The organism is Amycolatopsis sp. lyj-112 (assembly GCF_046549055.1).
Classification (GTDB): domain Bacteria; phylum Actinomycetota; class Actinomycetes; order Mycobacteriales; family Pseudonocardiaceae; genus Amycolatopsis.
Genome location: NZ_JAJPWS010000003.1, coordinates 111,681 through 166,095, shown reverse-complemented (window position 1 = coordinate 166,095; position 54,415 = coordinate 111,681). Strand labels below are relative to the sequence as shown.

At 67.7% G+C, this 54,415-nt stretch carries 62 protein-coding genes (2 of these 62 only partly in view); 25 read left to right on the top strand and 37 right to left on the bottom strand.

All coding sequences use genetic code 11. From position 1 onward, the window contains the following. The 7 genes from purE to ACLJRL_RS12700 form a co-directional block, all read left to right on the top strand. Window positions 1–244: the 3' portion of a 5-(carboxyamino)imidazole ribonucleotide mutase gene (purE, locus tag ACLJRL_RS12730; protein ID WP_410656335.1), read on the top strand. 254 nt of this gene lie to the left of the window's left edge; 244 of the gene's 498 nt are visible here — the last part of the coding sequence; its start codon lies beyond the left edge, outside the window; it ends in the stop codon at window positions 242–244. A gap of 134 nt (window positions 245–378) precedes the next feature. Continuing rightward, on the top strand, window positions 379–840 hold the full coding sequence (locus ACLJRL_RS12725; RefSeq protein WP_410656907.1) for a YbaB/EbfC family nucleoid-associated protein: 462 nt from the start codon (window positions 379–381) through the stop codon (window positions 838–840). Continuing rightward, a complete protein-coding gene (locus ACLJRL_RS12720) occupies window positions 837–1,145 on the top strand; it encodes a YbaB/EbfC family nucleoid-associated protein (protein ID WP_410656334.1) in 309 nt (102 codons plus the stop codon). The genes ACLJRL_RS12725 and ACLJRL_RS12720 overlap by 4 nt, the downstream gene beginning before the upstream one ends. After that, on the top strand, window positions 1,142–1,498 hold the full coding sequence (locus ACLJRL_RS12715) for a hypothetical protein (RefSeq protein ID WP_410656333.1): 357 nt from the start codon (window positions 1,142–1,144) through the stop codon (window positions 1,496–1,498). The genes ACLJRL_RS12720 and ACLJRL_RS12715 overlap by 4 nt, the downstream gene beginning before the upstream one ends. A gap of 2 nt (window positions 1,499–1,500) precedes the next feature. Then, window positions 1,501–2,202 (top strand): WXG100 family type VII secretion target, encoded by a 702-nt coding sequence (locus tag ACLJRL_RS12710; protein ID WP_410656332.1) that lies wholly within the window; start codon window positions 1,501–1,503, stop codon window positions 2,200–2,202. After that, window positions 2,186–2,806 carry a DUF3558 domain-containing protein gene (locus tag ACLJRL_RS12705; RefSeq protein ID WP_410656331.1) on the top strand — a complete coding sequence of 207 codons (621 nt, stop codon included), beginning with the start codon at window positions 2,186–2,188 and terminating at the stop codon, window positions 2,804–2,806. The genes ACLJRL_RS12710 and ACLJRL_RS12705 overlap by 17 nt, the downstream gene beginning before the upstream one ends. Before the next feature lie 17 nt (window positions 2,807–2,823). Further along, window positions 2,824–3,453, top strand: coding sequence for a DUF3558 family protein (locus ACLJRL_RS12700; RefSeq protein ID WP_410656330.1), 630 nt, complete (start codon window positions 2,824–2,826; stop codon window positions 3,451–3,453). A 4-nt stretch (window positions 3,454–3,457) separates the two neighbouring features. Here the strand turns inward: ACLJRL_RS12700 and ACLJRL_RS12695 are convergent, their stop codons facing one another. Continuing rightward, window positions 3,458–5,107 (bottom strand): class I adenylate-forming enzyme family protein, encoded by a 1,650-nt coding sequence (locus ACLJRL_RS12695; protein ID WP_410656329.1) that lies wholly within the window; start codon window positions 5,105–5,107, stop codon window positions 3,458–3,460. Between the two features lie 105 nt (window positions 5,108–5,212). Between ACLJRL_RS12695 and ACLJRL_RS12690 the strand changes: the two genes are divergently transcribed. Continuing rightward, window positions 5,213–6,385, top strand: coding sequence for an acyl-CoA dehydrogenase family protein (locus tag ACLJRL_RS12690; RefSeq protein WP_410656328.1), 1,173 nt, complete (start codon window positions 5,213–5,215; stop codon window positions 6,383–6,385). A 112-nt stretch (window positions 6,386–6,497) separates the two neighbouring features. On the opposite strand, the gene ACLJRL_RS12685 is transcribed toward ACLJRL_RS12690, so the two are convergent. From ACLJRL_RS12685 to ACLJRL_RS12625, 13 genes are all read right to left on the bottom strand, one after another. Next, on the bottom strand, window positions 6,498–7,286 hold the full coding sequence (locus ACLJRL_RS12685) for a DUF6338 family protein (RefSeq protein WP_410656327.1): 789 nt from the start codon (window positions 7,284–7,286) through the stop codon (window positions 6,498–6,500). A 196-nt stretch (window positions 7,287–7,482) separates the two neighbouring features. Continuing rightward, the gene (locus ACLJRL_RS12680; protein WP_410656326.1) at window positions 7,483–8,763 is read right to left on the bottom strand and encodes a tyrosine-type recombinase/integrase; all 1,281 of its coding nucleotides are present in this window, start codon (window positions 8,761–8,763) and stop codon (window positions 7,483–7,485) included. Beyond that, window positions 8,763–8,951 carry a helix-turn-helix transcriptional regulator gene (locus ACLJRL_RS12675; RefSeq protein ID WP_410656325.1) on the bottom strand — a complete coding sequence of 63 codons (189 nt, stop codon included), beginning with the start codon at window positions 8,949–8,951 and terminating at the stop codon, window positions 8,763–8,765. The genes ACLJRL_RS12680 and ACLJRL_RS12675 overlap by 1 nt, the downstream gene beginning before the upstream one ends. Before the next feature lie 10 nt (window positions 8,952–8,961). Then, window positions 8,962–10,527, bottom strand: coding sequence for a replication initiator (locus ACLJRL_RS12670; protein WP_410656906.1), 1,566 nt, complete (start codon window positions 10,525–10,527; stop codon window positions 8,962–8,964). A gap of 50 nt (window positions 10,528–10,577) precedes the next feature. After that, window positions 10,578–10,964 (bottom strand): hypothetical protein, encoded by a 387-nt coding sequence (locus ACLJRL_RS12665; protein ID WP_410656324.1) that lies wholly within the window; start codon window positions 10,962–10,964, stop codon window positions 10,578–10,580. Next, the gene (locus tag ACLJRL_RS12660; protein ID WP_410656323.1) at window positions 10,961–12,541 is read right to left on the bottom strand and encodes an FtsK/SpoIIIE domain-containing protein; all 1,581 of its coding nucleotides are present in this window, start codon (window positions 12,539–12,541) and stop codon (window positions 10,961–10,963) included. The genes ACLJRL_RS12665 and ACLJRL_RS12660 overlap by 4 nt, the downstream gene beginning before the upstream one ends. A gap of 314 nt (window positions 12,542–12,855) precedes the next feature. Further along, a complete protein-coding gene (locus ACLJRL_RS12655; protein WP_410656322.1) occupies window positions 12,856–13,110 on the bottom strand; it encodes an AMED_5909 family protein in 255 nt (84 codons plus the stop codon). Beyond that, complete coding sequence (locus tag ACLJRL_RS12650; RefSeq protein WP_410656321.1) at window positions 13,088–13,345, bottom strand: hypothetical protein; 258 nt, start codon at window positions 13,343–13,345, stop codon at window positions 13,088–13,090. Before ACLJRL_RS12650 ends, ACLJRL_RS12655 begins: the two co-directional genes overlap by 23 nt. Window positions 13,346–13,639: 294 nt before the next feature. Next, a complete protein-coding gene (locus ACLJRL_RS12645; RefSeq protein ID WP_410656320.1) occupies window positions 13,640–14,095 on the bottom strand; it encodes a hypothetical protein in 456 nt (151 codons plus the stop codon). 39 nt (window positions 14,096–14,134) lie between these two features. Beyond that, a complete protein-coding gene (locus ACLJRL_RS12640; protein WP_410656319.1) occupies window positions 14,135–14,431 on the bottom strand; it encodes a hypothetical protein in 297 nt (98 codons plus the stop codon). A 105-nt stretch (window positions 14,432–14,536) separates the two neighbouring features. Continuing rightward, complete coding sequence (locus tag ACLJRL_RS12635; RefSeq protein WP_410656318.1) at window positions 14,537–15,097, bottom strand: flavoprotein; 561 nt, start codon at window positions 15,095–15,097, stop codon at window positions 14,537–14,539. A gap of 5 nt (window positions 15,098–15,102) precedes the next feature. After that, window positions 15,103–16,341, bottom strand: a complete 1,239-nt coding sequence (locus ACLJRL_RS12630) for a helix-turn-helix domain-containing protein (RefSeq protein WP_410656317.1) — start codon at window positions 16,339–16,341, stop codon at window positions 15,103–15,105. A gap of 342 nt (window positions 16,342–16,683) precedes the next feature. Continuing rightward, window positions 16,684–16,953 (bottom strand): DUF1883 domain-containing protein, encoded by a 270-nt coding sequence (locus tag ACLJRL_RS12625; RefSeq protein ID WP_410656905.1) that lies wholly within the window; start codon window positions 16,951–16,953, stop codon window positions 16,684–16,686. A gap of 974 nt (window positions 16,954–17,927) precedes the next feature. Here ACLJRL_RS12625 and ACLJRL_RS12620 point away from each other — a divergent pair. Both ACLJRL_RS12620 and ACLJRL_RS12615 read left to right on the top strand, forming a co-directional pair. After that, complete coding sequence (locus ACLJRL_RS12620; RefSeq protein ID WP_410656316.1) at window positions 17,928–18,233, top strand: DUF6355 family natural product biosynthesis protein; 306 nt, start codon at window positions 17,928–17,930, stop codon at window positions 18,231–18,233. Between the two features lie 148 nt (window positions 18,234–18,381). Continuing rightward, on the top strand, window positions 18,382–18,810 hold the full coding sequence (locus tag ACLJRL_RS12615; protein WP_410656315.1) for a hypothetical protein: 429 nt from the start codon (window positions 18,382–18,384) through the stop codon (window positions 18,808–18,810). On the opposite strand, the gene ACLJRL_RS12610 is transcribed toward ACLJRL_RS12615, so the two are convergent. After that, the gene (locus ACLJRL_RS12610) at window positions 18,758–19,213 is read right to left on the bottom strand and encodes a hypothetical protein (RefSeq protein WP_410656904.1); all 456 of its coding nucleotides are present in this window, start codon (window positions 19,211–19,213) and stop codon (window positions 18,758–18,760) included. The genes ACLJRL_RS12615 and ACLJRL_RS12610 overlap by 53 nt on opposite strands. 223 nt (window positions 19,214–19,436) lie before the next feature. Between ACLJRL_RS12610 and ACLJRL_RS12605 the strand changes: the two genes are divergently transcribed. Further along, window positions 19,437–19,862 (top strand): DoxX family protein, encoded by a 426-nt coding sequence (locus ACLJRL_RS12605; protein ID WP_410656314.1) that lies wholly within the window; start codon window positions 19,437–19,439, stop codon window positions 19,860–19,862. A 78-nt stretch (window positions 19,863–19,940) separates the two neighbouring features. Here the strand turns inward: ACLJRL_RS12605 and ACLJRL_RS12600 are convergent, their stop codons facing one another. From ACLJRL_RS12600 to ACLJRL_RS12590, 3 genes are all read right to left on the bottom strand, one after another. Next, on the bottom strand, window positions 19,941–20,648 hold the full coding sequence (locus tag ACLJRL_RS12600; RefSeq protein ID WP_410656313.1) for a TIGR03089 family protein: 708 nt from the start codon (window positions 20,646–20,648) through the stop codon (window positions 19,941–19,943). Between the two features lie 10 nt (window positions 20,649–20,658). After that, complete coding sequence (locus ACLJRL_RS12595) at window positions 20,659–21,990, bottom strand: LCP family protein (protein WP_410656312.1); 1,332 nt, start codon at window positions 21,988–21,990, stop codon at window positions 20,659–20,661. Window positions 21,991–22,081: 91 nt separating this feature from the next. After that, the gene (locus ACLJRL_RS12590) at window positions 22,082–23,632 is read right to left on the bottom strand and encodes an LCP family protein (protein ID WP_410656311.1); all 1,551 of its coding nucleotides are present in this window, start codon (window positions 23,630–23,632) and stop codon (window positions 22,082–22,084) included. Window positions 23,633–23,784: 152 nt separating this feature from the next. On the opposite strand from ACLJRL_RS12590, the gene rfbB reads away from it, so the two are divergent. Both rfbB and rfbD read left to right on the top strand, forming a co-directional pair. Then, complete coding sequence (rfbB, locus tag ACLJRL_RS12585; RefSeq protein ID WP_410656310.1) at window positions 23,785–24,768, top strand: dTDP-glucose 4,6-dehydratase; 984 nt, start codon at window positions 23,785–23,787, stop codon at window positions 24,766–24,768. Further along, the gene (rfbD, locus tag ACLJRL_RS12580; protein ID WP_410656309.1) at window positions 24,765–25,643 is read left to right on the top strand and encodes a dTDP-4-dehydrorhamnose reductase; all 879 of its coding nucleotides are present in this window, start codon (window positions 24,765–24,767) and stop codon (window positions 25,641–25,643) included. Before rfbB ends, rfbD begins: the two co-directional genes overlap by 4 nt. 79 nt (window positions 25,644–25,722) lie before the next feature. Here the strand turns inward: rfbD and ACLJRL_RS12575 are convergent, their stop codons facing one another. The 3 genes from ACLJRL_RS12575 to ACLJRL_RS12565 are packed head-to-tail and all read right to left on the bottom strand — an operon-like array spanning window position 25,723 to window position 30,288. After that, window positions 25,723–26,811 carry a glycosyltransferase family 4 protein gene (locus tag ACLJRL_RS12575; protein ID WP_410656308.1) on the bottom strand — a complete coding sequence of 363 codons (1,089 nt, stop codon included), beginning with the start codon at window positions 26,809–26,811 and terminating at the stop codon, window positions 25,723–25,725. Next, complete coding sequence (locus ACLJRL_RS12570) at window positions 26,804–29,317, bottom strand: glycosyltransferase (protein ID WP_410656307.1); 2,514 nt, start codon at window positions 29,315–29,317, stop codon at window positions 26,804–26,806. The genes ACLJRL_RS12575 and ACLJRL_RS12570 overlap by 8 nt, the downstream gene beginning before the upstream one ends. A gap of 32 nt (window positions 29,318–29,349) precedes the next feature. Continuing rightward, a complete protein-coding gene (locus ACLJRL_RS12565; protein WP_410656306.1) occupies window positions 29,350–30,288 on the bottom strand; it encodes a glycosyltransferase family 2 protein in 939 nt (312 codons plus the stop codon). Window positions 30,289–30,307: 19 nt separating this feature from the next. Here ACLJRL_RS12565 and ACLJRL_RS12560 point away from each other — a divergent pair, with 19 nt between their 5' ends. Continuing rightward, window positions 30,308–31,402: a glycosyltransferase family 4 protein gene (locus ACLJRL_RS12560; protein WP_410656305.1), complete on the top strand. Its 1,095-nt coding sequence runs from the start codon at window positions 30,308–30,310 to the stop codon at window positions 31,400–31,402. A 40-nt stretch (window positions 31,403–31,442) separates the two neighbouring features. Continuing rightward, a complete protein-coding gene (locus ACLJRL_RS12555; protein WP_410656903.1) occupies window positions 31,443–32,579 on the top strand; it encodes a glycosyltransferase family 4 protein in 1,137 nt (378 codons plus the stop codon). Window positions 32,580–32,728: 149 nt separating this feature from the next. Here ACLJRL_RS12555 and ACLJRL_RS12550 read toward each other — a convergent pair whose 3' ends face one another. Next, window positions 32,729–33,028, bottom strand: a complete 300-nt coding sequence (locus ACLJRL_RS12550; RefSeq protein ID WP_410656304.1) for a hypothetical protein — start codon at window positions 33,026–33,028, stop codon at window positions 32,729–32,731. A 323-nt stretch (window positions 33,029–33,351) separates the two neighbouring features. Here ACLJRL_RS12550 and ACLJRL_RS12545 point away from each other — a divergent pair, with 323 nt between their 5' ends. Together ACLJRL_RS12545 and ACLJRL_RS12540 are read left to right on the top strand one after the other, a co-directional pair. Beyond that, window positions 33,352–34,215: a glycosyltransferase family 2 protein gene (locus tag ACLJRL_RS12545; RefSeq protein ID WP_410656303.1), complete on the top strand. Its 864-nt coding sequence runs from the start codon at window positions 33,352–33,354 to the stop codon at window positions 34,213–34,215. 58 nt (window positions 34,216–34,273) lie between these two features. Beyond that, window positions 34,274–35,314, top strand: a complete 1,041-nt coding sequence (locus tag ACLJRL_RS12540) for a serine hydrolase domain-containing protein (RefSeq protein WP_410656302.1) — start codon at window positions 34,274–34,276, stop codon at window positions 35,312–35,314. Window positions 35,315–35,395: 81 nt separating this feature from the next. On the opposite strand, the gene ACLJRL_RS12535 is transcribed toward ACLJRL_RS12540, so the two are convergent. Then, complete coding sequence (locus ACLJRL_RS12535; protein ID WP_410656301.1) at window positions 35,396–35,908, bottom strand: hypothetical protein; 513 nt, start codon at window positions 35,906–35,908, stop codon at window positions 35,396–35,398. A 141-nt stretch (window positions 35,909–36,049) separates the two neighbouring features. Here ACLJRL_RS12535 and ACLJRL_RS12530 point away from each other — a divergent pair, with 141 nt between their 5' ends. Together ACLJRL_RS12530 and ACLJRL_RS12525 are read left to right on the top strand one after the other, a co-directional pair. After that, on the top strand, window positions 36,050–37,129 hold the full coding sequence (locus tag ACLJRL_RS12530; RefSeq protein WP_410656300.1) for a sugar phosphate nucleotidyltransferase: 1,080 nt from the start codon (window positions 36,050–36,052) through the stop codon (window positions 37,127–37,129). A gap of 2 nt (window positions 37,130–37,131) precedes the next feature. Then, a complete protein-coding gene (locus tag ACLJRL_RS12525) occupies window positions 37,132–38,028 on the top strand; it encodes a DNA-3-methyladenine glycosylase family protein (RefSeq protein ID WP_410656299.1) in 897 nt (298 codons plus the stop codon). 1 nt (window position 38,029) lies between these two features. Here the strand turns inward: ACLJRL_RS12525 and ACLJRL_RS12520 are convergent, their stop codons facing one another. The 7 genes from ACLJRL_RS12520 to ACLJRL_RS12490 form a co-directional block, all read right to left on the bottom strand. After that, window positions 38,030–38,248, bottom strand: a complete 219-nt coding sequence (locus tag ACLJRL_RS12520; RefSeq protein ID WP_410656298.1) for a hypothetical protein — start codon at window positions 38,246–38,248, stop codon at window positions 38,030–38,032. A gap of 42 nt (window positions 38,249–38,290) precedes the next feature. Beyond that, the gene (locus tag ACLJRL_RS12515) at window positions 38,291–38,641 is read right to left on the bottom strand and encodes a GntR family transcriptional regulator (RefSeq protein WP_410656297.1); all 351 of its coding nucleotides are present in this window, start codon (window positions 38,639–38,641) and stop codon (window positions 38,291–38,293) included. Window positions 38,642–38,727: 86 nt separating this feature from the next. Continuing rightward, a complete protein-coding gene (locus ACLJRL_RS12510) occupies window positions 38,728–39,336 on the bottom strand; it encodes a hypothetical protein (RefSeq protein WP_410656296.1) in 609 nt (202 codons plus the stop codon). Between the two features lie 27 nt (window positions 39,337–39,363). After that, window positions 39,364–39,909 (bottom strand): NUDIX hydrolase, encoded by a 546-nt coding sequence (locus ACLJRL_RS12505; RefSeq protein ID WP_410656295.1) that lies wholly within the window; start codon window positions 39,907–39,909, stop codon window positions 39,364–39,366. Next, window positions 39,906–41,315, bottom strand: a complete 1,410-nt coding sequence (locus ACLJRL_RS12500; protein WP_410656294.1) for a coenzyme F420-0:L-glutamate ligase — start codon at window positions 41,313–41,315, stop codon at window positions 39,906–39,908. The genes ACLJRL_RS12505 and ACLJRL_RS12500 overlap by 4 nt, the downstream gene beginning before the upstream one ends. Then, window positions 41,251–42,249: a 2-phospho-L-lactate transferase gene (gene cofD, locus ACLJRL_RS12495; RefSeq protein WP_410656293.1), complete on the bottom strand. Its 999-nt coding sequence runs from the start codon at window positions 42,247–42,249 to the stop codon at window positions 41,251–41,253. Before cofD ends, ACLJRL_RS12500 begins: the two co-directional genes overlap by 65 nt. Then, window positions 42,246–42,980, bottom strand: a complete 735-nt coding sequence (locus ACLJRL_RS12490; RefSeq protein ID WP_410656902.1) for a GNAT family N-acetyltransferase — start codon at window positions 42,978–42,980, stop codon at window positions 42,246–42,248. Before ACLJRL_RS12490 ends, cofD begins: the two co-directional genes overlap by 4 nt. Before the next feature lie 52 nt (window positions 42,981–43,032). Between ACLJRL_RS12490 and ACLJRL_RS12485 the strand changes: the two genes are divergently transcribed. From ACLJRL_RS12485 to dapC, 3 genes are all read left to right on the top strand, one after another. Continuing rightward, a complete protein-coding gene (locus tag ACLJRL_RS12485) occupies window positions 43,033–43,227 on the top strand; it encodes a hypothetical protein (RefSeq protein WP_410656292.1) in 195 nt (64 codons plus the stop codon). 108 nt (window positions 43,228–43,335) lie between these two features. Further along, window positions 43,336–43,656 (top strand): ferredoxin, encoded by a 321-nt coding sequence (gene fdxA / locus ACLJRL_RS12480; protein ID WP_410656291.1) that lies wholly within the window; start codon window positions 43,336–43,338, stop codon window positions 43,654–43,656. Further along, window positions 43,653–44,744 carry a succinyldiaminopimelate transaminase gene (gene dapC / locus ACLJRL_RS12475; protein WP_410656290.1) on the top strand — a complete coding sequence of 364 codons (1,092 nt, stop codon included), beginning with the start codon at window positions 43,653–43,655 and terminating at the stop codon, window positions 44,742–44,744. Before fdxA ends, dapC begins: the two co-directional genes overlap by 4 nt. A 6-nt stretch (window positions 44,745–44,750) precedes the next feature. Here the strand turns inward: dapC and ACLJRL_RS12470 are convergent, their stop codons facing one another. Beyond that, window positions 44,751–45,359, bottom strand: a complete 609-nt coding sequence (locus ACLJRL_RS12470; protein ID WP_410656289.1) for a TetR/AcrR family transcriptional regulator — start codon at window positions 45,357–45,359, stop codon at window positions 44,751–44,753. A 92-nt stretch (window positions 45,360–45,451) separates the two neighbouring features. On the opposite strand from ACLJRL_RS12470, the gene ACLJRL_RS12465 reads away from it, so the two are divergent. Then, the gene (locus ACLJRL_RS12465) at window positions 45,452–46,858 is read left to right on the top strand and encodes an FAD-dependent monooxygenase (RefSeq protein ID WP_410656288.1); all 1,407 of its coding nucleotides are present in this window, start codon (window positions 45,452–45,454) and stop codon (window positions 46,856–46,858) included. Here the strand turns inward: ACLJRL_RS12465 and ACLJRL_RS12460 are convergent. From ACLJRL_RS12460 to ACLJRL_RS12450, 3 genes are all read right to left on the bottom strand, one after another. Then, on the bottom strand, window positions 46,845–47,828 hold the full coding sequence (locus tag ACLJRL_RS12460) for a CHAD domain-containing protein (RefSeq protein WP_410656287.1): 984 nt from the start codon (window positions 47,826–47,828) through the stop codon (window positions 46,845–46,847). The genes ACLJRL_RS12465 and ACLJRL_RS12460 overlap by 14 nt on opposite strands. Before the next feature lie 117 nt (window positions 47,829–47,945). Continuing rightward, window positions 47,946–48,932, bottom strand: coding sequence for a 2,3,4,5-tetrahydropyridine-2,6-dicarboxylate N-succinyltransferase (dapD, locus tag ACLJRL_RS12455; protein ID WP_410656286.1), 987 nt, complete (start codon window positions 48,930–48,932; stop codon window positions 47,946–47,948). Between the two features lie 28 nt (window positions 48,933–48,960). Next, entirely contained in the window at window positions 48,961–49,350 is a 390-nt protein-coding gene (locus ACLJRL_RS12450) for a hypothetical protein (protein WP_410656285.1), read from the bottom strand. Between the two features lie 48 nt (window positions 49,351–49,398). On the opposite strand from ACLJRL_RS12450, the gene dapE reads away from it, so the two are divergent. Further along, complete coding sequence (dapE, locus tag ACLJRL_RS12445; protein WP_410656284.1) at window positions 49,399–50,472, top strand: succinyl-diaminopimelate desuccinylase; 1,074 nt, start codon at window positions 49,399–49,401, stop codon at window positions 50,470–50,472. Window positions 50,473–50,553: 81 nt separating this feature from the next. On the opposite strand, the gene ACLJRL_RS12440 is transcribed toward dapE, so the two are convergent. Then, window positions 50,554–51,810: a DUF222 domain-containing protein gene (locus tag ACLJRL_RS12440; protein WP_410656283.1), complete on the bottom strand. Its 1,257-nt coding sequence runs from the start codon at window positions 51,808–51,810 to the stop codon at window positions 50,554–50,556. Window positions 51,811–52,018: 208 nt separating this feature from the next. Next, entirely contained in the window at window positions 52,019–53,275 is a 1,257-nt protein-coding gene (locus tag ACLJRL_RS12435; protein WP_410656282.1) for a helix-turn-helix domain-containing protein, read from the bottom strand. A gap of 106 nt (window positions 53,276–53,381) precedes the next feature. Between ACLJRL_RS12435 and ACLJRL_RS12430 the strand changes: the two genes are divergently transcribed. Beyond that, on the top strand, window positions 53,382–54,155 hold the full coding sequence (locus tag ACLJRL_RS12430) for a DUF3152 domain-containing protein (protein ID WP_410656281.1): 774 nt from the start codon (window positions 53,382–53,384) through the stop codon (window positions 54,153–54,155). 49 nt (window positions 54,156–54,204) lie between these two features. Here ACLJRL_RS12430 and ACLJRL_RS12425 read toward each other — a convergent pair whose 3' ends face one another. Next, window positions 54,205–54,415 carry the 3' portion of a chitinase gene (locus ACLJRL_RS12425; RefSeq protein WP_410656280.1) on the bottom strand. It continues 845 nt past the right edge of the window, so the window shows 211 of its 1,056 coding nt (coding positions 846–1,056); the start codon falls outside the window, past its right edge — the gene reads right to left on this strand; the stop codon is at window positions 54,205–54,207.

Genomic DNA, 54,415 nt, shown 5'->3' with positions numbered 1-54,415 from the left:
CGTGCCGGTGCCGCTGAAGTACCTCGACGGCATGGACTCGCTGCTGTCGATCGTGCAGATGCCCGCCGGTGTCCCGGTCGCGACGGTTTCCGTTGGCGGGGCACGGAACGCGGGCCTTCTCGCGGTGCGGATCCTCGCGGCGTCCGACGAAGGGCTGCAGGCGAAGATGGCGCGGTTCCAGGCAGATCTGGAGCAGTTGGTGCTGGACAAGGACGCCGCACTGCGGAAACGCGTCGAAGGCTGACTTTTCGATCCCTCCGAATTCTCGGAACCTGCTTGCGGGCGTAGATCGTCACAGTAAGGTGTCGGGTGGGCACTACCGGTCAGAATGGCCGGTGGTGGAGGAGGGAGCACGATGCTGGGCTTTGTGATGCGCTCATGACGGCACCACGGGATCCGCGAGTATTTCGCGATCAGGTGCGGGCTATGGAAGCCCGGCTCGAGGAGGCCGTGCACACCGGACGGTCCGCTGATCAAGCGGTTACCGCGACCGTGACCGGCCGCGGCGGACTCGTCGATCTGAGAATCTCGGACAACGCGCTGGACAGGGCGCACCCGCAGTTGATGGGGGCCGGCATCGTGCAGGCCGTCCACGCCGCGCGTGGCGCCGCGCACTCGGCGGCAGTGCCGGAGTTGGCAGCGCTGGTCGGAAAAGAGCCGGCCGCGCGACCCATACCGGCTTCAGTGGAATCGGGGAAGGACAGTCAGGCCCGACCGTCCTCGGTCCCCGCGGGTCGGAGAGTCCGGGCGCCACGAGGCGAAGATCCTGATGAAGAGAGCTTCGACCAGGTCGACTTCCTCTCGGATGAGGACTCCGACGAGCGGGGAGGTCACCGGTGAACACCCACGACAGGTTGTATCACCTGGCCAAGGAAATCGACGCCAGGGTAGCCGCGATCGAGCAGGCGGCGGAAAGCGGCCGGACCGCGATGCTGACCCGGAACATTCCTGAGGGGCTGGGCACGGTCACGGTGGACGGCATGGGTTCGTTGATCTCGGTCGACCTGGACCCTGATGCCTTGGAGACGCAAACGGAGGCGAGTCTTGCTCGGCATGTCTTGCGTGCGATCAACGAGGCGGAGAGTGCCGCGCACACGCGGCGTAGCGCAGTGATCGAGGAAGCGGAGAAGGGAGGCCTTCGATGAGTGGTCCGTTCGATCCACTCGGCTCCAGCGGTTCAGGCTTTGAGGTCTACCCGGAAGCCCTTCGAAGGGCGACCGAGGACGTTTTTCATGCTGCGGGGCGCCTTCGTGACTTCGCCAATGCTGATATCGAAGGGCTGCGCCTCGGTGTTCACGATGTTGGCATGCTCGGTGAGCAAGCAGGCATTATCGAAGCCTTCAACGGGATGATCACCGAGTTGCAGGAAAAAAGTGTTCGCGGCTTTGATCGTTTGTTCAAGCTGGGCGATGCCATGGACAAGGCCGCTGACTACTACGACGCGCAGGACGAAGATTACTACAAGCGCCTCCGCGACCTCGAAAAGGGTGGAGGGTGATCATGAGTGAATTGCCGGAGTACCCGTTCGCCGCAGATCAGAAGATCCGTGATTTCGCCGGACTTCCACTCGTTGGTCGTTCTGACGTTTTCCGGATGCTCGACGATATTCGGACACGCCTTCTCGGTAATGCGGTTGGGATTCAGGAGATCGCATCCCGGTTCGCAAGCAACGCCACAATCCAGGATGCACACGACGATATCGGTACTGCTGTTCAGGCATTGGCGGGAACCTGGACCGGGCGGGCCGCGGATCAGTTCGTCGCACACGCCGCCAATGTCACCAACGCGCTCAAGTCAGAGCAGGAGGCGGTGGCTGGTATATCCGGAGTGATGGCAGGCATCGCGAGCAAGGTGATAGAAACCTATGCTTCGGCCATCACATTTTTGGGAGAGTGCGCCGGAGAGCTTGCCAAGATTGATTTGAAGGCGCTTGTCGCTGCTCTCACCTCCGTTATTCCAGGGGTTAACCTGATCACCTTCGCCGATGTCATCGATTCGGTTATCGAGGCTCTCGGGGAGCTCGTGAAGAAGATTCTCTCCTTGTTCGGTGAGGCGATCAAGACGATCGGCGGTTTTCAGGAAAGTGCTGTCGGGTTGCAGCAGATAAAGACGAACTTCGTCGAGGTTCCTGATCTTCGCGCGGGCTCCGGAGTAGACGAGCAGAAGCAATGGAAGGTTGAGCCAGATGCTGTTCCGGAATAATGTGAGGTCGGCTTCCATCGTCTTGTTCGCGATGGTCGTGATGGTCGCCGGGTGCGGTCTGGGAAAGCCGAGCCCGCTGCTTGAGAGGCCGCCCGAGCCTGCTCAGGTGGGAGGTGCGACCCCGCTCACACCTGTCGAGAACCCTGTTGATCTTACGTCTTTTCAAGCGGACCCTTGTGCCTCGTTGAAGCGTGAGGATATCGCGGCGCTGATCGTAGACCCGCCAGACCAGGTCAATCCCAGTCGAGCTGATTCGGCTCCGACAGGATGCTCGTGGAATATCTGGAATGGGCCACTGCTGAGCGTGCGCCTTTCTGCGGGTAAAGAAAAGACGCTCGCCGAACTGGCGGAGCTCAGCAAGCGTGACCCGGGTCTCTACCCGGGGTGGCGAGAATTGTCGATCAGCGGCTTACCTGTTGCCCAGTACCATCTCTTTGGCGACCTGAAATCCTGTGGTCTGACAGTCGGCGTGTCGGACGACGCGGCGCTCAACTTCGGCTATCGGGTCAATGGTACGGCCGGTTCTCAGTATTGGGGTACCGATCGGTGTGCGGCCGTGTTCAAAGCCGCGGAATTCGTGATCGGCAATCTGCGTGGGTCGTGAGTGGTAACAGGACGAGGGTGCCGACCGCTCTCGGAGTCGCCGTCCTGGCGGCATCGCTTGTCGCGGGTTGTGGAGTTCTGTGGTCGGATCAGGTTCTCGACAGTCCGCCCGCTCCGGCTCGGGTGGAGTGGACGATCCAGGCCCTTCCCGTTCGGGACCCCCTGGGATTGGCGGCCTTTCGATCGAATCCGTGTCGTGTCCTGAAAAACGAACAGGTCGCCGCTTTGCTCATGGATCCTCCCGACGAGGTGAAAACGTCGAACTCTGACCCGAACAACCTCAATTCCTGCGAGTGGAGTTACTACAAGGCGGGCTCGCTCACGATCGCGATCCTGCCCGCCGACCTGGGCGGCATCGATAAGCGAATAACCACGCACCGGAAATCGCCGGATCGGTACGCTCAGTGGCGTGAGTTCTCGATCGACGGACTCCCGGTCATCGAGTATGTCACGAACCCTCCTGTATTCGAATATAACGGTCATCAACGCAGGGCCTGCTCCGTGGACCTCGGGGTCAATGACACCGAGGTGCTTAACTTCGAATACGGCCAGGTCGACGAAGCCAAGTCGACGTACTGGGGTACCGATAGGTGCGCGGCCGCGCTCAAGGCCGCGGAGTTCGTGATCGCCAACCTCCGCGGCCGCTGAGGGTTCAGTCGGCGAGTTGTTTCCGGAGTTCTCGTTTGAGCACCTTCCCGGCCGCTGACACCGGGATCTGGTCGACGAAATGGATCGCCCGCAGCCGTTTGTACGGCAGGACAAGGGCGCCGACCGCTTCCATGAGCTGTTCGGCGGTGACGTTCTCGTCGTCGCGGACCACGAACGCGACCGGGAGTTCGCCGACATCGGTGTCCGGTTTGCCGACGACGGCCGCCGCGGCGACGCCGGGTAACGTGATCAGCAGCTCTTCGAGTTCGCGTGGGAAGACGTTGTATCCCTTGTACAGCAGCATGTCTTTCTTGCGATCCACAATGGACAGATGGCCGTCCTCGTCGAGGATGCCGATGTCGCCGGTGTGCAGCCAGCCGTCGACGAGCGCGGCGGCGGTCTCCTCGGGACGGTTGCGGTAGCCGGTCATCACCTGCGGGCCGCGCAGGCACACCTCGCCGCGTTCCCCGGCGGGCAACGGTTCTTCGCCGCCTTCGGACGGGACGATCTTGATCTCGGTGTCGAACAGCGGCAGGCCGACGGAGCCGACCTTGCGCACGGCCGAGCGATGGGACGGGGCGATGATCGCGCCCATGGTGACCTCGGTGAGGCCGTAGCCCTCGGTGATGATCACGCCGGGGAAGCGTTGCTGGAGAGCGCGGATCATCTCGTGGTTCATCGGCGCGGCGCCGGAGCCGATGGTCAGCACCGACGACAGGTCGGCCGTGTGGAATTCCGGGCAGGCGAGCAGCGCCGCGAACAGGGCGGGCGCCCCGCCGATGGTGGTGACTCGCAGCATCTCGGCGTCGGCCACGTACGCGGACGGGTCGAAGCGGTCGTGCAGGACGACGGTGCCGCCGTCGAGCACGGGAACGTTGAGCGCGGCGATGGTGCCCATGGCGTGGAACCACGGCGTCAGGTTGAGGGCGATCCCGGTGCCGATCCGCGAGGGCCACTCGTCCGGGTCGCCGAACTGTTCGACGGTCACCTCTCCCGCGGCATCGAGCGCGGGGACCGCGCCGAGGCGCCAGCAGGAACTTTGCAGGCTGTTGACCACGACGTTCCGGTGCGGCAGGCAGACACCTTTCGAGCGACCGGTGGTACCGCCGGTGTAAGCCAGATGGGCGAGATCGCGATAGATGTCGATCTCGACCTCAGGTCGCTCGTCGGAGTGATCGGAGTAGAACTCCGTGAACTCGACTTCGCCCTCTTCCACTCCGTCCGGTGGGTGAACCACGATGCTCAGCCGGACCGACGTCCGATCGCGAACGGCCGCGAGCACGCGGGCGACCGGGCCGACCGTCACGACGGCGACCGCGCCGGCGTCGGCGAGCTGGAAAGCGAGGTCTTCCGGCGGGAGCAGGGGGTTGGCCGGGCTGAACGTGGCGCCCGCGAGCAGCGTCCCGTAGTAGGCGATCGGGTAGGCCAGGCAGTTGGGCAGGTGGAGCGCGACGACGTCGCCTCTCCCGATGCCTTCGGCGCGCAGCGCGTTCGCGAACCGGCAGGCCGCGCTGTACGTCTGGGTGAAGGTGAGGCTCTGATCTCCGTGGGCGAATGCGGTGCGTGAGCCCCAGCGGGCAGCGGCGCCGGCCAGTACCGAGCCGACCGGGACCTCGGGATAGTCGAGCGACCGGGGGAGCGGAGTGAGCTGCATCACTCGAACGTACGGACTTTGCGGCCAAAGACACAAGCGCTCGCGATGTCGCACGATGTGAACGAGCGCTAACATCGGTCGAACTCTCATTCGCGGTTAGAAGAGGTGACGAAGGTGTCTGACGGCCCGGGTCTGTACCAGCTTGCCGAGGAGCACGAAGAGCTGCGGGCCGCGGTGCGTGCCCTGGCGGAGAAGGAGATCGAGCCGTACGCGGCCGAGGTCGACGAGGACGAGCGCTACCCGATCGAGGCGTACAAGGCCCTGGTCAAGTCGGGTTTCAACGCCGTGCACATCGAGGAGGCCTACGACGGCCAGGGCGCGGACGCCATCGCCGCCTGCATCGTGATCGAAGAGGTCGCGCGCGTCGACGCGTCGGCGTCGCTGATCCCGGCGGTGAACAAGCTGGGCACGGTGCCGATCATCATCTCGGCGTCGGAAGAGCTCAAGAAGCTGGTGCTTCCGTCGATCGCCTCCGGTGAGGCGTCGGCGTCGTACGCGCTTTCGGAGCGCGAAGCCGGCTCGGACACCGCGTCGATGCGCACCCGCGCGAAGCTCGACGGTGACCACTGGGTGCTGAACGGCACCAAGTGCTGGATCACCAACGCGGGTGAATCGTCCTGGTACACCGTGATGGCGGTGACCGACCCGAACGCCGAGAAGAAGGCCAACGGCATCTCCGCGTTCGTCGTGCACAAGGACGACCCCGGCTTCACCGTCGGATCGAAGGAGCGGAAGCTCGGCATCAAGGGCTCGCCGACGCGCGAGATCCACTTCGAGAACTGCACCATCCCGGCCGACCGCATCATCGGCGAGCCCGGCACCGGCCTGAAGACCGCGCTGCGCACTCTCGACCACACCCGCCCGACCATCGGCGCGCAGGCGCTGGGTATCGCGCAGGGCGCGCTCGACGCGTCGATCGGCTACGTCAAGGAGCGCAAGCAGTTCGGCAAGGCGATCGCGGAGTTCCAGGGCGTCCAGTTCATGCTGGCCGACATGGGCATCAAGATCGAGGCCGCCCGCAACCTCGTCTACGCCTCCGCCGCGGCGACCGAGCGCGGCGACAAGCGCGGTGGCTACATGGCCGCCGCTGCGAAGGCGTACGCGTCGGACATCGCGATGTCGGTGACCACGGACGCGGTGCAGCTGTTCGGTGGCGCGGGTTACACGCGCGACTTCCCGGTGGAGCGCATGATGCGCGACGCGAAGATCACACAGATCTACGAAGGCACCAACCAGATCCAGCGTATGGTCATGGCCCGCGCCCTGCTCAAGGGCTGATTTGATCTTGACCCGGTAGTTCGGGCGGCTCTGGCTGCTCATGATCAGGCCGCCTCCAGGCCGTCATGGGAGCCAGGCCGCCCGAACACCGCTGAGCCTCCCTGGCAGAGCGCTAGGAGCTACCGTCCTCGGGGGCGGAGGTGGGCAAGCGTGGGTCACCGTCATCCTTGGCGTTGACATCTGCGGATTTTCCGCTCAATTCCTGAGTTCGTTCGTTTGAATGAAGCGGTTGGCCGTTTAAGTCTCGATACTGTACTCGGATGTACGAAATTTGAGATGATGGAATAATGACACATTCCCACTTCTCGCCTATGGTGGCAACCTTCTCGACTTCGCCGGACTCAGTGAAATTCACTCTGTGAAGAGTCACTCCCTTTAGGAGAATCTCTCGCTCGTCTGGTTTCTCAGCCAGCGAGTACGAGCCGAGATAGCCAAAGAAGGCCGTCTTGTCCTTAAGGTGCACGTGCACCCACACCTTCGCGTTTCGTGGCCTGTCGCTACGAAGGGCTTCTCGCCACGCGGAGCTGTTGATATTGACCGATTCTTCTCCGGTTTTGAACGCTACTATCTGTGCTGTTGCGAATCCTAGAAAGCACGAGAAAAGTGTGATAGCGGCCAAGTTTCCGACAATCTTGGTCGTGTTATCTTGAAGGTAGACGTTGCCTAACTTTGTCCACTTGTCTAGGTTGATAGATCCTTGAGGCCAGATCTTCCAGAGTGCAAGTTGTATGACGACGGCTGCGGCTGAAAGTATGAGGCTTGCCAAGGCTATTCTAGAGGCTTCGCGAAACACGGAGTCGGAGCGCGCGGGGCGTTTGCGCTCTCGGGTTAGCTCGAATGCTAGTCCCGGTGCAATCAGGGCTAAAAATGCTACAAGTGTTCCAAAAGTCTGCGGAATCATATCCTCTAATCAATGTCTCCGCTCTTGGTGGGTGTCGCTCCTTTGTCCTTGTCGATCTGCCCTCTGTTCTCTTGTTTTTTCTCGGGTCCCTTAGTCGGCTTCTTGTCGTTCCCTCTGTTTTCCTTTGACATCACTGTTTCACATTCTGTCGAAGCGGGTTCCTTGATGGGATCAGTCGTAATTTAGGTTGATAGCGTTACGATGCGGTTGCCGCGAGGCGAGAATCAACACGAAGTGTAGAATTTGAGTCATTTTCTGATCGTCCGAACACCGCGTCGATTGCCTGCCGAGCCCGCTCGTGACTCGATGGGACGAGGTGCGTGTAAGTCCGCAGGGTGAACCCCGCATCGGAGTGGCCGAGGTACTCGGCGAGTTCCTTGATCGACACGGCGCGAGACAGCAGCGTCGAGGCGAAGAAGTGCCGCAGGGCGTGCATGCCGTCCGCCCGGCCACGGTAGGCGATCTCAGCCGCCCTGAACGCGGCCTGCCACACGACCTTGGTGAACAGGTCTCCGGTGTAAAGCCGTCCCTCTTCTCCCGTCATCAGGAGCCGGACCGTCACGGGTTCACCGTCTGGCTTCCGCCACGGAAGCGTGACCGCGACGGACGGGAACCGGTCCTCATGGTCGTCGATCTCGGCGAGCATGGCGGGGGAGAGCGGCACAGTGCGTGTCTTCCCGCCCTTGGGTGGCGCGAACATCATCACGCCCTTGACGGTCTTGATCTGCCGCTGAATCCGGACGACCATCGCGTCCCGGTCGATGTCGTCTGGGGAGTACCCGAGGATCTCCCCTTGCCGCAGGCCCAACCCAGAGCCCAGTGGGACAGCGATTCGGAACCGCTCGGACAGTCCCGCCCGGATCGTATGCACTCGCTCTTCCGGCCATACAACAACTTGCGGGCTCTCGCCGACCGGCCGCCGCACCGTCTTGGCGTGGCACGGGTTCTCCCGAATCAGCTTGTCGTCGACCGCCGAGTCCAGCACGCCGGCCACGATGGTGAACAGGACGACCTGATAGTTCGTGGACAGCCCCCGTTCGTCCATGTCGCCCACCCAGTCACGGATGGTGGGCGGCTTAATCTGACCGAACTTCAAGTGCCCGAAGGTCGGGTAGATCTGGCTTTCTAGGCGACTACGCAGAATCTCGCGGGTGGCCGGGTCGGGGGACTGGGCCTTGAGCCAGTTTTCGGCCTGTTTGCGGAAGATCTTCGACGACGCACGTGGGTCGATGTACTTGTCTTCGCGCTTGTCCGACTCCACTCCGATGAGGAAGTTCTCGGCGCGCTTCTTTTGCTTGTCCGGAAAGGCTTTTGAGCGTTCTTCGTTGTCGGGGTCCAGGTAGCGGACCTTGTAGCGCAAGCCGATGCCGTACAGCTCGGTCTTTTCGAGCACGGGCTTGCCCCGCCCGTTGAGGATGACTTTTCCAGTCTTCTCGTCACGGGCGGGGCGATACCAACGATCTTGAATGTGTCCCATCAGGCTGCCTCTTCCGTGCCCCAAGAGCGGACCTTGGTCGGGTCGTACCGAAGGTGGCGGCCGATCTTGCGTACTGGCGGCCCTGCGCCGAGCCACTTCCACTGGTAGAGCGTTTTGACCGGTACGCCGAGGTAGGCCGAGACGTCTTCGACCGACCACAGCCGATCCGCGTTGCTCACGTTGTCCATGTCATCCCCCTTAGGCCGCGAGCGGAGTTGCCGAAAGATCCGGCGGACCTTGCGCAGCGAGTAGTGCCTTGTCGTACTCGGCTTTCCACGTGATGCGTTCGGAGATGGCGTGCATCACCAGGTGGTCCCGAGGTGGCACGGAGGGGTCGCCGGAGTCGACCTTGCGCCAGACCAGCCGAGCCGGATCCGGTGCGGGTTTCTCGATCCCGACCGCCGCCAGGGCTTCCAGGACGAAGGCTTTGCGGTCGGCCTTGTGGTCGACGAGCGTCTTGCCGGACCACTTGCGCGACACCAGCACCCGACGGCCAGGCAGGCCGAGCGTGGTCCGCCGGTGTGCCCTCCCCTTGCAATGCCCAGGAGTCGTCTTTCCGTTGGCTCCCTTGGGGTTGATGCCATAGAGAAGCCACACCGCGCAGCGAGGCGAGCAGGGGGTCACCGACAGCTCCGCGTGCAACCGGTCGTGGTGATCCCTCTGCCGCACCGTGTCGGCTTCCACGACCTCCCCGGTGGACTTGGTGAGGTACTTCGTCAGGTAGCCGATGTGCCGCCCTGCTTCTTCCGAGCCGCCAAGGATGCCCTTGGAGTGCACCTGCCGCCCGAAGGTGACCACGTGCGCCGGGTCTTCCACGGCTTCTACCGCGTCGTCCCATGAGGTGAGTGGTTCGCGGGTGTCCGGGTCGAGGAACACCCTGGAGTCGCCGTCCCAGGTCGGCATTCGGTCGGTGTAGACGATCTGGTCGTGGTTGGGCCACCAGACCTGGTGGTAGGTGGCTTCGGTGACTTGGCGGATGACGTCGTGTGGGAAGGACCCTCGGATGGCCGCGTGTAGGTGTGGTGCGGCGCGTCGTTGGGGTTCGACGGTGGCGAAGTACTGCGCGTCCCAGCCGACCACCCGTCGAAGGTTCTGCCACCACCTATCGACGAGCGCCGAGAAGTGGACCGCGTCCCGAGCGGCCCGCCGGTAGTCATACGTCGCCGGGTCGACCGGGGCGCCGTCCGATCGGACCGGGCCGTAGGTGTCGCAGGTGAGTGTGACGAACATCGAGGGCCGGAACCGTCCCGCGTACTCGCGTCCGACGGTGGTTTTGGTGACCTTGCGTCGAGGCAGGTTCGGCGCGTCCTGCCGCCGCTTGGTCGAGCGCTTCACCGCCTTCTTGGTGGGCAGGTCGATCGAGGGGAGACGGCCGCGCATCCCGAGTTGCCGAAGTTCGTCGTCGACACCTTGGATCTCGGCCCGCAGCTCCTCCGTCTCGGCCGTGTTGGTCTCCTGTCGGTAGGCCGCGACCAGGTCGGCCCGGAAGGCCAGCAGCTCCGTTTGTGTCTCGGTCGGCGGTTGTGTGGTGAAGTCGGGTTCGGTGTCGATGTGCCAGCCCTCACGGCACTGCACCTGCCGCAGCGCCTTCGCCTTCCGCGCACACGGCAGGCAGACCGATTCGACGGTGGAGCCGCAGGGGACGGGGACGTAGCGGAGTTCTCCGGTGTCGGTGTCGCCGACTTCCATCGTGAAGGGCCGGACACAGACGCCGTGGCGTTCCGCGGTCGCCTTCACCACGTCCGTGGCCAGGGGTTTCCGCATCCTTACGGCCCGGGAGTTGGCCGGCGTGGGCACCGGGGTTTCTGTGCTGGTCACGCTGCCACCTCCCCAGGGGTGTTCCATTGCCGCAGCACGAACACCGGCATGTCCTGTCGCATCCCCGCAGGCAGATCCGGGAACGTGGCGTCGTCGAACCAGACGCCGCCGTAGACCACCACGGGGATGCCGCACGGGGTCCGGCCGGAAAGTTCCAGGTGCACCGATCCGCCACCCTCAGGACGCCATAGCGACGCCGTCACGTCCTCCAGGGAGTTGGCCCACGTGAGCAGGCCACGGGCGACGTTCTCCAGGCGGTCGGCGTCGAGCTGCACCGTGATCGGATCAGGACCCACCCCGACCCGCACGGACGCGGCCGGAGGAAGAGCGAACGAGTCGAGGTGATCGCGGATCGCATCGAGAAAGACCATGAGCCGGTTCATGCCGCCATCCCTTCGCCGCCACGGGCCGAGAGGTCGACGACGTGAGCGCCGCCGTTGGTCACGTAGGTCTCCAGTGCCTTGATCTCCTCGTCGGTGACCCACCCGGCACGAACGCGCAGGGGTTCACGAACGCCTTCGCCCCAGACGTAGCCGACACCGGCTTCGGAATCGCCGATCCTGTTCGCCCACGCGCCCCGCTCGTACGCGCCGTCACCGAGCACCATCCCGACGTGTGTCTTGGAGGTCACCCGCAGGCAGACGCGGCGGGGGAACAGCTCCCGAACCGGCACGGTGTCCTTGGTGGGTTCCTGTACATAGCCGCGCACCGTGATCCCCAAGGCCCGGCCCTGGGTGGTGAGGAGCGCGACCTTCTCCACGATCGCGTCGCGGGTCTTGCGGTCGGTGTACTTGGTGAGCGCGCCGATCTCGTCGAACTCCAGAACCTCCAAAGGATGCTCGACGCTGATCGGGATCATGCGGACCCGCCCGGCGAACTCCTGCTTGCGGGACTCCATCTCCTCAAGCAGGCCGTCGAGGACGTCGAGCGCCTGCTTGCCGGTCACCGCGTATCGGGCGAAGATCCCGCGCCCGTAGGCGAGTTCCATCCCCTTGGGGTCGATACCCGACACCCGGACCACACCGGATCGAATCGCAGGTGCGGCGGACACCAGCGGGCTCCACATGACCGAGTTCTTGCCCGCTCCGGTCGCGCCAGCGGTCAGGCAGTGCGCACCTGAACCGACCAGCGGCACTCGCCAGTCGGAGCCGTACTCGGTGGTCCCGGACCACACGTTCCGCAGGTCCACACCGGTGCTGTCGGGGGAGACCAGGTCGGGCACCGGCAGCGACGTCACTACCGACTTGAGCAGGTCACGGCGTTGGAAGTCGATGGACACCACGTTGGGTTCCAGCTCCCGTACCTGGCACCGCTTGACCTTGCGCGCCACCGCCAACGCCCGTGCGGCCTCGTCGAAGTCCTCAGGCTTCTGGCCCGGAACGAGCTGCACCCGGACCTCATCCCACGACGGACCCGACCGCACCTTGAGCACCTTCGGTACCTGCACACCACGAGATCCCGAAGCGGCCTTGCGGGACCGCAAACGTCGACGGCCGACCAGGTTCACCGTCACTTCCACCGGCAGGGCCTCGTCCCGGATGCTCAGCCCGCAGGCGTGCAACCAGGCCGGGAGCTTGCGGGCATAGACCGCCCAGCGCATCCACCAGGACCGCAGGAACCGGCCGCAACAGTGGTCATAGGACACAACGTCGATCAGCCGCCAGGACACCAGGACGGTGACCACCGACCCGGCGACGATCGCCAGAGACAGCCAGCCGAGCCACTGCCACCACGCTGCGATCGCCAGTACGGCAAGACTGGTCCGCCAGCGCAAGATGACTTGCTTTCCCATCCACACCAACGCTTTCAGCAGCCACCACACGGCGATGAACACCAGTGCGGCCGCCGCCAGGACTTCCGCGATCGTGGCCAGCGCGCGACCGAGCTTGTGCAGCAGCCACACCACTACGCCGAGTACTCCGCCGCCGACGAGAAGGAACCCGATCCCGTTCGCGTTCATCGGCGACCACCGTCCGCGCCGGTCAGATCCAGCGGGAGCATTCCCCGACAGGGAGCGCACTCCGTCTCGCCGGGCAGCAGCTTGGCGAATCGTTTGCAGAGTGCGCAGCGCGTTCGGGTGACCCCGTCTAGCGCAGGCTTGTTGCCATCGTTTAGCGTTGTCATTGTTCACTTCCAGTGGTTGTGGACAGCGCAGGAGCGGCGAGGTTGGTAGCCGGATTCCGCTTCTGCGCCTTACAGGACAAGAAGAACGCTTGAGGACGTGCTTGTGCGCCGCACGTCCCCACGCGCGTTTTTCGCTCTGTCATTCAGTTTTCAGCTGGCTTGTGCCTTCGCCTTCTGGATCTGCGCGGCCACCTCCTCCGCCTTGCGCTCCTCATAGCCCACCCAGTAACGAAGCTCGTGATGATGCCCACGATCCACATCGGACACCGCCCGGTACATGCGCGCGTTGGCCTGATGGAACTTCAGCCACGTCGACAGGTTCGAACCAGGCTTCGGACGACAGGCCGAGGCGACGGCGTGCGCGTCTCGCAGGGTCTGTGGCTCATTCCGGCCGGGTGTCGTCATCGCGCACCTCCTTGCCCGCCGTGTGCTTGTCTAGGAACACCGCCAGCTCGTCCGAGCCGTCGCGGATTTGGCGAAGGAGCCGGATGAACTCCGGCCACGCGGCCTTGTCGGACGGCGGGACGATCGCCAGGCTGTCCGGGTCCAGGTAGATGACCAGGGCCGGATTCGCCGAACCACACCCCTGCATCCCCGCGACCGCCTGCCGCCCCGGCTTCCACATCGCGTTGAACGCCACGGCCCTGCCCCTCCTCACTCCGAGCGCGGATCTCCCACGACCGCGCGTTCTCTTCGAATCCCTCTGTCGCCGCTGTCACGGCCGCGAGCACCCACCACGGCAACCGGCCTTCCGCCAGGAGATCCCGCCAGGCCGCAGCCACCGCGAGGGAAGCAACGGCCAGGTCGTGCGCTGCCAACGGGTCGACGGCCTGTGCCCTCAGCGCGCTGTAATGGCGGTAGGCCATCTCCCACGCCTGGACCAGGTGCGGAGGAACCACGGCCACACGGTGGCTCCCCGGCACCCCGCCCGGCATCACGCAGCCTTGGGCGTCGACTCAGCGGAACCCGAGGCACGGCCCGACTTCGACGCCCCGCCAGCGGCCGCAGCCTTGAAGCCGGTCGCACGGAACAAGTAGGACTGGTACTTGAACTCGCCCTGACCAGCGACCTTCGGCTCAGCCGTCAGGCCCTCCAGCTCGATCGGCCGCATACCCGGCAGCACCTCCGACGTCGTCGGAACCGGCTGCACATCGGCAAGCAACGTGATCTCGAACGACGCCCGCTTCGCCTTGACCTCGTCCGGGTCGGTCACCGTGACCTTCCACTGGCGCTTGCCCGTCACCTCGTCGACCCGCTGCCGAGCCGGACGTCCCCGATCCTCCCGAGACTGGTACTCGGTGTCCGGCGACACCTCACCGACCATCACCAAGCCCTGACCGAAAGCCTCGTCGAACTCGATGGGAAACCGAAAACCCTTGTAGATAGCCATTTGTTACTCCTGCTGTAGTCCTGTGTGGATTCCGTGCACTCAGTCGTTCTTGCGCGATACGGCGTCATCGGCAGCGTCGGACCACTGGTCGTTGAAGGAAGAGGAATGCGAGCGTGTGCGGTGCTGGGTTTCGCACCACTCGCTGAACTCACTGGCAGCGGCCGCGAGGCTCTGCGCGAACCGCGCCGTGTCCATCAAGCCGCCGATACGGGCGGGCACCTGGACGATGAAGGAGGTCTCTTCGCTTCCGGCGACGAGCTGACGAACGCCAGGAGAGGGTGAAACCACCGCCGCGCCGTAGCCGACGAGGGGCTGAATCACCACGTGAATGCCCATGTGTGCTCTCCCGATGTCTCGGTCTCGGCGAGCCCGGTCGGGCACGCTGAACACAGGAGACACCCAGTGCGCAGCCTCACCCCGGACAAACTGTCCGGGTAGGAACTAGCGAGAGAGAGGAACGGTCTCGTTCACGGCGGAAAGCACTGCTGACCAGGGCAGTTCTCGCCCGGGAGCGCTCCGCGGTTCGTGCAGCGGCCACACGTCGTCCCCGTACACGAGATGCACCCCAGCACGCCGCAGAGCTTCAATGTGCGTCTCCCACGAGGGGTGACGAGCGTGCGCGGCGTTCACGCGCGGGAAGACCACGACCGGCAGGTTGAGAGTGCCGATGGCCTCGTTGACCTGCGTCAGAGCCTGATTGTCGGCGATGCCCATCGCGAGCTTGGCGACCATGTTCGCCGACGCGGGCGCGACCAGATAGCAGTCCGGTGCCGGATGCGGGCTCGATTCGGCCGGCGAACGAGGCAGGACCCGAACCGGGAAACCGGTGGCCTCCTCGATCTCGGCACGCCCGCCGTTTCCGTCCAGCCAGCGCCCCGCCGTCGGGGTCAAGGTCACCGCGACCGTCCAGCCGTCCTCTTGAAGGGGCCGGATCACACGCGGAAGAAGATCCTCAACACCACCAGCACCCGAGCCGACCAGACCCAGAACACGCGACGCCACCCGACCTACCTCACCGCGCCGCAGCGCTCAGCCAACGCCAACAAGGGCGATGACTTCTTACCAGCCGTCGCCGGGGCGCGGCGATACATCGACCGCACGACCTCCCGCACCGCCGTACTGTGCCGGACGATCCCCGGAGCCTTCTTCTCAGCCGTGAGCAGCGCCGACAGCGCCTCGTCATCCTTCGCGACCAGGCTCAAAGCCCGCGCGAAGTCAATCAGATGGGTGACCTGCCGCTCCACCGGAAGATGGTCGACGCTGATCCTCGGAGCCGACTCGATCACCTGCGAGATGTCGCCCAGATCCAGAGCGGCCGACAGCCGGTGCAGCTCGACGTTGGCCGGGCCGAACCCCGTTTGCCAGTGGTTCGCGTCCGTGCCGAGCTGATCAGCCGCACGACCTGCGTGAGACAGCAGCTCGTTCGCCGTCGACCGGTCTTGTTGCCTCGCAGCGGCGACAGCCGTCCGCAGGTAGAGCATGCCGTAGAGGCTCAGCGCGGCCGGATCGCCAGACCGCATCCTCGGGACCAGCCACTTTGCGGCGACGTCTCCCAGCTCAAGCGCGTCGTCGAACCGGCCGACGGCCAGGAGCGCGTGTGTGCCGGATCGGGCGGCCGAGGCCAGGACCAGCGGGTCATCTGCCTCGTCGGCTGCCTGCATGGCGCGTTCTGCTGCGATCCACGCGAGGTCGGCTTCGCCGATCTTGCTCAGCGTCGTGGCGGCCAGGTGGTGGACGCGGGCGGACACGGCGGCACAGGCTCGTCGGTAGGGCTCGTCGTCGGCGGAGGCGGACTCCATGCCCTGGCTCGTCTTGATCAGGCCCGGCAACGCGGCAACTACACGGCCGAGGTCGCCCTTCTGGTAGCTGGACCAGGCACCTTCGACCAGCTGAGCCACCGGCGCCGGATCGATGTACTCGGGTGACATGGCCGAGGAGAACAAGGTGCGGGACAGGCGCCTCGGTGCCATCAGGGCGTCACGGATGGCCGGGACGTCGTCGTTCTTGTCCTCGTCCTCCATCAGCACCGGTTCGCCGAGGAGATCTCCCAGCGTCACCCGCAGGCCCCGCGCGACGTCGGCCAGCACGTCCAGACGCCGGATCTCGCGTTCGCCGCGCTCGATCTTGCTCAACCAGTCCTCAGTGCGGCCCACCAAGTCAGCAAGAACCGCCTGCGACAGACCGCGCCGCCGCCGGTAGAAGGCAATACGTTCCCCGATGCTGAGCTGATCACCCGCACCACGCATACCCTCAGGCTAACAGTGAACGGCAAAGTTGATCTTTGTTAAGTAGTTGGCACACGTTCGGTAGGCACTGCCGTGGGTGGGGCCGGAAGCTCCGTGCCCCACCACAACTACCGTGACAGGTGACTACTTCTGCGTCCCGTATGGGCTTTGGTTCGTCGGCTTCAATGAGACGCCCAGCTCACTTGCCCGGTTACGTACTGCATCTTCCGAGCGATCCAAGTGTAGGGCGATAACCCGAGTCGGCGTGTTCCCTTTCGCTTCTTCGCGCAATTTTCGATCTTCGGAGCTGGTCCACTGCTTTCCGCTGTTGGCTGGCGTCTTTGCCATCTTTCTCCGTCCTAACTAGGCCGCGAGGACCCTGTGTGAGACGCGGCTACTCCCGGCTGCGCCTCCATAGTCGACGGCCAAATACCAGTGGCCGTTGCTGGGAACAGTCAGGCGAACCGGCGATCTTGTTACATGTCCCCCGGAGGCCCGATAGTTTCTTCCCGCCTTCCGGGCTGCCAGGTTGCTACTGTCAAGTAGCATTACATTCGCCGCGTTCCCTGTTAGGGAAACCTCAACAACGTTTCCGGCTGACCGTTGCCCTAGGTCCCAGGTGTGGAACTGCATATTGATCACCACGCTATTGATCATGGTCGTACTGATGTTCGACGTTGCTATAAAGGACAGCACGGCTAGCGGCAGTTTTAGCCCAGCGACACGCTTACTTGCCGAACTTGGCTCTATGGAATCAAGGCGCCGCCGTCGGCGGCGCGCACGTCACCACCCGTCCGGCGGGCTCCGCCCCATGCGACACGGACGGCCTGCCGCTCCGCTCCGGCCGCCGGTCGCGGCGAGCCCGCCGACGAGCAGCACCGCGCAGCGCGCCGCCGACGACAACGGAGATCCAAGGAGTACTTCGGCTCAATTTTCCGGCTCAGCCAGTCGACGTGCAGTGGTCACCAGCAGATCCCTCGCTTCTCAGCGTCTAACACCGGCCCGCCCGCATCAAGGCGGGAAAGCGTGCCTTGACGCGATCGACCCGGCGCTAGAGATGGCGGGGGCGAGGGAAGCGGAGAGAAGAGGGACGGGCGGGTTGGCGCCGCTGAATCCTGTCGAAGGTCAGCGGGCAGCGCGCCATACTTCGGGCAGGTAAGCAGCGAGGTGGGGGATCTCGCATGCTTGGTGCGCGATCGGCACCTGTGCGTCCCTGCCGGACCCGTGATTGGCGGCAGTCATGCCAAGGTCCCGACGCGAACCAGGCCGTCTACAGGCCGTCAGACGTCGGGTAGGGCCAAGATCCACCGAGAACTGTCGAGAGACGTTTCAGCAGCTCAGAGGCAATTTTCAGGCAAGATCGCCAGATGGGTCGGAACTGGCCGCAAGATCACACAGATCTACGAAGGCACCAACCAGATCCAGCGCATGGTCATGGCGCGAGCCCTGCTCAAGGGCTGACACGTTCGGCCAAGTACATGAAGGCCCCCTTCCTTGCGCCTAACGCAAGGAAGGGGGCCTTCATGTACTTGAGCGAGTGACCCGGTCGGCGGGACTTTTCGCAAAAGGCCCATAGGGGACGCGCGTTCGCAGTAAGATCATGTTCCGTGAAGAAGATTACTGTCGCACTCGCTGGGGCTGTGCTCGCGTGTCTTGCCGTCGCGCCGAGTGCAGGGGCTGCCGAAGTGTCGTCACGAACCGTTGCCGACTATGAGTGCGGATTCGTCCCGTACTACTCGAGTGACAGTGGGCGTGCGCTGTACAACCACTGTGGCGGTGACCGGGTCAAGATCATCGTCGAGAACATTCTGTTCCAGGACACGGAAAAGTGCGTCTATCCGGGTCTGACCGACATCGAGGATCACTCCAGGGGTCGCCAGACGCGTGACGCTTGGTACGTCGGTAACTGCTGAACCTGTCCATCATCGAGGAACCCGGCGGCCCACTCGGGCCGCCGGGTTCTCCCTTTTCGAGTGACGAAATGCGCCTGTGAGATCGGGCGTCGGTGAGATGCTTCACGGAAGTACGGCGATCATGGCCGTGGCCTGTCACTCTCGAAAGATGTTCTGGTCGGCTCCGGTGTCGTGGACACCGCATGACGAGGCCGAGCTGATCGCCGGCTGGCGGTTGTGGCTCGAGCTCGGGGATCGCGCGTGGCCGTCGGCGGCGTGGGACGGGACGGCGGCCGACATCGTCAGGCCGCTCCGTGAGCTGGTCGCGGCATGCGACGAGATCGAGACCGGCTACCGCAAGGCGGTGCCGGAACCGTCCGAGGAATTCATCAGGATCATCCAGTTCCTCGTGTTCACCGTCAGCACGGTGATCGAGTTGTGGGCCGACGACGAGGTCCCGTTGGACGTCGAGCGGATCGCGTTGCTGCACGAGGATCTCGCCGGGTTCGCCGAGCAGGCCGAGCGGGTGCTCGAGGTGCTGGCGGTCAGCGGTGGCTGGGCGGCCCTGGCCGCGGAGCACCGGCGGCCGGATCACTGAGGGGACCCGACTGCTCGACCCACGCGAACCGCGAGCCCGCGAGGTGGTCGTGGAGCGGCCGGTCCAGTGACAGCACGGTGAGCGTGTTCCCGAGCGGATCCTCACCGGGCACGACTTCGTAGCCGACTTTGACGAGTGATCCCCTTTCCTCCTCGGACTCGACGTCATGGCGCACGACACCGTCTTCGATCGACCACGTGCCGTCCAGTTCGCAGTGGAACTTCAAGACCAGGGTGCCCGGGGTGAACGCCGACCACGTGTAGCGGGAAACCGAGAACGAGGTGCTCCAGCTCGACCAGTACAGCCAGCCGGAGCCGTTCCAGCGGAAGGCCAGCTCGGCCGACTCGACATCGTTCGGGTAGAGCGTGCTTTCCGACCAAAGGCCGATCAGGCGTTCATCCATCACGCAGGAGATTCTGCCCTCAGATGGCGGTGTGCAAACGGCGCCGGATGGGGGAATCCCGCGGTCAATCCTCCACAAAGGACACGTCGCCGAGCCTGTTCGTCGGCTGTCGGTTCCTGTCGGATACCTGTCGATCACGCTCCGGAGGTGCCGCCGGGGGTGCCCGGTGTCCTACCGTGGGCCCGGCCAGTTGAATATTCACCGACCAGAAAGCTGATACCCGATGTTCGCTCGTTTCAAGGATGTCGCTCTCCTGCTGGGCCGGATCGGGGTCGGTGTGGTGTTCCTCGCCCACGGCCTGCAGAAGTGGGAAAACGGGATCGACGGCACTGCGAAGTTCTTCGAGCAGACGGGCATTCCGCTGCCGACGCTCGCCGCGATCTTCGCGATCGCGGTGGAGATCGTGGGAGCCGTCTTGTTCATCGCCGGTTTCTTGACGCCGTTGGTGGGCCTCGGTTTCGTCGTGGTCTCCGTCGGCGCGCTGCTCTCGGTGCACCTCGACAACGGCCTCACCGGTCAGGGCGGTTACGAACTCGTCCTCGTCCTGGCGGTGGCCGGTCTCGCGCTCGGCTTCAACGCCGGGAAGTTCTCGCTCGACCACGTCCTCTTCGGACGCAAGCGTGAGGCGAAGCAGCTTCAGGACGCCTGACCCTCCCTCGGATGCTATGAACGGGCCTTTCCTTGCAAATTTTGCAAGGAAAGGCCCGTTCATAGCACTTCAGGTACTTCAGGCAGGGAGATCCGCGGTCGTCCGCTCGGCTTCGCGACGGGCGGCCAGCTTGGCCGGGTCCGCATAGGTGACCTGGACGAGGTGGGCGCCGGCCGCGAGAGGCGTCAGGAACCCGTCGAGAATCCCTTCGGTGCCGGTCCATTCCACAGTGGACAGCACGCGATCCTCGACTGACAGCCCCAAGCCTGAAGCCCGGGAACGGGCTTCGGCGAGTACTTCGTCCACAGTGGACGATCCGAGTGCGGGGGTGTCGCCCGGGATGGGCGACAGCGGGCTGAACTGGTCGCCCGAGAGTCGCGCCTCGGTCAGGTAGTCCAGCATCCCGTCCGGCAGGGCGCCAGGGGGCAGCCCGAGACCCATCGGATGCAGCGAGACGACGGCCGTGGCGTCCGCGTCGGAAGCGCCGTCCGGCACGATGAACGCCACCCGCGCGCCCGCGGTGTCCGTCACCACCCTCGCGCCGCACCACCAGGCGCCCAGCAGGACGCCGGCGGTCTGCCAGTGCGACGGCAGCACCACGGCGACCTCGTCGCCCGGCTCGACGTCGAACTCGTCGACCAGCCAGTTCGCGGTCTTGGCGGCCCAGTTCACCGTGGTCGCCACGGACAGCTCGACCCGGCTGCCCTGCTTGTCGTCGTAGTGCGTGATCAGCGGTTTCGCGGGCGACCCGAGCAGGGGTCGCAGCAGCAGTTCGGTGAGGCTCACGCCCCCCAAGCTAGTTCACGCAGGGAACGCCCGCGGCGAGCACGGGTGCCGCGCCCGGCGCGCCGCCGCCCCCGGAGGGCGCGCCCCGGCCCACCAGGCCGGTGACGAAGGTCCGCACGGCCGCCGGGTCGATCTCGACGATGCTCTGGCCGTCGGCGCTCCGCCCGTTGATGTTCACCACCGGGATGGTCGTGAACGTCAGGTCGCCGGACGCGATCCCCTTGGCCTGCTGCGCGAACTCCAGCAGGTCCAGTCCCTCGTCGAGGACTATCGACCGGCGCACGACGTCCATCAGGTTCCCCATCGTCGACGGGCTGGTCAGCGTGCCCGCCGAAAGGACCTGGTTCAGCGCCGAGGACAGGAACGTCTGCTGCCGCACGATGCGGTCGAGGTCGCCGCGCGGCAGGTTCTTCCGCTGGCGCACGAAGGAAAGCGCCTCACCGCCCGAGACGACCTGCTCCCCGCGCCGGAAGTCGGCGCCGGAGTCCTTGTCCTCGGTGGAGTGGTTCAGGCAGACCTTGACCCCGCCCAGCGCCTCGGTCAGCAGGTAGAACCCGAGCAGGTTGACCTCGGCGTAGTGGTCGATGCGGATCTGCGTCAGGTCCTGAACGGTCTGGACCAGTGCCTTGCGGCCCTCCTGGTCGGAATCGCGTTCGAGCTTCGCCTGGTCCGGCTCACCGCGGTGGGCGTTGGCGTAGTTGGTCTTCGCGACGCCGTACGCCGAATTGACCTTGTTCTTGCCCCGGCCGGGGATGTCGGTCCAGGTGTCGCGGGGAATCGAGACACCGGACGGCTTTCCACCGTTCTTCGGGATGCGCAGGATGATGATGGTGTCGGTGTTGACGCCCGGCTTCTCCTCGGTCCGCAGTTCTTTGAGAACCCTGGGCGGCAGCGGATTGCCCTGTGCGTCGGTGCGCGCGTCGCTGCCCACCAGGAGGATGTCGTTGGCGCCGTCGTCGGCGGGCGGGGCGGCGGGGTCGTCCGGCTTGCTCAGCGCGTTCGTCGTGGGGACGTTGTTCTGCAGCTGGTCCTTGGTGACGTAGGCGTAGCCCGTCGTGCCGAGGGCGAGCAGCGACACGAGCCCGAGAGCGATCCGGCGGGTGATCCGGCCGGCGCGGCGCAGCGGCCGCTCGGGGACGGAGAGGACGCCCGAGACAGGTTCGTCCTCGGCCGGGGCGGTCGGCTGGGGGAGCGGATTGCGCGGGTAAGGCGTCGGGATGAACCGGGGTTTTTCGTCACTCTCGGTGTCCGATTTGGCCTCGTCGCCGGTGTCTTCCGATGTCGGCTCCTCGGCATCCGGCTCCTCCGGACGCTCGTCGGCCGCCTTGTCTTCGCTGTCCATCCCTGTTCACCTCCCCTGCCGCTGCCCGCTTAGTCCGATCGTAGGAGAAGGCTAGGCCAACTCGCGTACGGCCACGCTGAGTACCCGGACATTAGTTGACGCAGGGCACTCCGCCCGCGACGATCGGCGCGCTCGAGGGCGGAGCGGCCGGTGCGCTGGACGAGGGTTGAGCCGGTCTCGAAGCGTTCGACGACTTCGGCGGGGTGGTGGCCGCACCGCCGGCACCGGCGGACGCCCCCTTGAAGTCCTTGCCGAGCAGGACCCGGATCTTGCCCGGGGCGACGTCGCGATCCGCCTCGGCCTGCACCGTGGTGCCGAACACCTGCCGGATCAGGGCGAGCGCGTCGTCGTCACCCGGCGCGTACCGGATGACCGTGGAGTTGCGGGTGCTGAGCTTGGTATCCGCCGCGAGTTTGAAACCCTTGCCCTGCAAGAGGTTCCGGGTCTCGGTGGCGACCGTGGGCGAACCGGAGCCGTCGAACAGTTCGACGGTCACCGCTTCCGCGCCCGGAAGGCGTGCCGACGTCTCGGGCGACTGGGGCTGGCCGTCGGAGGCCAGGCGGCTGATCTCGGCCTGCACCTGCGCCGGGTCGACCCTGAGCACGGCGGCGCCGCCGATGGTCGCGTCACCCTGGGTCGGAATGGTGTGGAACTCGACGTTGCCGCTGGTGAGCCCGCGCATCTGCTCGGCGAACTCCGGCAGGTCCCAGCCCGCCGACAGCACGACCGACTTCTTCACCGCTTCGATGAGGCCCGCGATCTTCGCCGGGTTGGCCAGGACGTCGGTCGAGAGGACCTTGTTCGCCAGCCCGGACAGGAAGGCCTGCTGCCGGGCGATCCGGTCGAGGTCGCCGTTCTGCAGGTCGTACCGCTGGCGGACGAACGCGAGCGCCTGGACGCCTTCGACGGTCGAGCGGCCGGCGGGCAGATCCACGCCGGACTTCTTTTCCTTGACCGGGCCGTTGAGGCAGACGTCGACGCCGCCGATCGCCTTGGTGATCTCGTAGAAGCTCGACAGGTTCACCTCGGCGTACCGGTCGATCATCTTCGGCTTGCCGATGAACTTCTCCAGCGTCGCGATCAGGTTCTTGCGGCCGGCGTCCTTCGCCTTCGCGTCGACGTCCTTGAGATCCGCGTTGCCCTGCTGCTGCAGTGTCTTCGACGTGTCGTTGTAGGCGTACACGTACGCGCTGTTGAGCTTGTGCTTGCCGAACCCGCCGGTGATCTCGACCCACGAGTCGCGCGGGAAGGAGATCGCGACGGCCTTCTTGCCGTTCTGCGGGATGTGCACGAGGATCATCGTGTCGGTCTGGCGCTCGCCGTCGGAGTTCCCGGCGTGCAGCATGTCGAGGACCTCGCGCGGCAGCGGGTTGCCCTGCGCGTCGGTGCGGCTGTCCTGGCCGACCAGCAGGATGTCGATCGCGCCGTCCAGCGGTTTCGCCGGCGGGTGGCCGTTGTCCTCGAAGATGTTGGTGGTGGCGAACCCCTTCGACGGGTCGCCGATGAACTGCCAGCCCCACCAGGTCAGCGCCAGGATCGTGATCGAGAACAGGCTGAACACGACCTTCACCCCACGACGGGCGAACACCACGGCGCCGCCGCCACGGCGCGCCGGAATGGGTGGCCCGGGCCACTCGGTCACGTGCGGTCCTCCACGACTTTCTCCCCAGGGCACACTCGTGCCTCTCTGAAGACTTTACTGATCCCTCTGTTAGACGTCCGTAGGCTGGTGAAAGGTTGCCCCGGTCGTGACACACTCGGCTGGTCCGAAAGTCGTCAAAGGAGGATCCCGGGATGCGGGTGCTGGTCACCGGAGGAGCCGGGTTCATCGGTTCGCATTACGTGCGCCAGGCGCTGAGCGGGGCGTATCCGACCCTGGCCGACGCCGAGGTCGTCGTGCTCGACAAGCTGACCTACGCCGGCAACGAGGCCAACCTCGAGCCGGTGAACAAGAGCCCGCGCTACCGGTTCGTCAAGGGCGATATCTGCGACTCCGCCCTGGTCAGCGACCTGATGCGGGGTATCGACCTGGTCGTGCACTTCGCCGCCGAGTCCCATGTGGACCGTTCGATCGCGGGGTCCGCGGACTTCGTGCTGACCAATGTGCTCGGCACGCAGACCCTGTTGCAGGGTGCGCTCGAAGCCGGGGTCGGGAAGTTCGTGCACGTGTCCACCGACGAGGTGTACGGGTCGATCGACGAGGGTTCCTGGACCGAAGACCACACGTTGGAGCCGAATTCGCCGTACTCGGCTTCGAAGGCGTCCTCGGATCTGTTGGCACGTTCGTTCTTCCGGACACACGGTCTGCCCGTCTGTGTCACGAGGTGCTCGAACAACTACGGTCCGTACCAATTCCCGGAGAAGGTCATTCCCCTCTTCGTGACCAACCTGCTCGACGGCAAGAAGGTCCCGCTGTACGGCGACGGACTCAACGTGCGTGACTGGCTGCACGTGGACGATCACTGTCGTGGCATCCAGCTCGTCGCCGATGGCGGCAGGCCGGGCGAGATCTACAACATCGGCGGTGGCACCGAACTGACCAACCGCGAGCTGACCGAGCTGCTGCTGACCGCCGTGGACGCCGGCTGGGACAGCGTCGAACCGGTCGAGGACCGCAAGGGGCACGATCGCCGGTATTCGGTCGACATCACCAAGATCAGCGAGGAACTGGGATACACGCCGCAGGTGTCCTTTGAGGACGGTCTGGCCGAGACGGTCGCCTGGTACGCGGGCAACCGGTCCTGGTGGGAGCCGCTGAAGAACCCCGCGGGGGAATGACGGTGCTGAGCATTCTCGTGCCGGGCGGGTCCGGCCAGCTGGGGCAGGACATCGCGGCGCTGCTACCGGACGCGTCCACGCCGTCGTCGGCGGAACTGAACGTGCGCAGCACCGGCGAGGTCGTCGCCGCGGTGGTCGACCTGGCCGACCGGGCGCGGGAAGCCGGGACGTCGCCGGTGGTGATCAACGCGGCGGCCTACACCGCCGTCGACGCGGCGGAAACCGATGAAGAGCGGGCGTTCGCGGTGAACGCGGACGGTCCCCGGGTACTCGCCGCGGTGTGCTCCTCGCGCGGAGTTCCGCTCATCCACGTGTCGACGGACTACGTCTTCGCCGGGGACGCGACTTCGCCGTACGAGCCCGGCGATCTGCTGGGACCGCTCAACGCCTACGGCCGGACGAAGGCGGCCGGCGAGGACGCCGTACTCGGCTCCGGTGCGCGATCCTGGATCGTGCGGACGTCGTGGGTATACGGTAAGAGCGGGTCGAACTTCGTGAAGACCATGGCGCGCCTGGAAAAGGAGCGCGAAGTTCTGTCCGTTGTGGATGATCAGACCGGGTCGCCGACGTGGTCGCGTGATCTCGCCGCCGGGCTGCTGGAGCTGGCCGGGCGGATCGTTTCCGGGCAGGGACCGGCGCAGCGGGTGCTGCACTGCACGGGTGGCGGGTCGACGACGTGGTGCGGGTTCGCGCAGGCGATCTTCGCGGAACTCGGCGCGGATCCGGCGCGGGTGAAGCCTTGTACGACGGCGGATTTCCCGCGTCCGGCGGTCCGGCCGGCGTACGGGGTGTTGTCGAACGCTTCGTGGCTCGAGGCGGGCCTCACGCCGATGCCGGACTGGCCCGACGCGCTGAAGGCCTACTTCGCTTCTTGATCCTTGCCGCGTTTCGTCCTCTAGTTGCGGTACTTGCAGTGGGCAACTACCGCAAGTAGAGGACGAAACGCGAAGGGGGTCAGTGCTTGGTGCTGGCCTGGCGGTAGGCGGCGACGGTGAGTTCGGCGCACGCGCGCCAGGTGAAGTTCGCGACGTGGGCGCGGCGAGCGGCCGAGGTGGCGACGGCGTGCGGGTCGCTGACGGCGATCCGCAGAGCCTCGACGAGACCGTCGACGTCTTCGTAAGGCACCAGGCTCGCGCAGTTCCCGGCGACTTCGCGCAGCGCCGGGATGTCCGTGCACACCACGGGCACGTCCGACGCCATCGCCTCCAGTACGGGGAGCCCGAAGCCTTCGTCGCGCGAAGGCAGCACCAGCGCGCTCGCCCCGGCGACGACCCTCCGCAGGTTCACGTCCGACAGGTAGCCGACGTGCCGCGAACGCGGTCCCACCGAGAACGAGCCGGGACCGACGAACACCAGTTCCGGTAGATCCGGTGCGGCGTCGTGGGCACGCTGCAGCCAGGCGAGGCCCTTGCGAGGGCCGGGGGCACCGGCGAAGAGCAGGTATTTGTCGGGGAGGCCGAGTTCGTTCCGGCGCTCCTTGTCCGGCGGGCGCGCGGTGAACCATGCGGGATTCACGCCGAGCGGGGTGACCACGATCTTGCGGCGGTCCACGTCGAGCCGTTCGGCGATCCGGTCGGCGACGGCGTTGGTGGGCGTACAGATGACGTCGGCGAGGCGGGCGCCGCGGCGGACCAGTTGCGGCAGTTCGTGATCGCTCGGCGCGAGTTCCTCGGGAGCGTCCAAAAAGGCCAGATCGTGGATCGTCACCACGCCCGCCGCGCGGAACCGGCCGGGCAGCACGAAGTTGGTTCCGTGCACGACATCCGTCGGACCGGCGAACAGTTCCACCGGCGGTAGCTGCGATCGCAGCCACGCCTTGCGCAGCAACCGTGCCGCGACGGGCATCCCGCGGGCCTGCACGCCGTGGGGCAGCACCTTCCGCAGGCGCCGCCAGCCGCGCAACGTGAACGCGACCGCGCGAGTGTCCACTTCGGGCATTGAAGCGAGCTCTTCGGACAACGCGACGGTGTACCGGCCGATACCGGTCCTGGCACCGAGAAGCGGGGTCCCGTCGAGCAGGACGCGCAAGGGACGGTCAGCCACGGCGAAGCCTCTGCTTGGCGACCTTGACCACTCGGCCGCCGACGCGCCGCGCGAGTTCCTTCGGGCCGCCGTCGGAGAGGTATTCGCGGATCAGGTCGACGTCGCGGCGCAGCATTTCCTTGCCCCGCACCGCTTCGGTCAGCACCAGGTCTTCCGAGCCGGGCAGCCGGTCGGCCGCGGGACGCGGGTTCCGGCAGAACTCCACGAGCGGTTTCAGCGCTTCCGGCCAGGCGTAGCGCTGGGCGACCGCGGCGATCCGCTCGACGCAGCCCGCCGCGAACTCCTCGTCGTACAAGGACTTCTCGAGCGCCTCGGCCAGCGCGTCCACGTCTTCGGCCGGGACGACGACGCCCAGGCGTTCCTCGCGGACCAGGTCGGCGAACGCGTCGCCGTCGGTGGTGACGATCGGCAGGCCGGCCCACAGGTAGTCCAGCACCCGCGTGCGGAACGCGAACGTCGTCTCGACGTGCTCGAAGTGCGTGGTGACGCCGCAATTCGCGTCCAGCAGCCAGTTCTGGCGCTCCTCGTAGGGCACCCAGTGCTCGTTGAAGAACACGTGTTTGCCGGTCAGGCCGAGGGTCTCCGAAAGGAGCATGGTGCGTGCGCCGATGTCCATCTCGGCGACCTCGGGGTTGGGATGCTTCATCCCGAGGAACACCAGGCGGACGTCGCCCCGGCGCTGCCGCAGCTTCTCGATCGCGCGGACCAGGGTGAGCGGGTCGAACCAGCTGTAGACCCCGCCCGCCCACAGCACGACGTGGTCGGTCTCGCCGATACCGTCCAAAGTGGACCGGAGGCCGGGGCCGGTGCGCGTCGGCGCCTGCGGCGAAAGCCCGAACGGGACCACCGAAAGCAGCGACTGCGTGGTCGGGTCGGCGTCGTACAGACGCGGCGTCAGCCTGCCCATCGCGGCCAGGTGCCCGAGCCAGAAGTGGCGCTGCCGCTCCGACGCGCACAGGAAGAAGTCGCCGCGCTCCAGTTGCGCGTCGAGCACCTTGGTGACGCCGATGAGGTCCTTCGCGCGCTTGTCGTCGGCGACGCCCTTGCCCTGTTCGAGCAGTTCCAGGTGCATCGGGTCGTACAGGTCCGCGACGACGATCTTGTGCGCGTACTGCTTCTTCAGCGCGGGCGCGAGTTCGAGCACGTGGCCCTGCAGCACGATGATGTCGGCCCAGGCGATCGGGGCCTCCAGTTCGCGCCGCGTCGCCGCGCTGACCTGGAACGCCGCCGCGGGCGGGTCGGCGCGCGGGTTGACCGTCACCAGGTGGACGTCGTGTTCGGCGGAGAGGGTCGCGGAGATGTTCCACGCGCGGATCGCCGGGCCCGCCATCCGCTCGGTGATCGCGTCCCCGGTGATCACCAGGATCTTGCGGCGCTGCCCGAAGAGCGCTTCGATGCCGAACGTCTCGACCAGGATGTCGTGCGCGGCGAGGTAGCGCGGAAGCGGATACGCGGGCTCCAAAGCCTTGCGCATCAAGGGAAGAAGATCGGCGTCGGTGCGGACGCGGGCGGCCTGTTCGACGGCGCGCGACTCGGCCAGCGAGGGCAGCAGCTCGACGAACTGGTCGATCGCCAGCATCCCGGCGAGCGTGGTCCTCGGCACCGCGACCGGGCCGGTTTCGGCCGGGCCGACGCCGTGGGCGAGGTCGAGCTGGGTGGCGTCGAGGTCGCCGCGCGCGGTCGCCCGGCGGACGGCCAGTGCCAGCGCCGCCGGCAACGCACGCGACAGCGTCTCGTCGGAGAGGTTCTTGTACAGCGCCGCCAAGGCGTTGCGCTCCAGCAGGAACGTCTCGCGACCGGAGTCGGGAGCGTCCACTGTGGACATCGTGGCGTGGTGCTTGTGGTAGGTCAGCGACTCCGGCAGGTACCGGACGCGCCAGCCGCGCAGGTTCAGCCGCCAGCCGAGGTCGACGTCCTCGTAGAACATGAAGAACCGCTCGTCGAAGCCGCCGAGTTCGGCGAACACCCCGGCGCGGACGAACATCGCCGAACCGGTGGCGAACAGGACGTCCTTGGCGGTCTCGTGCTCGGCGGCGGGAACGTCGGCCAGCGGGCTGCCCGCGTGGCGCTTGTAGCCCATGCCGAACCAGGTCAGGCCCGCGTCGACGAAGTCGGTGCCGGTGCCCTCCCAATCGAGGACCTTGCTGGCCACCGCGGCGACCGTCGGCTGCGCGCGCAGTTCGGCGACGGCCGTGCGCACCCAGCCGGGAGCCGGGCGGGCGTCGTTGTTGAGGAAGGCGAGGACGGTGCCGGTGGCGTGCTTCGCGCCGAGGTTGCAGCCGCCCGCGAAACCGGTGTTGACCGGGGACTCGACGAGCTTGACGCCCGGAGCCGCCGCCTTGATCTCGGCCACGTCGGTGCCGCCGGAGGCGTTGTCGACGCAGATGACCTCGAGGTTCGGGTAATCGTGTTCAGCGAGCGCGCGCAGGCAGGTGACGGTGTCGGCGGCCCCGCGATAGTTCACCACGATCACCGAGACGACCGGTTGCGTTTCCCCCTGCGTCAAAGCAGTACTCCCTGCACTCGATTGGCCCAAGCTTAAGGCCCGGCCCACGCCTCCCAGACCGCGCCTCGGCCGAGCGCCGCGCGCCGTCCGATGGCCCGCCTTTCGAGCAGCGTGCGAGGCAGGCGGGCCGCGACGGCGCCGAGGACCCGGCACCGGAGGCTCAGACGGAAATTGGGTGCCGCTGGTTTCTTGGTATGACGGAGCCCTCGGAGGGGGAGGACGAGGGTGAGTGCGGCGAACCTCACCAGCTGGCGGATCGCGATCGACCTCGGGGCACACCGGAGAAGGGTCAGCAAACGATTGCGTTCATTCCACAGGTGGAACTGGACCGAGCCGGGGTGCGTACTCGCACCATGCTCATGGGTGACCTCGGCGTCCGCGCTGACGATGTCCCAGCCCGCCAGCCGGAGCCGCCAGGCGGTGTCGGTGTCCTCGTAGTAGCAGAAATACGACGCCGGGACGCCGCCGACGGACCGGAGCGCCTCGGCGTTCAGCACCGCCGCGCCCCCGCAGAAGCCGAACACCTCGTCGGCGGGTTCGGTCAGGTCGGCGCCGTGGCCGTCGGCGGTGAGGCGGACGCCGGTGGACTGGACGGTGCCGTCGGCGAGCGCCAGCCGGGCGCTCACGGCAGCGGCGAGCGGAGCCTTTTCAAGGGTGTCTTCGCAGGTCGCGAGCCAGTTTGGACCCGGCACGGCGTCGTCGTTCAGCCAGGCCATCAAGGGGGTGTCCACTTTGTCCAGTGCGGCGGCCATGGCGCCGGCGTACCCGGTGTTGCGCCGCAGCCGGAGCACCTCGGGCCGGGACGGATGGGCGGCCAGCAGCGCGGCCGTGCCGTCATCGGAGGCGTTGTCGACGACCAACGCACGGTGCGGGCGGGACTGCGCGGCGAGCGCGTCGAGGCAGGCGGTGATGTGCGCGGCGCCGCGCCAGGTGACCACGACGACGGTGGTGCTGGGCTCGGCGTCGGTCATGCCAGAGAGAATAGAGACCATGCCCGAACTGGTCGTGCTCGCCGAGCAGCTGCTGGCGCCCGTCCCCGGCGGAACCGGCCGCTACACCGCCGAACTGCTGCGGGCGCTCGCCGAGACGGCGCCGCCGGGCTGGACGGTGTCGAGCGTGGTCGCGCGGCACTCCGATATCGACACTGTCGACGCGGCCTTGGTCGAGGGCGTCGAGGGGCCGCGTGTGCTGCCGGTCCCGCCTCGGGCGCTGATCGCGGCCTGGCAGCTGGGCCTGCCGTGGTGGCCGGGCGGCGACGCGGTCCACGCGCCGACGCCGCTCGCGCCCGCTCGTGTGCCGAAGGGGCGGACGCTGTCGGTCGCGGTGCACGACACCGTGCCGTGGACGCATCCCGAGACGCTGACCCCGCGCGGCGTCGCGTGGCACAAGGCGGTGATCGCCCGCGCGGCGCGGCGCGCGACCGCGCTGACCGTGCCGACGCGAGCGGTCGCGGACGAGCTCGCCGGGCTGGTGCCGGTTTCGGTGCCGGTGCGCGTGATCCCGCACGGCGTCCGGCCTGGCGTTTCGTTCGCCGAGGTGGCGCTGCCCGAGCGGTACGTGCTGGCGATCGGGACGATCGAGCCGCGCAAGGGCATCGACGTGCTGATCGACGCCGCCGGCCGGATCGGGGTGCCGCTGGTGCTGGCCGGGCAGCCGGGCTGGGGCGGGATCGACCCCGGGGCGCTGGCGCGCGAGCACGGCGCCGACGTCTGGCTGCTGGGGAAGGTGACCGACGCGGAGCTGGCGTACGTGCTGAAGGGCGCGTCGGTGCTGGCGATGCCGAGCCGGGCCGAAGGGTTCGGGCTGCCACTGATCGAGGCGATGGCGGCCGGGGTGCCGGTGGTGCACTCGGACGTCCCGGCGCTGGCCGAGGTGGCCGGGGGAGCGGGCGTCGTCGTACCTGTGGGTGATGCGCAAGCGCTTGCCGATGCCCTGAAAGACGTTCTCGAGACACCCGGAAGGGCTGCCGCCCTGCGTGATGGCGGTCTCAGCCGGTCGAGTGAGTTCACCTGGAAGCGTGCGGCATCCGCTGTTTGGGGCCTTCACCTGCGCGATCAGTTTGTCGGTTCCCGACCGCGGGGCTAGTGCGCCGCCGTACCCTGCAGGGGTGACCGATGACCCTCGCGTGCTGATCGACGCGACCGCCGTTCCCGTGGACCGGGGTGGCGTCGGTCGCTACGTGGACTCACTGGTCGCGGCACTCGACGAGGACGGCGCGCGGATCACGGTCGTCTGCCAGCCGCGGGACGCCGTGCTGTACGACCGGCTGGCGCCCGGGGCGCGGATCGTGCCCACCTCGCCGTCGACGTCGACCCGGACGGCCCGGCTGACCTGGGAACAGGCGACACTGCCCCGGCTGGTCCGGCGCCTCGCCGCCGACGTCGTCCACTCGCCGCACTACACGATGCCGCTGGCCAGCCCGGCCGCTTCGGTGGTGACGCTGCACGACGCGACCTTCTTCACCGACGCGGTACTGCACTCCTCGGTGAAGGCGCGCTTCTTCCGCGCCTGGACCGCGACGGCGCTTCGCCGCGCGACGCTGTGCGTGGTGCCGAGCATCGCCACGGCGAGCGAACTGGAGCGCGTCGGCCAGACGCGGACGGCCGACATCGAGATCATCCACCACGGTGTCGATGCGGACCGCTTTCATCCGCCGTCGCCCGCCGAAGTCGAGGCGGCGCGACAGGCCGTCGGGCTCGGGAAGACGCCGTACGTCGCGTTTCTCGGCGCGCTGGAGCCGCGCAAGAACGTGCCGGCGCTGATCCGCGGTTTCGCGCGCGCCGTGATCGGCAGGCCGAACCCGCCCGCGCTGGTGCTGGCCGGGCAGCCGGGCTGGGATTCGCAGGTCGAGCGCGCGCTCGACGCCGTACCGCACCGGCTGCGCGTGATCCGGGCCGGATACATGCCTTTCGACACGCTCGCCGGCTTCCTCGGAGGCTCCGAACTGGTCGCTTATCCGAGTCTCGGCGAGGGTTTCGGCCTGCCGGTGCTGGAGGCGATGGCCTGCGGCGCGAGCGTGCTCACGACGCGGCGGCTTTCGCTGCCGGAGGTCGGCGGGGACGCGGTCGCGTACTGCGGTGTCGGCGCCGGCGACGTCGCGGCGGCGATCACGGAACTGCTCGACGACCCTTCGCGGCGCGCGGAGCTGGCCGAAGCGGCGCAGAGGCGGGCGAAGGAGTTCTCGTGGGCCACGACCGCGGAGCGGCACCGGGAGGCCTACGCGAAAGCTTGGCACCGGCACGCGCAGCGTCGGGCGGGCTGAAGGGGCACTGGCGGGTCAGCTCCCAGCGCCTTCCTCGCCGTGAGTCGCGGTGCGGGATTGGGGTATAGTTGTCGGTGCGAGGTCCCTGTGGGGCCGAGTATGAGAGCCCGCGACGCGTCCGGACGGTCGTCTCGCGGGCTTTTCGCTGTTCACAGGTCGATGACCGACTCGATGAGCCGGCCCGCTCTGCGGCGCCAATTGCCGCCAGCACCGAAACACCACCCCACCGCATCGGAAATCCACAGCAGTGGTTCCGCGGTCGAGTTCAAGTGCTCGTAAGTGAGCTCGGTTTTCGAGGGGCGGTGGCCGAGAGTCAGCTGCAGGGTCTTGCGATCATGGAGATCGCGATGGTCCCGGGAGTCGAGGACCAGCCGATGAGCACTTTTGGCAAGCAGATCGGTGACAGCGCGTTCGAGGCATTTCTGCCGGGTGTCTTGTTGCGACTTCAAGGGCGGATATGCGGTCGATCAGCCGCCTGCGACGAGGTTCCTTCTCTTTCTTGAAATGCAGCTCGCGTGCGCCGGGCAGCAGCAATGTGTTCAGCTCTCTTCGTGAGGGCGCAAGCTGTGCCGGGGCGACCAGGGTCATGCACAGGAGATAGCGCTGGTCGCGCACCGATTCATCGATGAAGGCGTGCACGGGCATCGGTCCATTCTGCCCGGACGTGATTGCGGAAAGAAGTTAGATGAGTACTCTCAGTTGCGATCTTGCACTTTGTGTCGCTGGGGGTGGGGGCCGGAATCGCGTTGGGTGACGGGTGGACAATGGCCGCGTGACTGAGCACCCCAGCTACGGCGACGGGCTCGCCGTCGTGACCGTGACGTACTTCCCCGGCGAAACCCTCGAGCGCTTCCTCGACACGCTTGAAAAGGCGACGGACCGGGACGTCCAGGTCGTCGTCGCGGACAACGACTCCACGGACGGCGCGCCGGAGAAGGCCGCCCGCCGGGAGAACGTCAAGCTGCTCAGCATCGGCGAGAACGTCGGGTACGGCACGGCCGCGAACCGCGGCGTCGCGGAACTCGACGACAGCTACGGCTGGATCGTCGTGGTGAACCCGGACCTCGAATGGGAGCCCGGTTCGCTCGACGCGCTTCTGGAGGTCGCCGGGCGCTGGCCGCGCGGCGGCGCGTTCGGCCCGCTCATCCACGATCTCGACGGCACCGTCTACCCGTCGGCCCGGCTGCTGCCGTCATTCGGCCGCGGGATCGGGCACGCGGCGTTCGGCAAGATCTGGCCTGGCAACCCGTGGACGCGCCAGTACCGCCAGGAGTCGGGTACCCCGGTCGAGCGCACGGCGGGCTGGCTTTCCGGTTCGTGCCAGCTGATCCGCCGCGAGGCCTTCGACTCGGTCGACGGGTTCGACACGCGGTATTTCATGTACTTCGAGGACGTCGACCTCGGCGATCGTATCGCCCGCGCGGGCTGGCTGAACGTGTACGCGCCTTCGTCCAGCGTCATGCACATCGGCGGGCATTCGACGTCGCAGGCTTCGGAGAAGATGCTGCGGGCGCATCACGACAGTGCCTACCGCTACCTCGCGGACCGTCACCGCGGCCTCCTGTGGAAGCCGGTCCTGCTGGCAGTGAAGGCCGGTCTCGCGCTGCGGCTCAAGCTGGAAACGCGCAAGAAGTAGCCGTTCCGGTCAACGGAACTCACGCGACCCGGCACCGGCTCGTCGTTACCGTCGGTGCATGACCTTCCCGGAGTTGGACGCCTGGCTGATCGATCGCGCTCGTGAAGACCGGTTCTCCGGCGTGGTCCTGATCCGTCGTGGCGACGAGACGTTGTTCGAGCGCGGGTACGGCCTGGCGAGCCGCCGCTGGACGGTGCCGAACGCGTCCGACATCCGCTACGACACGGCGTCGATCACGAAGCTCTTCACCGCCGTCGCCGCGCTGCAACTGGTCGACGAGGGACGGCTGGACCTCGATCGCCCCATCGGCGAGATCATCGACGTCGGCGGTACGGCGATCGCGGCCAAGGCGACCACGCGCCACCTGCTCACGCACACCTCCGGGATCGCCGACGACGCCGACGAGGAGGCGGGCGAGAGCTACGAGGCGCTGTGGATCGACAAGCCGGTGTACTCCGTCGTGAACACGCGCGACCACCTGCCCAATTTCGCTTACAAGGCCCCGAATTTCGCGCCGGGTGAGGGCTGCCGGTACTGCAACTCGGGCTACGTCCTCGCCGGGCTGGTGATCGAGGAGATCACCGGCAGGCCGTATCGGGAGCACGTCCGGGAGACCGTTCTCGATCGCGCCGGGATGGCGGACTCCGGCTTCTTCGACCGGCGTGACCCGCAGCCGAGGGTCGCCGAGGGCTGGGACCAGGTCTACGACGGCGAGCGGGTCGCCGGCTGGCGGCAGAACATCTTCAGTTACCCGCCGATCGGTTCAGCCGATGGAGGCGCCTACTGCACCGTCGGCGACCTCATCCGCTTCCTGCAGGCGGTCCGGGAAGAGCGCCTTCTGACGCCGGAGGGCACGAAGCAGTTCCTGATGCCGCAGGTGCTGCACAGCAAAGGTGTCTGGTACGGCTTCGGCCTCGAATTCGTCCTGGACTCCGACGGTGCGGTGCGGAACTACTACAAGGACGGCGGGAACATCGGCGTCTGCTCGATCGCGCGGCACTATCCGGCCGAGAGGCTGGACGTCGCGATGCTGTCCAACGCCACCAACGGTGGAGGAGCGGCGATCCAGGAGATCGATCGGGTGATCCGGGCTTCCTGAGGTACCCCCCAATGCTATGAACGGGCCTTTCCTTGCAAAATTTGCAAGGAAAGGCCCGTTCATAGCATTGGGGGTCGAGGGCTAGATGCCGTCCAGCCGTCGCGAGAGGTTCGAGCGTCCTCCCTGGTTCTGCTTGACCGTCGGCACCAGGCCGCCGATCTCCGCCTCCGCGGTCTCCTGCTCCGATTCGGGCCGCTCGATCAGCGGGCTCTGCACCGGCGCGGCGGGAGGCCTTCGGGTGAGCGGGGTCGTCGGCTGCGGCAAGGGCCGGGTCGGGTTGTACTGCTGCAAGGCAGGCTGGCGCGGATACGGCTGGGGCCGCGTCGAGCCTTCGGCCCGCACTGGTGCCATGTCCAGCCGCGTCGTCGGCTCAGGTCCCGCCAACGGGTGATCGTTCTCCGCGATCAGTGACGCGGGTAGCTGAGTGGTGGTGTCCGGGTCCGACGAACGGTCGATCTCCGCGACCACCGATCGGGGGATCTGCTGGGTATTCGCGGAGTCCATCGGCGACGTCGCGTTGTCCGGTGTCACGACGAAGGCTCCACGCGCGCTGGCGCGTGCGAGCAAGGCGTCCGCCCGAGCACGGGGGTCCATCCCCTAGGCCTCCCGACTGACCTGGGGCCCTCTGGGTTCAGGGCCGACTGTGTGCTGTCTAGGGTAGGCCCTCGGGGCGGCCGCCGTCAGGGTTTCCCGCGGCTTGTCGTCCGGCGGCGCGTGATACAGGAGGAGTTTTCTGTGACGTCTGAGGTCAAGGCCGATGCCGTGGTGCTCGTCGGGGGGAAGGGAACCCGGCTGCGTCCACTGACCCTTTCGGCGCCGAAACCGATGCTCCCAACGGCGGGTACGCCGTACTTGAGTCACCTGTTCTCGCGTATCCGCGAGGCCGGGATCACCCACGTTGTACTGGGAACTTCGTATCGAGCCGAAGTTTTCGAGGAGTATTTCGGAGACGGGTCGGCGCACGGCCTCGAACTCGAGTACGTCGTCGAGGAAGAGCCGCTCGACACGGCCGGCGCCATCCGCAACGTCTACGACCGGCTCCGCGCGGACCACGTGATCGTCTTCAACGGCGACATCCTCTCCGGAGCGGATCTCGGAGAACAGTTGCGGACGCACACGGAATCCGGAGCCGATGTGACTCTGCACCTGCAGCGCGTGCCCGATCCCAGCCGGTTCGGCTCGGTCCCGACCGACGAGAACGGCCGCGTCACGGCCTTCCTGGAGAAGACGCCGAACCCGCCCACCGACCAGATCAACGCCGGTTGCTACGTCTTCCGCCGCGAGGTGATCGAGTCCATCCCGACCGGCCGCCGGGTCTCGGTCGAACGGGAGACCTTCCCGTCCCTGCTCGAAAACGGCGCGCACCTCCACGGTTTCGTGGACTCCTCCTACTGGCTCGACGTCGGCACGCCGGAAGCGTTCGTCCGGGGCAGCTCGGACCTCGTCCGCGGGGTGGCGCCGACGTCGGCCTTGCCGGGCCCGGTCGGTGACGCCCTCGTGCTCGACGGTGCCAAGGTGTCGGTCGACGCCGTCCTGCGCGGCGGTACGACGGTCGGCACGGGCGCGGTGATCGGCAGCGGCGTGACCTTGGACGGATCTGTCGTCTTCGACGGCGCGGAGGTAGCCGAAGGCGCCGTCGTGGAGCGGTCGGTGCTCGGCGTCGGAGCGAAGGTCGGCGCGGGAACCGTGCTTCGCGGCGTCGTGATCGGCGATGGTGCTTCGGTGGGCGCGGGCTGCGAACTGCTCGACGGCGCCCGCGTCTGGCCCGGCGTGACGCTGCCCGACGGCGGCGTCCGGTTCTCGAGCGACGCCTAGCCATGCGCTGGACCCCCGGCTTCGAGCTGGACCTGGATTCGGTTCTGGGTCCGCTGAGCCGTGGGTCGCGGTCGCCGAACGTCGCTCGCACCGAGAGCGGCGTCACCTGGCTGGCCGCCAACACCGCGGACGGTGCGGGCACGCTCGCGCTGCTGCGGCGCTCCGACGGCGAGATCGAGGCGGAGGCCTGGGGGCCCGGCGCGGACTGCCTGCTCGACGGCGTTCCGGCGATGCTGGGCGCGCACGACGACGACTCGGAATTCGTGGCGCACCACGACGTCATCGCTTCGGCACGCCGGCTCAACCCGGGGCTGCGCCTGGGTTCCACCGGCCGGGTGTGGGACGCGCTGGTGCTCGCCGTCCTGGAACAGAAGGTGACCAGCACGGAGGCGCTGCGATCGTGGAGTGAACTGTGCCGCTGGTTCGGGGAGCCCGCGCCGGGGCCCGGGCCGTCGAGGTTGCGCGTGCCGCCGACGCCGGTGGCCATCAGATCCATAGTGGACTGGAAATGGCATCGCGCCGGGGTGGACCTGAAGCGGCGGACGGCGTTGCTCGGCGCCGCCCGCGTGGCGCACCGGCTGGAGAAGGCCGTCGAACTCAAGGGTGTCGAAGGCCGGGCCTGGCTGCGGAAGGTGCCCGGGATCGGCGTGTGGACCGCGGCCGAGATCGCGCAGCGCGCCTGGGGCGACCCGGACGCGGTGAGCTTCGGCGACTACAACATTCCCTCGATGGTGGGTCACGCGCTCGTCGGGACGAAACTCGACGACGCGGCGATGTCCGAGGTACTGGCGCCGTACTCACCCCATCGGCAGCGCGTCGTGCGCTACCTGTCGGCGGCGGGCTTCCGGCGTCCGAGATTCGGCCCGAAGATCGAACTCCGCGACTACCGGGCCATGTGAGCTACCCGCCCCAGCCCTGCGGCGGGTAGGGCCCCTGCTGCTGGCTGGGGTACTGCGGCGGCTGCTGCGGGTACTGCTGGTGGGGGAACTGCTGGTACTGCTGCGGCGGATACACCGGGTGCTTCGGTTTGGTGAGGGTCTTCACCAGGAAGAAGATGCCCACGCCCACTCCGGCGAGGATCAGGAAGATGATCAGCAGCATCAGCACGTTGACTCCCATTTCGTGAGGTTAACCGGTCGATCGAACCGCGCCGGGACTGGTTCAGCCCAGTGCGGCGTCCACGATCGCCTTCGCCTCTTCGCGGTCGAGCCCCAGTTTCCTGGTCAGCGCCGCATAATCGGCGGCCGCCTGCCGGGCTCGCTCGCGAGTCTGGTCGCCGACGGCGCCGACGAACGTCCCGGCCCGGCCGCGGGTCTCGATCAAGCCCGCTTCTTCGAGTTCGCGATACGCCTTGGCGACGGTGTTGGGGGCGATGCCCAGGTCCTCGGCCAGTTTGCGCACGGTCGGGAGCTTCGCCCCGACGGGCAGCGTGCCGTCGTTGATCTGCGCCGCGTAGGCGGTCCGCACCTGCTCGAACGGCGGGACCGGGGAGTTCGGGTCGACCCTGACCATGCGGTTTCTCCCTGCTCGTAATGCCGTGAAGGCCCCCTTCACGACCCTGAGGGTAGGGAAGGAGGCCTTCACGGACAGCCGGGGGTTCAGTAGCGGGGCGGGACGACCTGGGTGGCGTCACCGGCGCCGCCGGGCACCACCTGGGTGCGGTCACCGCCCGCGGGGGAGACGACCTGGGTGCGATCGGCGCCGGCGTCCGCCTGCTGCTGCCGGGACACGACCTGCGTGCGGTCGGCGCTGCCGTCGATCGGCGGCCCGGCTTGCGGAGGCGGCGGCGGGAATCCGGGCTGGGGCATCCCGGGCGCCGGGACGCCGGCGAAGGGATTGCCGGGCTGCGGCGCGAAACCGGCCGGGACCGGAGGCGGCGGGAAGCCGGGCGCCTGGCCGTAAGGCGCGGGCGGCGGGAAACCGGGGTGCGGGCCGGGCGGGGGCTGTTGCCAGTTGCCCTGCGGCATGGGGCCGCCCGCGGGCGGGGGAGGAGGCGGGAAGCCGGGAGCCGGGCCGCCGCCGAAGTTCGGGTTCTGCGGGAAGGACATCGGCGGTTTCTTCGCCTGATTGACCTTCACGATGATCACCACGACCACGATGATGATAATGATGATCGCCAGGATCAGCAGGACCCAGCCGGCGCCGTCGCCGTCTCCGCTGCTGTGCACCCGGACCCGGTCCAGATATGGCGTCAGCGTCGTCAGCATCATTCCCCCTTAATGTCAGCCGACACCCTAACGGCCGGACGACGCGGGGATGGCCGCTTCCACCAGTTCCGTCAGATCTTCCGACCCCTCCGGCAGAGAATTCACCGGCCACCAACGAAGATCGTCCGATTCGTCGCTTTGGACCGGTTGCGCCCCACGCGGTGCGCGGACCGAAAAACGCACGTCGAAATGCCGGGTCGGCACGCCGAGCGAGCAGGTGATCGGGTGGACGTCGAGGTGCACCGGGACCGGGGCGATCACCAGGTCGTCGATCCCGGATTCCTCGCGGGCCTCACGTAAAGCGGCCGCGGCGAGCGTCTTGTCCTCCGGTTCGCAGTGCCCGCCGAGCTGAAGCCAGCGTCCGACTCGCGGGTGCAGGGTGAGCAGGACGTTTTCCCCGTCGGCGTCCAGAAGTACCGCGGAGGCGGTGATGTGCCCGGCCGCGCATTCACGGCGGCAGACGTCCTCGCGGGCAGCGAGGAAGCCCAAATAGGCCTGGCGCAAGGATTCCTGTGCGGCGTCCACCGGTCGCCAGCCGGACAAAGTGGACACGACGTCGTCATGCAGAGTCACAGCTCGAGAAGTCCTTCACCGGGTTCGACCGGGCCACGGGCGGGAGGGAGAGCGGCCGGGTGTCCGATCGCGACGGCGCCGAGCGGCTCCCAGCGGTCGTCCAGGCCGAGTACCTCGCGCACGACGTCCGCGGCGAAGATGGTCGACCCGATCCAGCACGAGCCGAGGTCTTCGGCGGCGAGCGCGACCAGCAGGCCTTGCACCGCCGCCCCGCCCGCGACGGTGAACATCGTGTGCTCGCAAGCGTTCCGCCGCTCGTCGCGGTAGGTGTGCGCGCCCTCGGCGACGAGGAACGGCACCACGACTTCGGGGGCGTCGTAGAGGATGTCGCCGCGGCTGAGCCGTTTCGCGACCTGCTCGGGAGTGAAGTCGTCGCCGCCGAGATCGGCCTGCCACGACGCCTTCATCGCGTCGAGAAGCTTGCGGCGCAAGCCTTCCTCGCGCAGCCACACGAACCGGACCGGTTTGGTGTGGTGCGGCGCGGGCGCCGTCAGCGCGGTCCCGACGGCGCGGCGCAGCACCTCGGGATCGACCGGCTCGTCGGTGAAGGACCGGATCGAACGCCGCGCGAGCACCGCCTCGCGACGGCCTTTCGCGATCGCTTCGTTGGTGCCGAGCCGGAACAAGTCCTCTTCGGTGGGCCGGATCAGCTTCCGGGCGTTGGAACCGTCATCGGTCAAACGCAGCCCGCGGACGACGGCGACCGGGGTCCCGCCGAGTTTGCCCTTGACCAGATCCGCCGCGGACGCGAGTTCGTCGGCGATCGCCACTTCGGTGACCGCGAGTTCGTTGCCCTGGCCGTCGATCTCGCCGGCGTAGGAATGCAGCACCCGCAGGCCGGACGCGCCGATCGCGGCGTCGATCTGCCCGACCCGCCACGCGCGGCCCATGGTGTCGGTGACGACGACCGCGACCTCGACGCCCAGCCGCTCGCGCAGCCCGTTCCGCAGCGCGAGCGCGGAAGCGTCCGGATCGGACGGCAGCAGCGCGACCTCGCCGGAGGCCACATTGGACGCGTCCACCCCGGACGCGGCCTGCACGATGCCGAGCCTGTTCTCGGTGATCACCGTCCGGTTGATCCGTGCGATCACGCGGACAGACTCCTCCTCGACGAGCTTCCGCCGGGCGGCGTCACGCTCCTCGGGGTCGGCCGGGACGCGGATCAGCATGCCTTCGGCCTTGGAGACGATCTTGCTCGTGACGACCAGGACGTCGCCCGAGCGCAGCCACGGGGCCGCCTCGACGATGGCCCCGGTCAGGTCGTCACCGGGGCGGAACTCCGGGAGGCCGTCGACCGGGAGGATCTCGATCTTCGTGGAAGCGTGATCAGTCGGCTTCTGTTCAGTCAACGGAAACTCCGGCCAGATCCAGCGCCGCGCGCACCATCGCCGCGGTCGCGTCCACATCGGACATCAGCAGGGGAACGTCGCGGACGGCGACCCCCGGTACGTCGACGGTCTCCCCCTCGGCGACCAGCCAGCCGTCGAGCACGCCTTCCGGAGATTCCTCGCGGGACCCGTAATGCCGCCCGACAGCCTCGGCCGAGGTCTCCACGCCGATCGCGCTCAGGCACGCGTCGGCCATGCCGCGCAACGCCTTCCCGCCGATGATCGGCGAGATGCCGACGACCTTGGCGCGCGTCTTGCGCAGCGCGTCACGCACCCCCGGGACACCGAGGACGGTGCCCACCGAGACCACCGGGTTGGACGGCGCGAACAGCACGATGTCGGCACCCGCGATCGCTTCCAGCACACCCGGCGCCGGTTTCGCCTCGTCGGCGCCGACGGCGATGATCGAATGCGCCTTCGGCTCGGAGCGGTAGCGCACCCACCACTCCTGGAAGTGGATGGCCTTGCGCTGCTCGGGGTTCTCGGGGTCATCGATCACGACGTGCGTCTCGACGCGGTCGTCCGTCATCGGCAGCAGGTGGACGCCCGGCTTCCAGCGATCGCACAACGCCTCGGTGACCTGCGACAGCGGATAGCCCGCGCGCAGCATCCGCGAACGGATCAGATGCGTCGCGATGTCCTTGTCGCCCAGCCCGAACCAGGTCGGCTCGGCGCCGTATTCGGCGAGTTCCTCCTTGACCGTCCAGGTCTCGCCGGCGTGCCCCCACCCGCGTTCGGAATCGATCCCTCCGCCCAGGGTGTACATGCAGGTGTCCAGGTCCGGGCAGATGCGCAGACCGTGCATCCACACGTCGTCCCCGGTGTTCACCAGCGCGGTCACGGTATGCGGCGAATCCGGCGCGGAACCGGTCGCGGGCAGACCCAGTACTTGCTTGACCCCCAGCAGGAAGCGGGCCCCGCCCACTCCGCCGACCAAAACGACAACCTTCACGACAGGCGATCCTCGCACGCGCCCGGACCGGGCACCCAGTAGCGGTACCTGTGGTGCTCCCTACAGCCCATGCCCTCGTATAGCGCGAGCGCGCCGGGATTCCCCATCGCGACCTGCAGCACCATGCCCGTCGCGCCCTGTGCTGCGGCCCAGGCGCCCACCGCGTTCATCAGCCCGCTCGCCAGCCCGCGCCTGCGGAACTCCGGCCGGACGGCGAGCCGGGCGACGTGCAGCCACTCGCCGACGATCGCGCCGCGGACCGCCCCGGCCGTGCCGCCGTCCAGGTCCACGACGCCGTAGCCGATCTTTCCGGTGCTCAGGACGTACCGCTGCGCCTCCGTCGGCGCCGGTCCGCCCGCGGTCAGCTCCCACCATCCGGACGTCGGCTCGTCGAGGATCTCGGCTCCCGCCGAGGTCCCGTGCGGGAGCGGCCCGGTCAGCACGCGCACCTCGTGATCGGGCCGGTGTTCCACATGGTGGACCCACCCTTGCGCGGCGATGGCGTCTTCGGTGGACGTGTCCTGGATCACCTGAACGACCGCCGGGATCCCCCGACCGTGTGCGAAGTCACAGACCCCGTTCAAGGCCGCTGGCAGCGGTTTTCCCGGTTCCCCGATCGCCAGGGCGCTGTTCGCCCGAGCCGTGAAGCCGTCCGACCAGCGCAGCCTCCAGTCCCCGATCCGCGCTTCGTCGAGGGGAGGCCAGGCCCGGCTGCAGGTGAGCTCGAGCAATTCCGCAGTGTTCACGGTTAGATTGTGTCAAGGAAGGCAGTGGAGGGACCCGATGAGCATCGCGCGCAAGGACGACCGGCACAACGAAGACCTGGTCCGCGAGATCTCCGACGGCTTCAACCGGGCTTGGGACTCGGAAAAGGCCGTCGAGGAAGCGGACACCGAAAAGGCGAAACCCGCCGCGCCGCAGTTCGTCATCACGGGGGACAGCAGGGCCACTCCGCCGCCTCGCCGACGGGACCGCTGAGGTCCATACCCGGAGTACGGATAAGGGTGGCCTAACCGGGCCGGCCGCGCCCGCGGGCGCGTAATGTCCGCGTCAGACTGGTGAAGCAGAGATAAGCAGGAGTGCGCAGTGACCTACGTGATCGCCGAGCCCTGCGTCGATGTGCTCGACAAGGCGTGTATCGACGAGTGCCCCGTGGACTGCATCTACGAGGGTGACCGGATGCTGTACATCCACCCGGACGAATGCGTCGACTGCGGTGCCTGCGAGCCGGTCTGCCCCGTCGAGGCGATCTACTACGAGGACGACGTCCCCGAGGAGTGGAACGACTACACCAAGGCGAACGTCGACTTCTTCGACGAACTCGGTTCGCCCGGTGGTGCCTCGAAGGTCGGTAAGACCAGCCACGACCCCGCCTTCATCAAGGCCCTTCCCCCGCAGGGCGAATGACCCGGGTCGTGCTCCCCGATTTTCCCTGGGACTCCCTCGCCGAGGTCAAGGCGAGGGCCCAGGCCCACCCCGGTGGCATCGTCGACCTGTCGATCGGCACGCCGGTGGACCCGGTCCCCGAGAGCATCCGCGCGGCGCTCGCGTCCGTGTCGGATATCCCGGGGTACCCGACCACGCACGGGATTCCCGAGCTGAGGGCCGCCGCGATCGACGCGCTTTCGCGGCGCCACGGCATCGAGGGTGTCCCGGCCGAGGCCGTGCTGCCGACGATCGGCTCGAAGGAACTGGTCGCCGCGCTGCCGCGACTGCTGGGCTTCGGCCCCGGCGACCTCATCGTCATCCCCGAGGTGGCGTACCCGACCTACGAGGTCGGGGTGCTGCTCGCCGGCGCTTCGCTGCTGCGGGCGGACAGCACGGTCGCGCTCGGCCCGCAGCGCCCGGCGATGCTGTGGCTCAACTCGCCGTCCAACCCGACCGGCAAGGTGCTCGGCGTCGAGCACCTGCGCAAGGTCGTCGAATGGGCACGCGAACGCGATGTCGTCGTGGTCTCCGACGAGTGTTACCTGGCGCTGGGCTGGGAAAACGAGCCCGTGTCGATCCTGCACCCGTCCGTGCGCGGCGGCTCCCTCGACGGCCTGCTGGCCGTCCACTCGCTGTCGAAGTCGGCGAATCTCGCGAGCTACCGCGCCGGGTTCGTCACCGGTGACCCGAAGCTCGTCGCCCGGCTGCTGGAGATCCGCAAGCACTCCGGGATGATGGTGCCGCGTCCGGTGCAGGAGGCCATGGTCGCCGCGCTGAAGGACGACGAAGCCCTTGCCCTGCAACGGGAACGCTATGCGCGCCGCCGTCTGGTGCTGCGGAAGGCGTTGCTGGACAGCGGTTTCGAGATCTCGCACTCCGAGGCCGGGCTGTACTTGTGGTCCACACGCGGGGAAAGCGCCCACGACACGGTGGACTGGCTCGCCGATCGCGGCATCCTCGCCGCGCCGGGCACCTTCTACGGTCCGACGGGCGGCCGGCACGTCCGGATCGCGCTGACCGCCACCGACGAGCGGATCGACGCGGCCGCGGAGCGCCTCGCCTCCTGACGTACTTCAGCTCACGTCGCGGCCGGTGAAACCCCGGTAGATGAACCGCGTGAGCGCCTCGATGGCCTCCTCTTCGGAGACCGATGAGCTGTCGAGCAGCCACGTGTGCGCGAAGCCGTTGGCCAGTTCGGCCATCATCGTGAGCGAAAGCCGTTCCGAGGCGGGGAGTTCCCAGCCCGCGTCGGTGATGTACCTGAGATGGCCGATGATGTCGGCCGCCTGATCGGCGCCGAACCGGGCGAGGGTGCGCGCGAAGTCGTCGCTGACCATCGCGGCCTGGCGCAGCGCGAGCATCGTCGCGGCGTGGTCGCGGTGGAAGTTCCAGTACTCGCGGACGTGCCAGCGCACCGCGTCCGGGTCGGTGAAGTCCGCTTTGTGGCCTTCCTGCGACGCGTTGACGTCGCTGGCCGCCGCGAGGTCGGCGAGGAGCGATTCGAGCAGCTCTTCCTTGCTCGCGAAGTGGTTGTAGAACGACCCCGCCGCGCGCCCGGCCTCCGCGGTGATGTCGGTGATCTTGGTGTTCAGGTACCCCTTCGCCGCGAAGACGCGCTTCGCCGCGTCCTTGAGCGCGGCCTCGGTCTCCGCCGCCTTCTCCTTGCGGCTCGTCGCCGTCATGGGCACCTCCTTGACACGGAAGGCTAGCAACGGTCATAGTGAATTTAGATTCACTGAATCATAATTCACCCAACTGAGGGGAAGTGGCCGAGATGACCGAGGTGCTGATCGCGGGGGCCGGGCCGACCGGACTCACGCTGGCCATCGACCTCGCGCGCCGCGGCGTCGGCGTACGGATCGTGGAGAAGGACGAGACGTTCTTCGAGGGCTCGCGCGGCGACGGCCTGCAGCCCCGCACGCTGGAGGTCTTCGAGGACCTCGGGGTGCTCGACCAGGTGCTGGCCGCCGGGCAGGCGCCGGTCCCGCTGAAGATCCACCTGGGCGGCGAGGTCGTCGGTGAGCGCATGATGGCCGAGCTCGCCGAGCCGACACCGGACGTGCCTTACCCGAACGGCTGGTTCCTCGGCCAGTCGCGGACCGAGGGCATCCTGCGCGACCGGCTCGCCGAGTTCGGCGTCCGGGCCGAGCTCGGCACCCCGTTGCTCGGCTTCGAGCAGGACGCCGACGGCGTGACGGCCGAACTGCCCGGGGAGCGGGTCCGGGTCGACTACCTCGTCGGCGCGGACGGCGGGAAGAGCTTCGTGCGCAAAGCCCTCGGCATCGCGTTCGAGGGGACCACCGACGAAGCGATCCGCATGCTGCTGGGCGACGTCCAGGCCGAGGGGCTCGATCGCGCGTACGGGCACTGGTTCGCGAAGCCCGAGAACCCGATGTCGGGGATCGTTCTCACACCGCTGCCCGGGGTGCCGCATTTCCAGTTCGGCGCGCCGCTCGGGGAGGAGGAGGTCGAGGCCTCGCTGACCACGCTCCAGACCCGGCTCGACGCGCTGTCCGGCGGCGGGATCCGGCTGCACGACCTCGCCTGGTCGACGGTGTGGCGGCCGAACATCCGGCTCGCCGAGCGGTTCCGGAGCGGCCGGGTGTTCCTCGCCGGTGACGCGGCGCACGTCCACCCGCCGACCGGCGGGCAGGGGCTCAACACCGGCGTGCAGGACGGGTACAACCTCGGCTGGAAGCTCGCCGACGGCTCGCCCGAGGCGCTCGACAGCTACGAGCCCGAGCGTCGCGGGGTCGCGGCCCACGTGCTGAAGGTCAGCACCGAGATCCTCCAGAAGTACGTCGAGGGCGCGGAAGACGCCCACGAGCGCGGTGAGAACACCCGCCAGCTCGACATCGGCTACCGCGGCGGGCCGCTCGCACCCGCGGCGATCGGGCGGATCCGGCCCGGCGACCGCGCGCCGGACGCGCCGCTGGCGGACGCCAACGGCAAACCCGTCCGGCTGTTCGAGCTTATGCGCGGCCCGCAGGTCACGGTGCTGGTGTTCGGTGACGGTCCCGCTCCCGAAGGCGCGCGCCGGATCCTGCCCGCGGGCAGCGCACTGTCCGATGTGGACTTCGAGGACGTCGGCGGGCACGCCTTCGCCGCGTATGAGGCCGAGAACGGGCGGCAGGTGCTGATCCGCCCGGACGGTTACGTCCGGGCGATCACCGCGGGCTGATCGCGCGGGCGGCCTCGTCGACCTCCGCCCAGACCTGACGCCACACGGCGCGGACCCCGGCGCGGCGCAGCAGTTCCTTCTCCGCGATCCGGCCGGCGATGAAGGCGACGTCGGTGTCGACCGAGTCCAGGACACCGCGCATACGGTCGGCGGCGACGCAGGCGTCCTGATGATCGCCGAGGACGGTCTGGAGGTCCTTCGTGGCCTTGATCAGCCGCTGGATCCGCGCCGCTTCCTTCTTCTTGGCGGCGGGTTTGGCCATCTCGGCGGCGTAGCGCAGTTTCTTGCCGTGGATGCGCAATGCGTGCAGGTCGTCGTCCGGGGGATCGGCCGGGAGCGCCTTGACGGCCTTGGCGAGTTTGCGATGTGGTTTCGCCAGCCCGGCGACGAGGTCGGCGGCGGTGGGGCCGTCGGATTTCGAAGAGTCCACAGTGGAGTCGTCGAGGGCGGTGGGCTGCCGGGCCAGGCGGCCGATGTCCTGCAGCATCGAGGTGTACCGGGGGCTGGCGAGCGCCCGGGTCAGCCGCCGCTTCGCGACCCCGCGTTCGGTGACGAACTTCGACACCAGGCGGCGCGCGGCGGGCTGGTCGCGCACCTCGAACTCGGTGACGACCTCCCGCAGATGCCCGATCAGGACGTCGTAGTCGCGGACGTCGCCGAGCGACTGGCCGAGCCAGCCCAGTTCGCCACGCACCGGTTCGGCGTCCGGGCCGACGAGGCGGCCCGAAAGCTTCAGGACGCTGCGCATGCGGCGCAGCGCGACCCGCATCTGGTGCAGGTCCTCGGGGTCGACACCGGATTTCGTGCCCGGCTCGTGCTCCAGCAGGGCGCGGATCTCGATGTCGAGTTTGACCCGGACGTGGGTGGCCGCCGGGTCGCCCGGCCCGGCTTTCGCCGGACGGTCGCCGAGCCCGAGTGCGGCCGGAGTTGTCGAAGGGGCGTTCTTGTGAGGCAGGGTCTCGGCTGTCACAAAATGAATTCTAGGTGAACCGGCAAGGTGCTCCGAGCCGTGAACGAAGCAAGGGACCTTTGCTACCGCTCTCCGGGGGAGAGTGACAGCAAAGGTCCCTTGCTCTCTTTTCGCAGGTCAGTTGGCGTGCAGGGCCGCGTTCAGCTCGATGCCGACACCGGTGCGCGCGACGACCTCGACGGCGCCGGTCCCGGAATTCCGGCGGAACACCGCGCCCGAGATGCCGGACAGCTCCAGCGCCTTCACGACCTTGCCCTCGAAGACGACCTTCGTGCCCGCCGTGACGTACAGGCCGGCCTCGACGACCGAGTCGTCGCCGAGCGAGATGCCGACGCCGCCGTTCGCGCCGATCAGGCAGCGCTCGCCGATCGAGATGGTCTGCTTGCCGCCACCGGACAGCGTGCCCATGATCGACGCGCCGCCGCCGACGTCGGAGCCGTCGCCGACCACGACACCGGCCGAGATCCGGCCCTCGACCATGGAGGCGCCGAGCGTGCCGGCGTTGAAGTTGACGAAGCCCTCGTGCATGACCGTGGTGCCGTTGGCCAGGTGCGCGCCGAGGCGGGCGCGGTCGGCGTCGGCGATGCGGACGCCGGCCGGGACCACGTAGTCGACCATCCGCGGGAACTTGTCCACGCTGTAGACGGTGACGTTGCCGCGTGACCGCAGCCGCAGGCGGGTCGCCTCGAAGCCCTCGACGGGGCACGGCCCGTGGTTGGTCCACACGACGTTCGCCAGCAGGCCGAAGAGGCCGTCGAGGCTCGCTCCGTGCGGGCGGACCATCCGGTGCGACAGCAGGTGAAGACGCAGGTAGACGTCGTGCGTGTCGCCGGGGGCGTCGGCGAGGCGGGTGATGGTCGTGCGGACCGCGACGACCTCGACACCGCGATCGGTGTCCGGGCCGAGCTGCGCGGCGGCGGCCTCGCCGAGGGCATCGGTGGCCTCTTCGGCGGTCAGCCGCACCGTGCCGGGCTTGTCCTCGGTTCCCTCGGTCAGCTTGGGCAGCGGGAACCAGGTGTCCAGCACCGTTCCGTCGGTCGTGACGGTGGCCAGTCCGACGCCGGTGGCGCCGGTCGTTTCAGGATCAGGGGTCTGCTCGCTCACGCCCTGAACGGTAACCCAGTGAGCCGCGTCAGCCGCCGACGAGGCTCTTCACCGCGGTCAGTGCCGCGGCCATGTCGACGAGAGCCTGGGTGCAGGGACCGCCGGCGGCCGCCTGGTCCTGGCAGTTCGTGGTGCGGAACGCGGTGATCGGGCGTTCGAGGGCCGTGGTGTTCGCCGCCAGGTCCGGCCTGCGCTTGCGGATGTTGCCCTCGGCGCCGGAGACCTCGGTGACGTACTTCTGGCAGCCCTTCGGCGACTCGGTCGCCGGCGCCAGGTAGCACTGGTCGGTGGTCAACGCCTTGAGCTTGATCGGCAACACGTCCGGCCCGGTACTGCGGGTGGGCGTCACCTTCACCGGGGTCTCGCTCGAGCCGCAGCCGCCGACCACCAGGAGTAGGGCGATCAAGATCGCTCGCATGCGCACTCCTTCACGGTAGCCCGGCGGCCTCGGCGGTACGGTGCGGGCATGCCTTCCCTCGATCTGCACGCGGACCCTGTCGAGATCACCGCCGCGCTGGTGGACATCTTCAGCGTTTCGGAAGAGGAGAAGGTGATCGCGGACGTCGTGCAGTCCGCGCTCCAGACACAGGCCGGGCATCTCGAGGTGATCCGCAACGGCGACGCCGTCCTCGCCCGCACGAACCTCGGCCGCCCTTCGCGCGTGGTGCTGGCCGGGCATCTCGACACCGTTCCGGTCAACGAGAACATGCCGGTGCGCCGCGAGGGGACCGGTGACGACGAGATCCTGCACGGTCTCGGCACCGTCGACATGAAGAGCGGCGACGCCGTCTTCCTGCACCTCGCCGCCGCCCTACGCGAGCCGAAGCACGACATCACCTTCGTGTTCTACGACTGCGAAGAGATTGAAGTGGTGAAGAACGGCCTCGGCCGCATCGAGCGCGAGCTGCCCGAGTGGCTGCAGGGCGACCTCGCGATCCTCGGCGAGCCTTCGAACGGCGGGATCGAGGCGGGCTGCCAGGGCACGATGCGGATCGAGATCCGCGTCGAAGGCGTCCGGGCGCACACCGCGCGCGGCTGGATGGGCGTCAACGCGATCCACGGCCTCACCGAACCCCTGCGCAGGCTGGCCGAGTACACGCCGCGCGTGGTCGACATCGACGGCCTCACCTACCGCGAGGGCCTGCAGGCCACCAAGATCGGCGGCGGCGTCGCGGGCAACGTCGTGCCGGACGAAGCCGTGCTCACGATCAACCACCGGTTCGCCCCCGACCGCGACGGCGCGCAGGCGGAGGCCCACCTCCGTGAGGTCTTCGAGGGCTACGACGTCAAGGTCGTCGACTTGTCGCCAGGAGCACTCCCCGGGCTGAGCGCTCCCGCCGCGGCCGAACTGGTCACGGCGGCCGGTGGCAAGGCGGTCGCGAAGCTGGGCTGGACCGACGTCGCGCGCTTCGCGGCTCTCGGGATTCCCGCGGTGAACTTCGGGCCGGGCGACCCGACGCTGGCGCACACGCGGCAGGAGAACGTGCGGGCCGGGGAGATCCGGCAGGTCGCCACGGTGCTGCGCGACTTCCTCAGCTGACCCGCACTGACCTGGCGCTGACCTGGGAAAAGAGAGCAAGGGACCTTTGCTGTCGCCGCCGGTCCCTATCGGTGACGTCTTTCAGATCCGTAGGTGCAGGGTGTTCCGGCGTGGGGTCTGTGTGGGGTCGAGGTAGGCGGGTGGGGTGAATTCGGGGAGTCCGTCTTGGGTGATGTGGACTTTCCATTGGCTGCTGTGGATGAGTTTGTGGTGGCGTCCGCAGAGCAGGACGAGGTTGTCGATCTTTGTTTCGCCGTGGTGTCGCCACATGACGATGTGATGGGCGGTGCAGCGGAACACCGGCATATCGCAGCCGGGCCAGGCGCAACCCCCGTCGCGGGCGGTCAACGCGTATTTCTGCGGGACGGTGACGGTGCGGGCACTGCGTCCCACGTCCAACGGCTCCCCGGCTTTGCCGAGGACAACGGGTCGGATGCGGCAGTCACACGCCAGGATCCTCGCGTCGGTGGCGTTAAGCGGCCCGGCCAACTCCAGCTGTGCCGATCCGAGGTCCCGGATCAGGTCTTCATACGACATGGTGATCAAGATGTGGGTGGATTCCCCCGCCTGACCCGGCAAGTCGGGGCTGGCGGTCTTCATGCGTATGTAGTCACCGAACGCGTCTCCGTACCGTTCGGCCTGGGTCCGCGGATCGCGTTCGCCGTCTTCGGCCTTGTGGGGTTTCGCCAGGGGATCGAGGTCGGTCCTCAACCGGGCGTAGATCTCTTGGTCGACGGTGGCGACCACACCGAGGCTGCCGTCCCGGTGATGGACGAACTTCAACTCCGGGCGGGCCGGTTTCGGGTCATCGTCCTTCGGTTCTTTCCCGTCAGGATCCAGGCGGGCGAGCAGGTCACGTCCGGCCCGGGCGACTGCTTTCGGCCCGGCGACCCGGGCAAGGTCGACCAGGATCTTCTCCCCGGCCCGCACCTCCTCCTCAGGCACGGTGGCGGGGATCTGGGTGAGGGTGCGGATGATCGGGTCGAGCTGGGCACCACCCACCGCGCCCTCGGCAGCGGCCACAGCCGCCAACGGAGCCACCGCGGGCACATCCTGACCGGTGAACGTCGGTGTCGGATGCAACGCCAGCACCCGTTCGGCACGGGCTTTCGCATCGGCGGGGGTCAGGCGCAGGTCTTCCTCGATCAACCCGGCCAGTGAATCGTGTCCGGTGACTCCCCGCAGCCCGCGCCGATGAATTTCGGCATATACCTCGTATTGCTCGGCCAGCAGTTTCCGGGCCGCGACTTCGATGTCCACTGTCCGTGCCAGCAGCATGTTCTTGTCGACGCGCCACCATTCGTGGCGCGTCGACTCGGGAACATCAGTGCTGGTCACAGCATCAACGCTACCAGAATTCGAACGCGTGTTCTATCTAAATCGCAAGGTATTTAAGACGCTGGAATCACCCGAAAGGGCAATCTGGGAAGTCGCGTAGCGTCCTACGTGCACGAAGCGCGCTTACGCGGAAATGTATACCGCAAGTACTTGGCCCCTTGTCGAATTCGCACGTGGCTGGTGCACCCGAATCGCCACTCACGACCGGCTACCGCCCAGGCTGGTCTTCTTCGGCGCCCAACAGGAGCAGTCCGCGCCGCAGCAGGTCGGCCGCCTCTTCGACGCGTCCTTGGTCGCGAAGCAGTTGTCCGGCCTTGTCCACCGAAGCGGCCAGGACGCCGCGAGCGTCGCGAAGGGCCGCGACGTCGATGGCGTGAGCGAAGCCCGCTTCGGCCGCTTCGAGGTCTCCGCGCGCCAGAGCTAGCGAGCCCTGCTGGAACGTGAGTGACGCGGAGTGCGGCGAGTCCGGCGGGATGGCTTCGGCGGCTTCGGTGAGTAGCGCGGCGACGTCGTCGAGGCGCCCGAGTTCGCGGCTGACGTCGGCGAGTTCCAGGGTGACGGCGTGGTCGGGGACCGCAGCCCGAGACGCGCGAAGGTCCGTGAGAGCGCCTTCGGGGTCGTCGGCCCGCCGGACCATCGCCCGCGCGAAGAGGCAGCGTGCCAGCACCGGCCGCAAGGCGCGTTCGTGGAGCAGGTCGTGCAGGACCGACACGGCGGCGACGGCGTCGGCCACCCGGCCTTCGGCGAGGTAGAACTCGGCCAGCCGGTGCTGGTTCCGGGTGAGCTCGGCCAGGATCTCCTCGCTGCCGCGCGCCAGCCGCAGTGCCTCGCTCGCGTGATGCGCGGCCGGGAGGGTCTCACCGAGGTGGAGGTGTCCCTCGGCGAGGAAGGCGTGCAGCGTCAGCAGGAGCACGGGATGCGGATGGCCGGCGAGGCTCGCGTCGAGCGACGTCCGGAGCAGGTGCATCGCGTGGTGCGGCTCGCCCCAGCCGATCAGCACACTCGCCCGCAGCGCGACGGCCAGGTCGCGGTACGGCGGGATGTCGCCGCCGAGCGCGGCTTCGGCGGCCGCCACCAGCCGCGGCCGGGTGTCGCCGGGGGTGTTCCGCGCGAGCCACAGCCAGGCGAGCCCGGCCTGGCGGGTCCGCCCGATCTGCTCCGCCGCGCGCGCCAGCCGTCGCATCTTCGGCGCCGAGCCCCGGCCCGCGAGGAAGTCCAGCGCGGTCGTCGCGATGTCCAGGTCGAGCCGGACGGCGTCGCGTGGCGAATCCACGCCGAGCAGTTCGCCGGCGTCCAGCCCGAGACGTGCGGCGAAGTGGCGCAACGCGTCACCGGACGGGGTCCGCGCGCCCGTTTCGACGGACGAAACGTAGGCGGCGGTGTAGTGCGGCTCGGCGAGTTCGCGCTGGGTGAGGCCGCGTTCGGCGCGCAGCCGCCGCAGTCGTCCGCCGACCTCCTCGCCCATATTCCAGAACGATACGGGCGAGCGCGCCGGAAGGTTGTGCACGCGGTCTTACAACTTCTCCGGCCTCCGGTCCGTATCTACCCTTGTGACCCGAAAACGTCTGACCGTGCGGTGGGCCTCGGCCCTGGTCGTGTGCGCGCTGGCGGTGGCCGGCTGCGAAGCGCACTCGATCGCTCCTCCCGCCGCGACGCCGGTGCCGGTCACCCTCCCCTCCGTGGCGCTCTCGGCGCCGTCGTCCTCGCCGGTACCGCGTCCGATGAAGGCACCCCCGGCCGCCGAGATCACGTTCCCGCAGGCGGGGTCGGGCCAGTGGCTCTTCCCCACCGGCGAAGGCCCGGTCGTCGGTCAGGCGGGGCGCCTGCTGCGCTACCGCATCGCGATCGAAGGTGACATCGGCGGCGTCACCCCGGCCGCATTCGCCACCGCCGTCGAGGCCACGCTCGGCGATGTCCGCGGCTGGACCGGCGGCGGGAAATGGCGGCTGCAGCGGGTCGGCCCGGAAGGCCGGTACGACTTCACGATCTACCTGGCGACACCGACGACGCGCGACATGCTGTGCGGCAGGCCGGACGGCTACACCTCGTGCCGCAACGGGAACAGCGTCGTCCTCAACGTCGCGCGCTGGGCGAACGGCGTCCCGGGTTACGGCGCGTCGCTGGAGGTCTATCGCCAGTACATGATCACGCACGAGGTCGGGCACCGGCTCGGACGCGGACACGAGCGGTGCCCCTCGCCGGGCGCCCTCGCGCCGGTGATGCAGCAGCAGACACTCGGCCTGCACGACTGCCTGCCGAACCCGTGGCCCTATCCGGACGGGAGCCAGCACTCGGGACCTTCGGGGGAGTACGACGATCCGATCCCGCGCGCCGACAGCCATTAGTCCTCTACTTGCGGTTGCAACCGCAAGTAGAGGACTAATGGCGGGACGTCTAGCGGCCCTGGAGCGACTTCACGTTCTTCCCGAACGTCCAGTTCCGCGAACCGTCCCAGTTGATCGACCAGGTCATCAGGCCCTTCAGTGACGGAATGCTGCGCCACGCCTGGGAAACCAGGCTCGGCGACATGTAGCCGCCACCGGCACCGGCCTGCGCGGGCAGTCCCGGAGCCTGCTTGTCGAAGGGAACGCGGATCGTCTGGCCC

Bases quoted from the DNA above. Each gene is read 5' to 3' on its own strand.
- ACLJRL_RS12725 (WP_410656907.1), top strand. From the start codon at position 379: ATGACGGCACCACGGGATCCGCGAGTATTTCGCGATCAGGTGCGGGCT.
- ACLJRL_RS12715 (WP_410656333.1), top strand. From the start codon at position 1,142: ATGAGTGGTCCGTTCGATCCACTCGGCTCCAGCGGTTCAGGCTTTGAG.
- ACLJRL_RS12710 (WP_410656332.1), top strand. From the start codon at position 1,501: ATGAGTGAATTGCCGGAGTACCCGTTCGCCGCAGATCAGAAGATCCGT.
- ACLJRL_RS12705 (WP_410656331.1), top strand. From the start codon at position 2,186: ATGCTGTTCCGGAATAATGTGAGGTCGGCTTCCATCGTCTTGTTCGCG.
- ACLJRL_RS12695 (WP_410656329.1), bottom strand. From the start codon at position 5,107: ATGCAGCTCACTCCGCTCCCCCGGTCGCTCGACTATCCCGAGGTCCCG.
- ACLJRL_RS12685 (WP_410656327.1), bottom strand. From the start codon at position 7,286: ATGATTCCGCAGACTTTTGGAACACTTGTAGCATTTTTAGCCCTGATT.
- ACLJRL_RS12680 (WP_410656326.1), bottom strand. From the start codon at position 8,763: ATGGGACACATTCAAGATCGTTGGTATCGCCCCGCCCGTGACGAGAAG.
- ACLJRL_RS12675 (WP_410656325.1), bottom strand. From the start codon at position 8,951: ATGGACAACGTGAGCAACGCGGATCGGCTGTGGTCGGTCGAAGACGTC.
- ACLJRL_RS12670 (WP_410656906.1), bottom strand. From the start codon at position 10,527: ATGCGGAAACCCCTGGCCACGGACGTGGTGAAGGCGACCGCGGAACGC.
- ACLJRL_RS12665 (WP_410656324.1), bottom strand. From the start codon at position 10,964: ATGAACCGGCTCATGGTCTTTCTCGATGCGATCCGCGATCACCTCGAC.
- ACLJRL_RS12660 (WP_410656323.1), bottom strand. From the start codon at position 12,541: ATGAACGCGAACGGGATCGGGTTCCTTCTCGTCGGCGGCGGAGTACTC.
- ACLJRL_RS12655 (WP_410656322.1), bottom strand. From the start codon at position 13,110: ATGACGACACCCGGCCGGAATGAGCCACAGACCCTGCGAGACGCGCAC.
- ACLJRL_RS12645 (WP_410656320.1), bottom strand. From the start codon at position 14,095: ATGGCTATCTACAAGGGTTTTCGGTTTCCCATCGAGTTCGACGAGGCT.
- ACLJRL_RS12640 (WP_410656319.1), bottom strand. From the start codon at position 14,431: ATGGGCATTCACGTGGTGATTCAGCCCCTCGTCGGCTACGGCGCGGCG.
- ACLJRL_RS12630 (WP_410656317.1), bottom strand. From the start codon at position 16,341: ATGCGTGGTGCGGGTGATCAGCTCAGCATCGGGGAACGTATTGCCTTC.
- ACLJRL_RS12625 (WP_410656905.1), bottom strand. From the start codon at position 16,953: ATGCAGTTCCACACCTGGGACCTAGGGCAACGGTCAGCCGGAAACGTT.
- ACLJRL_RS12615 (WP_410656315.1), top strand. From the start codon at position 18,382: ATGTTCTGGTCGGCTCCGGTGTCGTGGACACCGCATGACGAGGCCGAG.
- ACLJRL_RS12610 (WP_410656904.1), bottom strand. From the start codon at position 19,213: ATGGATGAACGCCTGATCGGCCTTTGGTCGGAAAGCACGCTCTACCCG.
- ACLJRL_RS12605 (WP_410656314.1), top strand. From the start codon at position 19,437: ATGTTCGCTCGTTTCAAGGATGTCGCTCTCCTGCTGGGCCGGATCGGG.
- ACLJRL_RS12595 (WP_410656312.1), bottom strand. From the start codon at position 21,990: ATGGACAGCGAAGACAAGGCGGCCGACGAGCGTCCGGAGGAGCCGGAT.
- rfbB (WP_410656310.1), top strand. From the start codon at position 23,785: ATGCGGGTGCTGGTCACCGGAGGAGCCGGGTTCATCGGTTCGCATTAC.
- rfbD (WP_410656309.1), top strand. From the start codon at position 24,765: ATGACGGTGCTGAGCATTCTCGTGCCGGGCGGGTCCGGCCAGCTGGGG.
- ACLJRL_RS12565 (WP_410656306.1), bottom strand. From the start codon at position 30,288: ATGACCGACGCCGAGCCCAGCACCACCGTCGTCGTGGTCACCTGGCGC.
- ACLJRL_RS12560 (WP_410656305.1), top strand. From the start codon at position 30,308: ATGCCCGAACTGGTCGTGCTCGCCGAGCAGCTGCTGGCGCCCGTCCCC.
- ACLJRL_RS12540 (WP_410656302.1), top strand. From the start codon at position 34,274: ATGACCTTCCCGGAGTTGGACGCCTGGCTGATCGATCGCGCTCGTGAA.
- ACLJRL_RS12535 (WP_410656301.1), bottom strand. From the start codon at position 35,908: ATGGACCCCCGTGCTCGGGCGGACGCCTTGCTCGCACGCGCCAGCGCG.
- ACLJRL_RS12525 (WP_410656299.1), top strand. From the start codon at position 37,132: ATGCGCTGGACCCCCGGCTTCGAGCTGGACCTGGATTCGGTTCTGGGT.
- ACLJRL_RS12520 (WP_410656298.1), bottom strand. From the start codon at position 38,248: ATGGGAGTCAACGTGCTGATGCTGCTGATCATCTTCCTGATCCTCGCC.
- ACLJRL_RS12515 (WP_410656297.1), bottom strand. From the start codon at position 38,641: ATGGTCAGGGTCGACCCGAACTCCCCGGTCCCGCCGTTCGAGCAGGTG.
- ACLJRL_RS12510 (WP_410656296.1), bottom strand. From the start codon at position 39,336: ATGCTGACGACGCTGACGCCATATCTGGACCGGGTCCGGGTGCACAGC.
- ACLJRL_RS12500 (WP_410656294.1), bottom strand. From the start codon at position 41,315: ATGTGGACGCGACCGCGGCGATGGTGCGCGCGGCGCTGGATCTGGCCG.
- ACLJRL_RS12485 (WP_410656292.1), top strand. From the start codon at position 43,033: ATGAGCATCGCGCGCAAGGACGACCGGCACAACGAAGACCTGGTCCGC.
- dapC (WP_410656290.1), top strand. From the start codon at position 43,653: ATGACCCGGGTCGTGCTCCCCGATTTTCCCTGGGACTCCCTCGCCGAG.
- ACLJRL_RS12470 (WP_410656289.1), bottom strand. From the start codon at position 45,359: ATGACGGCGACGAGCCGCAAGGAGAAGGCGGCGGAGACCGAGGCCGCG.
- ACLJRL_RS12465 (WP_410656288.1), top strand. From the start codon at position 45,452: ATGACCGAGGTGCTGATCGCGGGGGCCGGGCCGACCGGACTCACGCTG.
- ACLJRL_RS12450 (WP_410656285.1), bottom strand. From the start codon at position 49,350: ATGCGAGCGATCTTGATCGCCCTACTCCTGGTGGTCGGCGGCTGCGGC.
- dapE (WP_410656284.1), top strand. From the start codon at position 49,399: ATGCCTTCCCTCGATCTGCACGCGGACCCTGTCGAGATCACCGCCGCG.
- ACLJRL_RS12435 (WP_410656282.1), bottom strand. From the start codon at position 53,275: ATGGGCGAGGAGGTCGGCGGACGACTGCGGCGGCTGCGCGCCGAACGC.